A 44,697-nucleotide genomic window follows, 5' to 3' on the forward strand; every position below is an offset into this window, starting at 1 on the left:
CCGGAGCCAGAGCCAGAGCCAGAGCCAGAACCGGAGCCAGAACCGAGTCGTTCGGGCGCGTCCGGGCCGGCCGAAGACCAGGAGCCGGCGACGGAGGCGGCCCCCGGTGGTCCGGTGGGCCAAGAGGACGAGCCCTTCGAGGAGCCGGGGTTCGGGGCGGAGTACCTGAATAACCCGCCGCCGGACTATCCGCGAATCTCGTTGCGCCGAGGGGAGGAGGGTACCGTCCTGCTGCGAGTCCGGGTCTCCGCGCAGGGGCAGCCGCTGGACTGGTCGGTGGAGGAGAGCAGCGGCCACCGGCGCCTGGACGATGCCGCCGAAGCGGCGATCGAGCATTGGGAGTTCGAGCCTGCCCGCCGTGGGGGACGCGCGGTGGAGGGCGTGGTGCTCGTACCGATGGACTTTTCGATTCGATGACAAGGCCGGCGCATGAAGCGCTGCGCAGCCGGGGATGATTGCATGAACGAGTTCGATGTCTTCTACGTGTTTCGCCATGGTGACCCGGTGCTGGTCGCGGTCTTCGCGATCCTGCTGCTGATGTCCGTCGCGACCTGGGCGATTGCCGCGAGCAAGCTGCTGACGCTGATTGGCGTGCGTCGCGACAACCGCGCCGCGTTGGCGGCCTTCGATGCCAGCCAGACGGCGCCGGCCTTCCACGATGCGATCCACGACCAGCGCGGCCCGCTGGCGGTGATCGGTCAGGAGGCGTTTGCCGCGTTCGACGACTACCGCGGGGTGCGTGATGGGTCGGACAAGGCCGAGCAGCGCCTGGATGACCACGTGGTGCGCCGGATTCGCCAGGCGATGGACCGCCAGCTGCTGCGCATGCAGGCCGGCAATATCGTGTTCGCCTCGGTCGGGGCGCTGGCGCCCTTTGTCGGACTCCTCGGTACCGTCTGGGGTATCCATGGCGCCCTGATCGACATCTCACAGGAGTCGTCGGTGTCCATGGATCTGGTGGCGGGTCCGCTCGGCGAGGCCCTGGTGGCGACGGCCGCCGGCCTGGCCGCGGCGATCCCGGCGGTGGCCTTCTTCAACATCTTCAATCGCTCCCAGCGCCTGTTGCATCAGGACTTCGAGGCCTTTGCACACGATGTGCATGCGCTGCTGATGCACTCTGACCTGAAGCCCGGCAATGCTCGCGAGGCGCGTGACCGCCGCACCGATCCGCATGCACTGCCGGACGACGGCCTGCACCAGGAGGGCTAAGCCATGGCCTTCGGACGCATGGGCGACACCAGCGAACCAATGTCGGACATGAACGTGATCCCGCTGGTGGATGTGATGCTGGTGCTGCTGGTGATCTTCATCATCACTGCACCGGTGATTACCCACTCGGTGGATCTGGATCTGCCCCAGGCCACCAGCGAGCCGGTGGACGAGCGGCCGGACAGCGTGACGCTGTCCCTGGACGGAAGCGGCGACCTGTACTGGAACAACGAGTCGGTCTCGCTGGAGCGTCTCCCGGCGCGCCTGCGCGAGGCGCTGGAGACACAACCGGACATCGCGATCTATCTGCGCGCGGATCGTGACACGCGTTACGAGCGCCTGGCCCGGGTGATGGCCGAGGTGCGCCAGTCCGGGGTGAGCCGCATGGCCTTCGTCTCCGAACCGGAGGGGGAACAATGAATTCCGGAACGCATCCACCCGGCAAGCCGGCTGTCCACCAGGATCCGGGCCCGCGCGAGATCGCCAGTGAGCAGCTGCTGGGCCCCGCGCGGCAGATCCGCATCTTCCACCGCGGCGAGTGGTACACCCTGCGCCGCACCGCGAACGACAAGCTGATCCTGACCAAGTAGTACCAACGAAGTATCCGCCACGGTCTCACCGTGGCACCTGCCAGCCAGGGGAGTCCCTCCCTCAGCCAGCCTCCAATCCGTCACCGATCCGCGGCGCCCCGGCGTCCGTGGCGGTGTTGATGCTGGCCAACTCAAGGGAGACAACCATGGCTCGAAACCATCTGGCAAGCCGCCGAATCGCACGCCCCGCCGACCACTCGCGCAACTCCGGGGCATGGAGGCGACGTGCCGTCGTACTCGCAATTGCCGGGGCCGTGGGGATTCCCGCGCTGCATGCCGACGAGGCTGCCCCGACCGCCGAATCCGGAGCCGAGGCCCGGCTGGCGCCGGTGCAAATCCTCGGAGACGTGACCGCGACGCAGCGGCTGCCCGGCTCGGCGGCCGTGGTGGGTCGCGAACAGCTGGAAACCGAAGGGACCACGGACATCCACCAGGCGCTCAAGACCGTGCCCGGCGTGTATGTGCAGGAGGAAGACGGGGCGGGTCTGCGCCCCAATATCGGGATCCGTGCAGCGCCTCCGGGCCGCAGCAGCAAGGTGACCCTGATGGAGGACAACGTGCTGAGTGCCCCGGCACCGTATTCCAATCCGGCGGCCTACTATTTCCCGACCACGATGCGGATCAACGAGATCGAAGTGCTCAAGGGGGCCCCGCTGTTGCGCCACGGGCCGCAGACCACCGGGGGTGTGATCAATCTGGTATCCACGCCCATCCCCCGGGAACGCGAAGGTTCCATCGAGACGGTGGTGAACGATCGGGGCGGCATCGACGTGCACGCGATGTTCGGGGATCGCTCCGGTGACTGGAGCTACATGGTCGAGACCGTCCAGCGCAACGGGGCCGGCTTCAAGGATATCGATCGCAGCCACCGCGATACCGGCTACGACATCCAGGACTATGTCGGCAAGCTGCGCTGGGATGGCGAGCGCCAGAGCATCGAGGCCAAGGTCCAGTACTCGGAGGAAACGTCCAACGAGACCTATCTTGGCCTGACCGACGCGGATTTCGCGCGTGATCCCAATCGGCGCTATGGCCTGTCCGGGATCGATCAGATGGAGAACGACCACCTCGGTTTGAGCGTCACGCACGACATCGACTGGTCCGAGCGCGTGCGCATGGCCACCACGTTGTACCGCAACGAATTCGCCCGAAACTGGTTCAAGCTGGGCGGGGGTGGCGCGTTCATTGACGACGCCAATCGGGGCGATGCGACCGCGCACCGAATCCTCCGGGGCGAAGACGATGTGGCGGGGCTGACCTACCGCAACAACAACCGCGAATATGTCTCCGAGGGTATCCAGACCGAACTGGGCATGGACTTCGGGGACCACTGGCTGCGTGCGGGTGTCCGTTATCACCAGGACGAGATGGACCGCTTCCAGCCGGACGACATCTACGATCAGGTGAACGGTTCCCTCGTCTACCAGGAGACCATCCAGCCGACGGGCAGCAACAACCGGTTCGAGGATGCGCAGGCCTGGAGCTTCTGGCTCGCCGACGAGTGGTACGTCAGTGACCGGCTGACCGCGAACCTGCTGCTGCGCTACGAGGATGTCGAGACCTCGCGGACCCAGTATGCCGATACGCAGCGAAACGTCGTGGATTCGCGGCGCTCCAATTCGAGCAGCGTCTGGCTGCCGGGGGCCTCGCTGACCTACGATTTCACGGATCGCTGGCAACTGCTGGCGGGGGTTCACCGTGGGTTTGCTCCCCTGGGGGGCGGTGCGACCGAAGACCAGGCCCCGGAAACCAGCACGAACTGGGAACTGGGCGCCCGGTATCAGGGCGACAATGCGTTTGTCGAGGCGATTGGTTTCTACAGCGATTTCTCCGACTTCGTGCAGAACTGCTCGGTGGCGACGCCCTGCTCGGACGGTTCCACCTCCGGGACCTTCACGACCGGGGAGGCGGTCATCTCCGGACTGGAGTTGCGGGCCTCCACGTGGGTGGACCTGGGATCCTTCCACGCGCCCCTGGAGGCCAGCTACACCTACACCAGCGCCAAGGCCAGCGCGGACAACCCGGCCTCGGGGCAGCAAGAGGGCGATCGCTTGCAGGGGATCCCGCGCCACCAGTTCAGCCTTCGAGGGGGCCTCGAGCACGCGAGTGGCTGGAACCACTACGCGGTCGTGAAGTACATCGACGCGACCTGCAATAGCGATGGCTGTAACCGGAGCGCGGGCGCATTCGACCGCACCGAGTCGCTGACGACGATCGACCTGGTGAGCCAGTATCCCCTGGGCAGGAACACCGACCTCTATGCCCGGGTGAGCAATGTGCTGGATGAGCAACAAATCATCGCCCGCTCCCCGGACGGTGCCCGGCCCAACGAACCGCGTACGTTCTCGGTCGGGTTGACGCACCGGTTCTGAGTCGGTGTCTCTTGCACCGCAGACCGCACCTTCCTCGGGTGCGGTCTTCTTGTATGGGAAACCGGAATCGTCAGCCCGTCACATTCTGGACGGCGGGTTTCCGGCAAGACGGATCGTATGTTGGGCTTCCGGGTCCAACGCCTCGAGTGTCCCCGGTTCGACGGGTAACTGTCGGATACTGGGGGCGAAGCGAGAAAGGACCCTTACGGTAAAGGAGAACACCATGTGGAAATCGCGACTGACGATCCTGATGCTTGCCCTGATGATGGCGCTGGGCAGTGCCACCCTCGCGGGGTGTGACAATCAGGGCCCGGCGGAAGAGGCCGGCGAGAACATCGATGACGCCATGGACGATGCGGGCGATTCGATGGAGGATGCCGGCGACGAGATGGAAGACACCTTCAGCAACTGATTTTCTGCCCTGCAGTACGTGAAAGCCCCGGCACGCGCAGCGTGTCGGGGCTTTTTTGTGGCGGACCAGCGCCAGCTGGTCGCCTGGGTGATGGATCCGGGGCAGGATCAGAGGCGGTCGTCACCCTCGGGTTCCAGGGAGCCGCCCTGCTCGTCCATGCCGTCATCCGTCGGGGGCTGCTGCATCTCGCCTTCCGGCGGCTGCTGTTGCTGCATGCCGTCTTGGGGTGGCGGGGCGCTCTGCATGCCGCCTTCACCGGTCTCGGGCTGTTCCTGCATCTGTTGCTCTTCGAACTCGTCCATGCCCATGTCGCCGTCGGAGCAGCCCATCAGGAAGACGAGGGGCGCGATGGCCATGGCGGCCAGGATCTTGGTGGAATGTTTCATGGAAACTCCTGTGTATCCGGGGTGAATGTGAACGGAAAAATGACGTTCAATCCAGTTGACCGGAATACCCCCTCATATGTTGCGAGAAGTTCATCACACTCCACCGTTTCGGTGAGGCGATCGTGGCGCTCATCACGTATCCCCGTGCGGTTTGTCGACGCATCACGAACCCACCGCTACAGTGATGCCCAAGCAATTCACGGACCGTAGTGATGGCGCAATTCTCCCAACCCGACCCCCTCCTCGATCAGGCTCGCTCGGCCTGGGCCCGGGGCGAACATGACGCTGCGATGACCCTTTGGCGCCAGGGTGCCGAGGCGGGTGATCCGCAGTGCGCGTTTAATCTTGGCGTGCTGCTGGACGAGGGGCAGTACCTGCCCCGGGATCCGCTCGAGGCCGCGCAGTGGTACCAGCGCTCAGCCGAAGCCGGCTTTCCGGATGCGGCCTTCAACCTGGCGGTGCTGTTCGATCAGGGTGATGGGCCGGAGGCGAATCCCAACGAGGCCGCGCGCTGGTTCCATATTGCCGCCGAACGCGGGAACGCCCAGGCCATGTTCAATCTGGGGCTCAAGTTCGACGAGGGTCGGGGCCTGCCGCAGGACCCGGAACAGGCGGCACAGTGGTACCTGCTGGCGGCCGAGGCCGGTGAGGGGCGTGGTGCGGCCAATCTCGCGCGTCTGTTCGCGATGGGCGAGGGCGTGGAGCGTTCCGACGTGTCGGCGTTCAAGTGGTATGCGATCGCGGCGGAGATGGGGGTTGCGAGCGCCGCGCGGCACCGCGAGCGGGTCGCTCGCGAGCTGAGCCCGGAGCAGCGCCTGCATGCCGGTGAGCGTGCGCAGGAGTGGTTGCAGGGCCATTCCTCGCCCCGTCTGCAATAGCGGGTCGGTCGGGCGCTCGCGCTGGGGTGTCCCTGAGACTGAGAAAGGGGCAAGGCGTTGCGGTTGGCGTTGGGCTAGATCACTACGTTCAGTTCGCGGCGCGGCTCTTCGGCCGGGCCGGCCAGGCTGACCGCGAGTTCCACGCGACGGCGCAGGGCCTCGACACCACCACCGCTCAGCGGGCCGCCGTCCGCCGGCATGGCCTCGGCGGAATCATTGCCGCTGCGGAACGCCTCGATCTGGGCCGCCACGCGGGCGCGGGAGGCCATCTCCTGGTCCGATCGCGGGAAGGCCAGTCCCTGATCCTGTTCGGTATCACCGCGCCGGTTGTCGTCCTGTTCCGGACGGTCTTCGAGCGGCCGGCGGGCCGCGCCGGCCTCCGGATCGTTCAGCGGGCGTTCGAAATCCGCCGGGGTGGAGAGTTGGCCCAGGCCCAGCCGGTCGCTTCCGGTCGGGCGTGTGCCGATCGGTATTGCAGCTGAGGGGTTGGAGACTGGGACTTCCATCGTGTGACTCGTCGAGCCCCCCTGATCGTTACGTGGTCTTGTCGCCTGGATTCAGGCGCGCACATCCAGCAGTGAGCCGATCATTCGATCTTCGGCCTGCAGGGTCTTCACCGAGGCCTCGATCTGATTCTGGCTGGCGATCATGCCGACCTGGGCGCCCATGCCCTCGCGACTGCCCGCATTCTCGGTGGCCACCGTATGTGCCTGCTGGCGCATGCTGGTCATGCCCTTCTGAATGCCCGCGAGGGAGGTGCTTCCGTCGATCATCGTTTCGAACTCGTTATGGTTTTCGGTTGCAACCCTACGACCGAATTATAGATCAATTAGTTGCACTTCACCGGAAGCCCATCCAGGAAGGCGTCAGGAGGTGCCGAGCAAGCTTTGCAGGCGGGCTTGAACAGCCTCGCGGGCGCCGGCCTGTCGCGCCTGCCATGCAGCCAGACGCTCGCGGCGAGCCTGCCGATCAATCCCTTCCGCCAGGCGGGCAAGCACCTCTTCGGCCACCTGTTCGGGGTCCTCGCCGCGGGCGACCAGGCCGGTGTGTTCGGCCGCGATGCGCAGCCGGGTGGCGGCGTCCGGATGGCGCTCGTGCTGCGCGGGGCCGCAGATCACCGCGCTGCCACAGGCCAGTGGCAGACCCAGGTCCGGAGGGGTCTCGCTGGCGGCCAGGGTGCCACCCGGCAGGGTCACGTCGGCGCAGGTGTAGGCGGCGTGCAGGGTCTCCGGGTCCTCGATGTAGTAGACCCGGTTCTTGCGCGGCACGAAGGACGTCATGAAGCGGTTGTGGCGGATGATCGGCAGGGAGTACTTGATCGCGTCGCGATAGACCGGCTCGTGGCGTGCCGGGTCGGCCGGGGCCAGCAGCAGGATGGCGGCGCTCTTGCGCAGGATCGCGAACAACACGGCGAAGGCGAAGGCCTCCTCGCCCGGGCCAGTATTGGGTGCCAGCAGGATCGGGTGACCCTTCTCGTGGTACTCGCGAAAACGCTCGCAGAACCCGTCATCTCCGGATGGCGCGGGCGGCAGTTCCACCGCCCCGGCGATCGGATCGCCGATCACCTCGACCGGGCCGGAGGGGGTAGCGGCCTCGCGTGCAGCGAAGACCGCATTCCATTCGACGCCTGCCGCGCCGTCACCCTCGGCATTGATCCAGATGCGTGGCACGTGGACCGCGCCGAGGGCGGGTCCCAGGTCCAGATCGCCAGCGTGCAGGGGGCCGATGACCAGGATGGCGCGCGGTTGCAGGCGCGCCAGACGTGTGGCGGCCAGTTCGGGGCGCATCGCCAGGGCCGGGAGGCCGTCGATCAGGTCCTCGGCCTCGCGGTCCTGGCCACAGTCGGTGACGCCGAGGGCGATGGGCCCGACGGACCCGGCCAGCTCCTGCAGCCAGTCGGCGGCGGTCTCCAGAGTGGCCCGCGGGGCCAGGACCAGGATGCGCCCGCTGCTTTCGCCGGGGACGGAGCGGGCGGTGATCCAGGCAGACAAACGTGCGAACATGGTGGGCTGTTATCCGGTCGTCGGGCGAGCGCCGCATTATACGAGGCGCCGCACAGCGCCCGCCACGGGCGGGCTACACGTTGTCTCGAGGGGAATCGCGGAATGGGCATACGCTGGATCATCGGGCTGGTGGTGATGGGGGTCATCCTGGCCCTGGCCATGTGGGTCTATTCCAACCCCGGCGGGATGCGCAGCCAGCAGTTCTCCGATCTGCCCTGGCAGATCGAGGTGGGGGACCGCCAGCGCACCCGGGTGCTGGGGGTCGTGCTGGGCGAGACCACCATGGCGGATCTGATGCACCGCCTGCCGGTGCCGGATATCCGCCTGTTCGTGGACGCGGACGGCTCGCGTTCGCTGGAGGCCTATTACGTGAACGCGCGCATCCCGCCGTTCGAGGCCAACCTGATCCTGCGCCCGGATCTGGACGAGGCCGCGCTGGACCGGATTCAGTCCGAAGTCACCTCCGAGCGCCCGATGCCCAGTGGCGCCCGGCGCTACGGGCTGAGCGACAATGCCCTGACCTCGCTGGGCAATGTGCCGATCGTCGAGATGAGCTATATCCCCCGCGCGCAATGGACCGAGGACCTGATCACCAAGCGCTTCGGCGAGCCCCGCGAGCGGATGCGCATCGCCTCCGATCACAGCTACTGGCTCTACCCCGAGGAGGGGGTGGTTATCCTGGTCCCGCGGCGCGGCCGCGTGCTGATGCATTACGTCACCCAGGACCGCTGGGGGCAGACGGTGGAGCGCCTGCGCGACGAGGGGCGGCGCCGTCTGGGCGAGGATCACGGGGATCATGAGTGAGTCGAACCCGACGGATGACCGCCCGTTCTGGGAGCGCCCGCTCGAGAGCCTGACCCATGCCGAGTGGGAGGCCCTGTGCGATGGCTGCGGGCGCTGCTGCCTGCACAAGCTGGAAGACGAGGACTCGGGCGAGCTCGCCTTCACCTGGCTGGCCTGCGATCTGCTCGACTGCGAGACCGGCTACTGCTCGGACTACGCGAATCGCCGCGACTTCGTGCCGGACTGCATCCAGCTGACCCGGAAGGACCTGCCGCACTATCACTGGCTGCCACCGACCTGCGCCTACCGGCTGCGCTTCGAGGGCCACCCTCTGCCAGCCTGGCATCCCCTGCTGAGCGGCGATCCGGAGACGGTCCGCCGCGCCCGCGTTTCAGTGGCCGGGCGCGTGATCCGCGAGCAGGACGCCCCGGACCTGCCACTGATCGACTACGTCGTGGACTGGCCCGGCGAGGTGCCCGAGTCCGCGCGCCTGTGGCGCCCGGTGGTCCGTCTGCCGCGGGAGTAGCCATGCCGGCGGTGGTGGACCTGTTCGTCTACGGGACGCTCAAGTGCGGTTTTGCCAACCACCGTGCATTCTGCGAGCGGGCCCTCCGGATCCGCCCCGCGTCGATCGAAGGCACGATCTTTGACCTGCCGGTGGGCTACCCGGCCGTACAGATCCCCGGTGACAGCATCCTGCTGGAGGCGGGCCCCGATCCCGTGCGCGATGCAGGCCGCCAGCGGCTCGTCCGGAACCCGGTGCCACCCGGGCGGGCCGGGGATGCCTGCGGCCGCGTCCTGGGCGAATGGATCCGCCTGCCCGACCCGGCCTGCACCCTGCCGCCAGTGGACGCCCTCGAAGGCCTCCGCCGCGACGGCCGTGGGGAATATCGCCGCGCGCTGGTTCCCGCCTGGACGGAGGAGGGACCCCGGGCCCTCTGGGTGTACTGGATGCCGCAATTGCCGCCCGATGCGCGCTACCTGCCGGATGGGGCCTGGCCGGCGCGGTCCTGATCCGGGCGGCGCGTTCATTGTGGTCCCGGGACGCCGGCGGCCCGGTCCGTGAGCGGTAGGATGCCGATGAGCGCAGCGAATCGCATCGGGTGGAGCATGGGGTGAGTGCCACGTCTTGAATGATGCGATTTGCTGCGCTCATCGCATCCTACGGTTTCCCTGGTATTCGTGGTTCCGGGGAGGCGCTAGCCGGCGGAGGCGAGGAGTTCGCGGGCGTGGGTGCGGGTGGTCTCGGTGAGCTGGGTGCCGCCGATCAGGCGGGCCAGGGCCTCCACGCGGCGTTCGTCGTCCAGCGGCTGGATCGCGGTGCGGGTGCCGTCCTTGGCGTGGCTCTTTTGTACCTCCAGCTGCTGGTGCGCCTGGGCGGCGACCTGGGCCAGGTGGGTCACGCACAGGACCTGATGGCGCTCGCCCAGGCTGCGCAGCTTGCGCCCGACCACCTCGGCGACCGCGCCACTGATGCCGCTGTCGACCTCGTCGAAGATCAGCGTGGGCACTGTCTGCTGCTCGCTGGCCAGTACCTGTAGCGCCAGCCCGATGCGCGAGAGCTCGCCGCCGGAAGCGACCTTGGCCATCGGCTGCGGCGCAGCACCAGGGTTCGCGGCCACGCGGAATTCAATGTGGTCCACGCCGTGGGCCTGCGGCTTGTCGGCGGGCTCGACCCCGATCTCGAAGTGGCCGCCAGCCATGCCCAGTTCCTGCATGGTCTCGGTGACCGACTGTCCGATGCGGCTGGCGGCCTTCCGGCGGGCCTGAGTGAGTTTCGTGGCAGCGGTATCGAAGGCCGCGCGGGTCTGCTGTTCGCGCGCCTCCAGGGCCTCAACGGTCTGATCGCCGTTTTCCAGGGCATCCAGTTCCGTTTGCAGTTCATCGAACAGGCCCGGCAGGGCCTCGGGGTCGATCCGGTGCTTGCGCGCCAGGCGCAGGTATTCGCTGACGCGAGTATCCAGCTCGGCGAGGCGTTCCGGGTCCAGCTCGATGCCGTCGGCCAGGCGGCGCAGGTGGTCGCCGGCCTCATCGATCTGGATGCGGGCGGATTCCAGCAGCTCGACCGCCGGACTGACCCGTTCGTCGTGTTGCGCGGCGTCCTGCAGGGCGTGCAGGACCTGGCCCAGCTGCGTGTCCAGCCCGCTGTCCTCCTCGATCTGCTGGCTGGCGGTCTGGAGGGCGGTGAGTACCTCGGTGCCGTGGGCGAGCTGGTTTTGTTCGGTCAGCAGTCGGGGGTATTCGTCCTGTACCGGGGCCAGCTCGGCCAGTTCTCCGCTCTGGAAGCGCAGCAGGTCGAGGCGGTCGGAGGTGTCGGCCTGGGCCTCGCGTGCCTGGTCCAGAGCGCTCGCCGCAGCGCGCCAGGCGCGGTAGGCCTCGCGGACATCGCGCGTCGGGTTGCCGTCGAGGAAGCCGTCCAGCCAGTGGCGCTGGGTATCGCGCTGCAAGAGCTGCTGATGCGCGTGCTGGCCGTGGATGTCCACCAGCCATTCGCCCAGGGTGCGCAGCTGACCCACCGCGACCGGGCGCCCGTTGATCCAGGCGCGGCTCTTCCCCTGGCGGGTCAGCACGCGGCGCAGCAGGACGTTTTCGTCATCCGCCGCGGCCAGGTCCTGTTCGACCAGCCAGGCGCTGGCCGGGCCCTTGGCGGGCAGGGCGAACTCGGCCGACAGATCGGCCTGTTCGGCACCCTCGCGCACCATGCCGGCGTCCGCGCGGTCGCCCAGTAGCTGGCCGATCACGTCGATCAGGATGGACTTGCCGGCCCCGGTCTCGCCGGTCAGGGCGCTCAGGCCGGTGTCCAGCTCCAGTTCCAGCCGGTCGATGATCGCGAAGTCGCGGATGCTGATCAGATGCAACATGGGATCAGGGCTGCTCGCCCCAGCGCAGCTTGGTGCGGAGCACGCGCAGGAAGTGGTGTTCGCGGGGGTGGATCAGGGTCAGGGCCTGTTCGCGGCGATGGATGCGCAGCAGGTCGCCGGGGGCGAAGTCCACGTTCTCCTGGCCATCCAGTGCGACCTGGGCCGGCGAGCGGCTGCCGCTGGACAGGCGGATCTCGATGGTGGAGCGGCCGCTGACGACCAGCGGGCGGTGATTCAGGCTGTGCGGGCAGACCGGCACCAGCACCATCGCGTCCAGCTGCGGGGTCAGGATCGGCCCGCCGGCGGACAGCGCGTAGGCGGTGGAACCGGTGGGGGTCGCGATCACCAGGCCGTCGGCCCGCAGGCGTCCGACATCCATGCCGTCGATCGCGGTGTCGAATTCGATAATGCGCACCACGCTCAGCACGTGGAGGACGACGTCATTCAGGGCGATCCCGCGGTGGATGGTGACGCCGTCGCGGATCAGCTCGGCCTCGAGCATGGCCCGGGGTTCGCGCTCGAAGGCGCCATCCAGGACCTCGCCCAGTTCCTCCGGGGCGGTGTCGGGGGAGACATCCACCAGGAAGCCGAGCCGGCCGAGGTTGATCCCCAGCAGCGGGGTGTCGGCATCCGCGGTGACGCGGGCCGTGGCCAGCAGTGTCCCGTCGCCGCCGATCACGATGAGAAGGTCTACCGCGTGGGCCAGCTCGTCCAGCGGCAGGAGCCCGACGCTGTCCGGCCGCTCGAAGCCGTCGATCTCCTGTTCCATGAAGACCTGGCGGCCGCGCTCCTGCAGCAGACCCACCAGGGTCGCGACCAGGGGCGCGGTACGCGAGTCGCTGGACTTGCCGACCAGTCCGACCTTGTTGAAGTCTGGCATCATGCCGGCATTATCCGGAAAAGGGACCGCGACTGCACCCGGGGTTTCTTGACCTGATTCCTGCACGATCCAAGACTGAACCCTTTAAGCACTCGACCGAGTGGAGCGCTGACGATCCATGGAAAATGCAACGATCAATCTGGACGCCAGGGCCCGCACCCTGTTGCGGACCCTGATCGAGAGCTATATCCGGGATGGCCAGCCCGTCGGTTCGCGCACCCTGGCCCGGACCTCTGGCCTCAGTGTGAGCGCGGCCACCGTGCGCAACGTGATGGCGGATCTCGAGGATATGGGGCTGATCCATTCGCCGCATACCTCGGCCGGGCGCATACCGACCCCGGCCGGCTACCGGCTGTTCGTCGACAGCCTGCTGGAGGTGCGCAATCCCTCGCCGGAGGATATCCGTGCGATCCAGTCGGGATTCGATCCGAGTGCCAGCACCCAGGACCTGATGGACGCCACCAGCAACCTGCTGTCGCGGGTCACGCGCATGGCCGGGATGGTGCGCCTGCCGCGGCATCGCAACGTGGCGCTCAGTCAGATCGAGTTCCTGCGCCTGGGTGAGGGCCGCATCCTTGCGATCCTGGTGATCGATGGCAAGGAGGTGCAGAACCGGGTGCTGGAACTGGATCGTGACTTCAGCCAGGACGAACTGCAGCGCATGGCGAACTACCTGAATGCCCATCTGGCCGGCAAGAGCCTGCATGCGGTGCGCGCCGAGCTGTTACGCGAGATGCGTGACGTGCGCGACGACCTGGACGCAATGATGCTGGCGGCCATCGACCTGGGCGAGAAGGCGGTGGGCGACGAGGACCCGGACGATGTGGTCGTGGCCGGCCAGACCCACCTGCTCGGCTACGAGGAGCTGGCGGACATGGCCCGACTGCGCCAGTTGCTGGAGGCCTTCAACGAGAAGCAGGAAATCCTCGGCATCCTCGACCAGTGCATCCGCGGCGACCGGGTGCAGATCTTCATCGGCCGCGAATCGGGGCTCGACTGGTTCGAGAACTGTTCGGTGGTGACTGCGCCCTACAGTGTCGACGGCGAGGTGGTGGGCGTGCTCGGGGTGATCGGTCCCACGCGGATGTCCTACGACCGGGTGATCCCCATCGTGGACGTGACGGCCCGCCTGCTGGGCTCGGCGCTGGGCGATCACCCGGTGGATGATTCGAAGTAGCGGCCCCTTGAAACCGGGGGGAATGCCCCCAGCATCCAGATAGACAACCCAATCCACCCTGTCCGCCGGTGATCGGCGCGGCGGGCGATTTTGTTTTTCATTGATTTGCGAGGCCAGCATGTCCGAACAGCGGGAATCCCAGGAACAGCCGGAAGAACTCGAGACCCGGAACGACGAGGCCCCCGAGGCCGAGGGTGGCACGGATGATCGGCTGCAGGAGCTCGAGGCTCTGGCCGAAGAGCGCCGCGACCAGGCCCTGCGGGCCCAGGCCGAGCTGGAGAACCAGCGCCGCCGCTTCGAGCGCGAGCTGGAGAACGCGCACAAGTACGCAATGGAAAAGTTCGCTGCCGAAATGCTGGAGGTGGGCGACTCGCTGGAACTGGGGCTGCAGGCGGCGCGCGAGTCCAAGGATGTCGAGCGCATCATCGAGGGCGCCGAGCTGACCCTGAAGAACCTGACCCGGGTGTTCGAGAAGTTCGGCATCCAGTCCGAGGACCCGACCGGCCAGCGCTTCGATCCGGAGCGTCACCAGGCGATGTCCATGCAGGAAGACCCGGAGAACCCGCCGAACACCGTGGTGGCCACCATGCAGAAGGGGTACCGGTTGCAGGACCGCGTGCTGCGCCCGGCGATGGTGGTGGTCTCCAAGGCGCCGACCTCGCCGAACATCGACGAAAGCGCCTGACACCGTCTTTTCGGGCCGGTTTTCGGGGTATCGGACACGCTGCCCCTTGAAAACCCGGCCCGGGGCCCCAGATTCCCGTACAAGTTGGCAGAGAAACACGCTCTGCAGCGCAAAATTTTTCGCATCAGGAGATTTCAGTCATGGGCAAGATCATTGGTATTGACCTCGGGACCACCAACTCCTGCGTCGCCGTAATGGAAGGCGACCAGGCCAAGGTCATCGAGAACGCGGAAGGCACCCGCACCACCCCGTCCATCGTCGCGTTCAGTGACGACGGCGAGGTGCTGGTTGGCCAGTCCGCGAAGCGCCAGGCGGTCACCAACCCCCAGAACACCGTGTTCGCTTCCAAGCGCCTGATCGGTCGCAAGTTCCAGGAAGACGAGGTCCAGAAGGACATCAAGCTCGTCTCCTACAACATCGTGAAGGCCGACAACGGTGACGCCTGGATCGAGGTGCAGGGCAAGAAGATGGCCCCGCCGGAGATCTCCGCGCGCGTGCTGCAGAAGATGAAGAAGACCGCCGAGGACTATCTCGGCGAAGAGGTTACCGAGGCAGTCATCACCGTCCCGGCGTACTTCAACGACTCCCAGCGTCAGGCGACCAAGGACGCCGGCAAGATCGCCGGGCTCGAGGTCAAGCGAATCATCAACGAGCCGACCGCGGCCGCGCTCGCCTATGGCATGGACAAGCAGCGCGGGGATCGCAAGATCGCCGTGTACGACCTGGGTGGCGGTACCTTCGACGTCTCGATCATCGAGATCGCCGAGGTGGATGGCGAGCACCAGTTCGAGGTGCTGGCGACCAACGGGGACACCTTCCTCGGTGGCGAGGACTTTGACAATCGCCTGATCGACTACCTGGTCGACGAGTTCAAGAAGGACCAGGGCATCGACATCAAGGGCGATCCGCTGGCGATGCAGCGCGTGAAGGAGGCCGCCGAGAAGGCCAAGATCGAGCTGTCCTCCAGCCAGCAGACCGAGGTGAACCTGCCGTACATCACCGCCGACAACACCGGGCCCAAGCACCTGGCGCTGAAGATCACCCGCGCCAAGCTGGAAAGCCTGGTCGATGACCTGGTCAAGCGCTCCATCGAGCCGTGCAAGGTCGCGCTGAAGGATGCCGGTCTGTCCGCCTCCGAGGTGGACGACGTGATCCTGGTCGGTGGCCAGACCCGCATGCCCAAGGTGCAGGAAGCGGTGCAGGCGTTCTTCGGCAAGGAGCCGCGCAAGGACGTGAACCCGGACGAGGCCGTTGCGGTCGGTGCCGCGGTGCAGGCCGGCGTGCTGGGTGGCGACGTCAAGGACGTGCTGCTGCTGGACGTGACCCCGCTGTCGCTCGGGATCGAGACGATGGGCGGCGTGATGACCAAGCTGATCGAGAAGAACACCACCATCCCGACCCGGGCCAATCAGGTGTTCTCCACCGCCGAGGACAATCAGACCGCGGTGACCGTGCACGTGCTGCAGGGCGAGCGCGACATGGCTAGCGCCAACAAGTCGCTGGGTCGCTTCGACCTGCAGGACATCCCGGCCGCGCCGCGTGGTGTGCCGCAGATCGAGGTCACCTTCGACATCGACTCCAACGGCATCCTGAACGTCTCGGCCAAGGACAAGGCGACCGGCAAGGAGAACAAGATCGTCATCAAGGCCTCCTCCGGCCTGTCCGACGAGGAAGTCGAACAGATGGTCAAGGACGCCGAGGCCCACGCCGAGGACGACAAGAAGTTCCAGCAGCTGGTCCAGGCGCGCAACCAGGCTGATGGCCTGGTGCATTCGGCCGAGAAGTCCCTGAAGGATCTGGCAGATCAGGTCTCCGACGACGAGCGCACCGCGATCGAGTCGGCGGTGGCCGAGACCAAGACCGCGATGGAAGGCGACGACCCCGAGGTGATCGAGCAGGCCGCGCAGAAGCTGGCCGAGGTCTCCGGCAAGCTGGCCGAGAAGGCCTATGCCCAGGGCGCGGACGCCGCGGGCGAGGCCGGGGCCGAGCAGGCCGAGGGTGGCCCGCAGGGCGACGATGTCGTGGACGCCGAGTTCGAGGAAGTCGACGACGACCAGAAAAAGCAGGGCTGATGCCGCAGCCGGCGGGACGCTATGGCGTCCCGCCGGAACTGTTTGAACGCCGCGCCCGGGGTACTCGTGACTCCGGGCGTTTGCGTGAAGGCATTCCGCGTTCGCGCGCACGAATCAGCAGGGAATGACCATGTCACAACGCGACTATTACGAGGTGCTGGGCGTCTCCAAGGACGCCTCGGCCGCCGATATCAAGAAGGCCTTTCGCCGCCTGGCGATGAAGCACCACCCCGACCGCAACCCCGGGGATGCGGAGGCCGAGGCCAAGTTCAAGGAGGCGCGCGCCGCCTATGACGTCCTCAGCGACGACCAGAAGCGCGCCGCCTACGACCGTTACGGCCATGCCGGCGTGGACGGCTCGGCCGGGGGTTTTGGCGGGGGCGCCGGGGCCTCCAACTTCAGTGACATCTTCGAGGACATCTTTGGCGATATCTTCGGAGGTGGCGGGGGCGGCCGCGGGCAGCGGGCCTATCGTGGCTCCGACCTGCAGTACAACCTGGACCTGACCCTGGAAGAGGCCGTGTTCGGCACCGAGGTGAAGGTCCGTATCCCGACCACCGTCAGCTGCGAGGCCTGTGATGGCTCGGGCGCCGAGCCGGGGACCTCGCCGGAGACCTGCCCGACCTGTAATGGGGTCGGCCAGGTGCGCATCCAGCAGGGTTTCTTCTCGGTGCAGCAGACCTGCCCGCGTTGCGAGGGCGCGGGCAAGGTCGTCTCCAGCCCCTGCAAGTCCTGCCACGGCAAGGGTCGAGTGCAGGAGCAGAACACCCTGGACGTGAAGATCCCGGCCGGGGTGGACAGCGGTGACCGCATCCGCCTGGGAGGCCAGGGCGAGGCCGGCATGAACGGCGGCCCGCCGGGTGATCTGTACGTGCAGGTGCGGGTCAAGCCGCACAAGTTGTTCCGGCGCGAGGGCTCGGATCTGCACTGCGAGGTGCCGGTGTCGTTCGCCACGGCCGCTCTGGGCGGCGATTTGGAAGTGCCGTCGCTGGATGGCCGGGTCAAGCTGAAGGTCCCCGCGGAGACCCAGACCGGCAAGCAGTTCCGGGTTGGTGGCAAGGGCGTGAAGTCCGTGCATGGCGGCGGGGTCGGTGACCTGATCTGCCGCGTGGTGGTAGAGACGCCGATCAACCTGACCAAGGAGCAGAAGCAGCTCCTGCGCCAGTTCGAGGAGTCCACCCAGGCTGGCGGTACCAAGCACAGCCCGCAGGCTCACTCCTGGCTGGACGGCGTTAAGGGGTTTTTCGAGGACCTTAACTTCTGGTCCAGGTAGTCCCGCAGGGCAAGACCATGGTTCGCACAGGCCCCGGTATTCACCGGGGCCTGTTGCGTTGGGGGCGTGCTCAGCCCTCCATAAAGTCCCTCGCTCTGCGGACTCGACTTTCGTGCCAGCCAACTCGGAGTTCACGGAGGAAAACGCTGTGCAGGAAGACGGGATGGGCGGCCGCATACTCGCCGCCGCAGCCGGGCTTCCCTGCGCGGTCGCGAGCCCGGTTCCTCACACCCCAGGGTCTAGCTGTGAATCGCCCTTGACCTGCCCGGCGCCGTGTTCTCTGCGCGTTCTGTGGGAGAAGCCGGAGTCCGCGAGGTCCGCGAGGTGGGGGGCTCAGGTCGAGGCGAAATCGAAGGTGGGGGCGGGCATCGGTGCCTGCAGGAAGTAGCCCTGAACGAGGTTCACGTTCAGGCTGTAGAGCACGGCGAGCACGCTGGCGTCCTCGACATAGGGCACGATGACCTGCTTGCCCTTGGCATGCGCGGCATCGGTATGTTCGCGGATCAACTGCTGGTTCTCCTCGCTCTCGGCCAGGTTCTTCACGTAGGACGGGTCCAGCTTGATGTGATCCGCCTCCAGGTGCTGCAGGAGCTGGAACGGATTCAGCCCGCTGCCGAAGTCGTCGATGCACAGATGGCCGTGCATTTCCTGCAGCCCGCGGGCGACGTGGATCGCCGGCTTCAGGTGGGTAACCACGGTGGGTTCCTTCAGCTCGACGACCACGTTGTCGGCGGGGATGCGCATGCCGTGCAGGTCGTTGTGCAGCCAGCTGACCACGGAGGGGTCGCCTAGGGAGCCGTTGGTCAGTTTGAGGAAGAACTGGGTGGTCGGGTCTTTCTTTAGCTGTTCCGTCAGCATCTGCAGCGCAGTCTTCAGGACCCAGCGGTCGATGGGTGCCGCCATCTCGGTGCGCTCGGCACTGGGCAGGAAGGCATCCGGCTCGTGGATATGCCCCTCGGCGTCACGCAGGCGCACGAAGACCGAGTAGCGCGGGCGATCGGCACCGTGCAGGTTCACGATCGGCTGATACAGCAGTTCCAGGCGATCGTGTTCCAGGGCGTCCTGAATGCGCAGCTTCCACTGCTGGTCGTTCTGCGCCTGGGTCATCTCGCCCTCTGCCGGGCGGAAGAAGCGGTGGTTTCCGCCCCCAGCCTCCACGGCCTCTTGCAGGGCGCGGTCGGCGTGGGTCAGCAGTTCTTCGGTATCCACCGCCGTCTCGTCGGCGATCACGATGCCGGCCGACAGGCTACAGTTGGTCGAGGCGTTGCCGAGCTCGAAGACACGTCCGGTGACCGCTTCCATCAGACCGTGGATGCGGGCCTCCACCTCGTTGCGCCGGGTGTCGGGGACCACGATCCCGAAGTGCTCGGCCTCCAGGCGTGCGGCGATGGCCGGGTCGGGAAAGTGATCCTCGATCAGCTTGCCGATATCGGCAAGCAGCAGATCGCTGGCGGACATGCCGACGTTGGCCCGGATCTCGGGGAAACGGTCGACCGCAAGGGTGACCAGGGCGAAGGGCTTTTCCGATTGCGCGGCCTGGCTCTGCGCGGTCTCGATCATCCCGGAGAAGTGCTGGCGGTTGTAGAGCCCGGTGACCAGGTCACGCTGCGAGAGGTAGTCGATCTTCTCGGCCAGCTCCGGATCCTCCTGGGCCGAGTCCAGCAGCACCTGGGTGCAGGCCTCCCCCTCGACGCTGGCGGTGGACAGACGCAGGTTGGCCTCGAACGGCGTGCCGTCAAACGCCTGCAGCTGGAAGGCCTGATGGGTCTGGTCACCTTCCTCGCCACTCTGGAAGCGGCGCAGCAGGCCCTTCAGTTCGTCGCGGCTCTCCGGGGCGATCAGGTCCATCAGCGGCAGGCCTTCCACTTCCTCCGGATCGGCAATCCCGAAGCGTTCACGCCAGGACGCGTTGGCATAGATGTGCATGCCCTCGTGGACGTAGGCGATGGCGTCGCGCGAGTTGTCCAGCAACAGTTGGCAGCGGCGTTCGGACTCCTGCAGCGATGCGTCCATGCGCCCCATCCGCTGGCGCAGCTGGAACTGCTCGGCAGCGCGCACCGCAAGGATGCCGGCCAGTTCGTGCAGTTCGTGATCGACGACGGCATAGGCGCCGGCCTCGTAGTCGTCTATGCGTGCGGGTTCGGGGCGCTCGGTCATGATGACCAGCGGGGTACGTCGACCGGATGCGTGCAGCGCCGCGTCGACGTGTTCCCGGGTCAGGGCCAGGCCGGGTTCGATCAGGACGATCACGTCGAAGCGCCGGCCCTCCAGCGCCTCGGCCAGGGCGTCGCTGCCGGATACCTGCTCCGGCCGGATCGCGCTGCCGCGGGTCCGGATACTGCTGATGACCTCTTCAGCCCGGTTCGGGTTGCTGGTCACGAAGAGCGTGCGAATCGTTTCGTTCATGGGGCTAGTCGTCGCGGTTGCGGGTAGTGAATGGCGGTCCGTCGTCATCCGCGATGGCCGGTCCGTCGGCGATGTCGGGCGTCTCGCCGGCCGGTTGGTGGACCTCCAGGCCGGTCATGCGGCACCCGACCTCGGTAAACAGAGTAGTGCCCGTGCGCTCGCTGTCCAGTTCCAGAACACGGGCGCGCCTGTTCAGCCAGCAGACGACGCGTTGTTCATGATCGAATACCTGCGCCGGCAGGAACAGTACTGCCCCGTCGGCATCGGTGCGCTGCGGGGCGAACAGTCCTGATTGCGGGACGCCCGCCGCCATGCCATTGCGGAAATCCTGAATCTGCATGGGCAGGCAGCGATCGGCGAGAAATTCCACGCCGATGCTGATCAGACTGCCGGCCTGGTCGTCGAAGCGAATCCAGCGCAGAACCCCGATGGTCCAGCGATGGCCATCCACGGCACGCAAGCCGACGAGGTCCCCGATCAGCAAGGGCTGTTGGGGGTTGTCCAGGCGCAGACGCACGCCGCCGGCGCCGATGTCGTCCACCTGCCAGTGTTCCGGAGGGTGACGCTTGGTGATCGGTCCCGTGGATTCATCGCGGGCGGCGATCTCGAGTCCGCGCCCGACATCTTCCCAGGCGGTCGCGGCGGTATTCGGCGTGTCGTCCGCCAGTGGTTGCAGGTCGCGCTCGCGGTCGGAACGGTGCGGGCTGTCTACCAGGGCGAGATCCGAGCCGCGCAGCGCGGCCTTCGACATTTCGAACACGCTGACGCCGCGGTCGTGTTCTTGCAGGGATTTCAGGCTGGTCTCCGGCGCTTCCGCTGCCCCGGTGGTCTCGGTCTCGGTCTCGGGCGCGCGCCGGCTGTCCATTTCCATCAGCAGGAAATCATGGATACGTTCCAGGCCCATCACGCAGATCCGCTGCAGGTCGCTGGCGCTCTCGCGACTGTGACGGCGGGTCGGCAGGTTCGACCACAGGCGCAACAAGTGTTCGGCCAGCGGCTGTCCCTCGCCGCGGCGGCGCGGTTCCAGGTCGTCGGGGCGTTCACGAAGGGCGTCCAGCGCCGGCGTCAGCTCAATGAAGCAGGCGGGTTCGGTGGCCGGTGTCCCGCGCAGGACCAGGCCCGGGGCGTGGTCGCGGTCGAGATTGCAGCGCAGTACGGGAAGATCGGGGTGTTGTTCCGGGTCGGGGGCGGCGGTGCAGGCGAGGGGCAACGTGTTGGCCCAGCGAGCCAGCAAGTCCATTTCGCCCATCTTCAGCGCATTGGGATCGGTGCTGCCCAGTATCATCAGCCGTGCGCTCATGGCTTCGATGCGGTCCACCTCCAGCGGGCCGAAGCGCTTGTCGGTGGCGGGCCGCTCGTCGGCGATTCCCTGCTCACGCGCCAGGCGCAGCACATCGAACAGCCGCTGCCAGTGGCCAGGCGGCACGGACTGGTACAGCCGCCAGTGGTGCACGCTCAAGGCCCCCAGCAGGGCGACTGCGGCCTGCAGGGGTGCTGTCAGGCGTTTCGCGTGGCGGTTGTCGTGCGCGTCCGCGCGTTCGCGGACCACCAGCAGCTCCGCGGTGAGGAGGGCGCGCACGGCGGCGCTGTAAACATCGGCGCGCTTGCGGCTGCGGTTGCCCAGCGGCAGGGGCCGCTGGCGCAGCAGTCGCTCCATGGCCGGGAGTAGCGGCAGGAGATGATCTTCCAGTATTGCGACCAGCGTGGCTCGGGTTCCGGGGCGAAGTACGATCGCGTTCAGCCCGTCGAGGGCCTCGCGGATGCGCTGGATGCCGAGCTCCGGCTCGCTGCCGGGCAGCTCCGCACACCAGGCGTCCAGTGTTTGCGGGGTCTGGTGGGGGAAGCTGTCGGGACCGGCCGGTTGGGTGGGCAGCTCGGGCAGGGCTTGCAGCATGGGCGTGTCCAGTGGTTGCTGGGCCGGTTGCAGGATTCTGGCGCTACTTTAGCAGCAAACCGCGCAATCGGTGTGGGTGCCGGTGGGGCTCATTCATGCGCGGGAAACGGTGTCTGCAGGGTCTTGCCGGGTTCTCCGGCGATCTCGCGCGCCAGTCGCGGGACCAGGTAGCCCGGCAGGCGGGCGTGCAGGGCGCGGTAGAGTTCGCGCGCGCGGGCGTCCGGTACCTCGAAGTGGGCTGTGCCGCGGGTGCGGTCGAGCTGGTGCAGGTAGTAGGGCAGCACGCCCAGGCGGAAGCCGGCCTCCTGGAGTTCAATCAGGGTCTCGGTGTCGTCGTTGATGCCGGCCAGCAGTACCGCCTGGTTGAGGAGCGTGACCCCGGCGGCGCGCAGGCGATCGATCGCTGCATCGGCCGGTGCGGCGAACTCGCGCGGGTGATTCGCGTGCAGCACCAGGATGTGCTGCAGACGGCCCTTGCCGAGCCAGGCCAGCAGGCGGTCGTCGACCCGTTCCGGCAGCACCACCGGCAGGCGTGTATGGATGCGCAGGCGCTCGAGGTGCGGGATGTTTCCGAGCCGGTCCGTCAGCCGTTCCAGGCGGGTATCCGACAGGCTCAGCGGGTCGCCGCCGCTGAGGACGACCTCGCGGATGTCCGGATGCGCCGCAATGTAGTTCAGCGCGGGTTCCCAGTCGTCCCGGGCCGGATTGTGGTCGGCATAGTCGAATTCGCGGCGAAAGCAGTAACGGCAGTGGATGGCGCAGGCCCCGGTGGTCAGCAGCAGGGCACGGCCGTGGTACTTGTGCACCACGCCGGGGGCGGCCAGCGCGTCGTGGTCGCCGACCGGGTCACTGACGAACCCCGGGGACTCGATGGCCTCGCGCGCGTCCGGCAGGGCCTGCAACAGCAGGGGATCCCGTGGGTCGCCGGGGCGGATGCGGGCCAGGTAGCTCTCCGGGATGCGGGTGCGAAACAGCCGGTGCCCGGCCTGCATGCCCGGCAGGGACTCGGGCGGCAGTCCCAGGCGTGCGGCCAGGGTCTCGGGATCGGCGATCGCGCGCGCCAGCGCCTGCTGCCAGGCCGGTGTGGATGCCGGTTCGGCTGGCTGGGTTCCGCGCGCCTCGCGCGTTATCATGACGGGCTTTGTGGGCATGAATCGTTTCCGGACGGGGCGGCATGTCCGCGCCACGCATCATCGAGGGACAGCGCGTAATGGCAACCTACAGTACCAACGAATTCAAGGCCGGTCTCAAGCTCCTGCTGGATGGTGACCCGCAGGCCATCGTGGAGAACGAGTTCGTCAAGCCGGGCAAGGGCCAGGCCTTCAGCCGGGTCAAGCTGCGCAATCTGCGTACCGGCCGGGTGCTGGAGAAGACCTTCAAGTCCGGCGAGTCGGTGGAGGCCGCCGACGTGATGGATACCGAGATGCAGTATCTCTACAACGATGGCGAGTTCTGGCACTTCATGGTGCCGGACACCTTCGAGCAGTATGCCGTCGGCGAGGCCGCACTGGGTGATTCCGGGCAGTGGCTGAAGGAACAGGATATTTGCACCGTGACCTTGTGGAACGGCGAGCCGCTGTCGGTGGTGCCGCCGTCCTTCACCGAGCTGAAGATCACCCAGTGCGATCCGGGCCTGCGCGGTGACACTGCGCAGGGCGGCACCAAGCCGGCCACGCTGGAGAGCGGCGCGGTGGTCAAGGTCCCGTTGTTCGTCGAAGAGGGCGAGACGGTGAAGGTGGATACCCGCAACGGCGAGTACGTCTCGCGCGTGTGAGCCGGACCCCGGCAGGCCCTGCGACATGACCGACTGGCGTCCGGGTGCGGCGCCGGCCCGCGCGGCGCGCGCCCGCCTCCTGGCCGGGTTGCGGGCGTTCTTCGCGGCCCGCGGGGTGCTCGAGGTCGAGACCCCGATCCTGAGCCGGGGCGCGCCGCAAGATCCAATGCTGGAGAGCTGGGAGGCGCAGGCGCCCGGCGGCGAGCGCGGCTACCTGCAGACCTCGCCGGAATACCCGATGAAGCGCCTGCTGGCGGACGGCGCCCCGGATATCTACCAGATCGCACGGGTGTTCCGCGGCGGTGAATCCGGCCCGCGGCACAACCCCGAATTCACTCTGCTGGAGTGGTATCGCCTGGGCCTGGACCACCACGCACTGGCGCGCGAGGTGGTGGCCCTGATCGCGGATCAGGCCGCGCAGTCTCCCGACTGGCACGCGCCCCGGGGGTGCGAGGCGATCGCCTATGCCGATCTGTTTCGCTCGACTTTGGGAGTGGACCCGGCGGAGACGAATGCCGCGGAGCTGGAACGGGTCGCGGGGGACCACGGGCTGGTCATCCGCGGCGGGCTGGATCGGGATGGCTGGCTGGATGCCCTGATCAGCCTGGTGATCGCGCCGGGCTTCCCGCCGGACCGGCTGACAATCCTGTTCGACTACCCCGAGAGCCAGGCCGTCCTCGCGCGCCCCTGCGCGGACCGGCCGGGCTATGCCGCCCGTTTCGAGCTCTACTGGGGCGACCTGGAGCTGGCCAACGGCTATCACGAGCTGACCGATCCGGTGGTGTTCCGCAGCCGTCGCAAAAGGGATATCGCGATCCGCCGTGCGCGTGGTCAGCCACTCCCGCCCGCGGATCGGCACCTGGAGGCGGCACTGGAGGCCGGGCTGCCGGACTGCGCGGGCGTGGCCCTGGGCGTGGACCGGCTGCTGATGCGTCTGTTGGGGGTGTCGCGTATCGATCAGGTGATCGATTTCCCCTGGGCGTGACGAAGCCCACCCGGAGGGCTTGTCGCGGCCGGGATGGCGGCACACTATAGGGGCCGTTGCCGAAGGCTCTCATGCAGGATGGCTGGTCTCAATGTCCCCTTGTCGTTTTTCGCGTCGCCCCGGGCCCCGGTCCGGACCTTCCTGGTGTTTCGTATCCGTCGCTTTGATCCTCTTGTTGTGGCTGGCACCGCTGGCCGCACAGGCCCAGTTCGAGCATCTCCCGGGACCGCTGCAGCGGGCGATCGACAGCCAGCGTCTGCCGCCGGCAAATGTGGGCCTGTGGGTACAGCGGATGTCCGATGGCGCGGTCCTCGCGCGCCTGAATGCCGATCAGCCGTACAACCCTGCCTCCACCATCAAGCTGGCTACCTCGCTGGCGGCCTTGCACGAGTTGGGGCCGGAATACACCTGGACCACCGAGGTGTGGGCTACGCGACCGGTGCGCGACGGTGTATTGCGCGGCGATCTGGTGATCCGTGGGACCGGCGACCCCGGCATGGTCAGCGAGGAGCACTGGCGCATGCTGGGGCAGTTGCGTCAGACCGGGCTGCGGCGCATCGAGGGCAACGTCATCCTCGACGCCTCGCATTTCGAACTGCCTCCGGGCCATCCGGCCGCATTCAATGACCAGCCGCTGCGGGCCTACAACCAGCTGCCCTATGCCCTGCACGTAAACGCCAACGCCCAGCGCTTCCGTGTGCGGCCGGAGCGGCATGGGAACGGGATTGACGTGACCGTGGATCCGCCGCTGCCGGGGCTGACGATCGAGAATCGCCTGCAGCCGTCGCGTGGCAGCTGCGGGGCCTGGCAGCGGGGAATTCGCTTTGACGCCGACCCCGAGGCACAACGCGTGACCCTGTCCGGCGAGTACCCGGTTAACTGCGGGGACTACGAACTGCTGCGTACGGTCCTGACGCCGGAGGCCAATCACGCCGAGATGTTCCGTCTGCACTGGTCGCAGTGGGGTGGTGAGCTGACCGGCGACATTCGCCCCGGCGTGCTGCCGGTGCTGTACGACGAACCGATCCTGCGTCATACCTCGCGGCCGCTGGCGGATCTGATCCGGGTCTCCAACAAGTGGAGCTCCAACGTGATGACCCGCCACCTGCTGCTGACCCTGGGGGCGCGTCACTTCACCCCGCCGGCCACGCTGGAGAAGGGGCAGCAGGCCCTGCTGGAGTCGCTGCGCGGGTTGGGGGTCGAGGTGGGTGGCATGGTGGTCGACAACGGGTCGGGGCTCAGCCGCGACACCCGCATGACCGCGCGCCAGCTGGGCCAGATCCTCGAGGGCGGATGGCAGCACTCTCACCGTCCGGAATTCCAGTCCTCCCTGGCCCTGGCCGGGCTGGACGGGACCCTGCGCAATCGCTTCCGCAACGGCAGCCAGCGCGACCTGCGCGGGCAGATGCACCTGAAGACGGGGCACCTCAACGAGGTCTCTGCGGTCGCCGGCTACGTGCGCACGCAAGGTGGGGACGACCTGGCCGTGGTGGTGCTGGTCAACGACCCCCGCGCGCATCAGGGCCTCGGCCGGAACCTGCAGGATGCCGTCCTGGAGTGGGCCCACCGCCTTTGACGCCCGGCGTTTATCCACCACGAAGCGCGCACGAAGGGTTAGGTTCGCGCGCTTCGTGGTCAGAGGGCCTTGATTGACCTCAGGGTGAGTCGAGCTTCCAGTTGGACATGATCGGGAGGCGCGAGACATCGACCTCCAGGGCCGTCAGCCAGTGCGCGACCATGCGGTTGGAGTTGTTGCGCAGGGTGTAGGCCTCGGGGTGTTCGACAAAGGCCATGTCCCATTCTGTCGATACCTCGCGGTCATCGTGGCCCGCCTGCCAGATTCCCTCCAGCGCCTCGCGCAGTGCCGTGACCCTGGCCCCGGGGACCGTCAGCAGATGCAGTTCTTCCAGCGGCACGCGCAACTGGGTCGCCGTCGCGTCTTCCAGGTTGGAGCCGGTCAGGGATTGCCGGCCGAGGCCCGCCCGTGTGGGCAGGAACAGCCCGGCCAGCCCCTGCAGGGGGTTGATTCGCCGCTCGACGTAAAACGACCAGTCGCCGTAGGAATAGCGCAGCCAGGCGTCCGGGGTCGCGGTCGGCAGGACCAGACTGGAGTGATGGCCGTGGTCCAGGAGTGCCACAGTGACCGGGTCTTCCGGTTCGGCCGGCGGCTGCAGGGTGACTGCGGCGCAGCCTTGCAGGAGCCACAGGGCAATTACGGCCAGCATCAGATGCTCGAGGCGGAGCGTGCCTCGGCGGCGTGGCCTGCAAATGCTGGAATGGCGCACGGGTTGGTCAGTGGTGCTCGAGCTTGCCCAGCTCCGAGAGGATCGAGAGCACCAGCGACTCGCCCTGGGCGTCCATGCCGCGGCACAGCACATCCGGGTCACGCTCGCCGTCCACCAGGCGCTTGGTGATGCCACCGAGGCGCGCCATGTCGCCCCCGGCCCGGCTCATCTGTTCGGCCATCTGCGACAGCCAGTGCAGCGACTGGGCGTCTCCGTGGGCCGCGCCGTGGATCATCTGGGCCAGCCCCGGTGCGGCCTGCGCCGGATCGCCGCTTTGCTCGGGGTCCGGCAGGGTGGAGGGATCCTGCAGGCCGGCCAGGATCGCCGTCAGGATCACCGTGTCCTCGTCGTCCAGCCCCTGCAGCAGGGACGTGTCGCGTTCGCCTTCGAGCACGCGGCGGATGCGCAGGATCAGCTCGCCCCAGCCGGCCTCGTGGGCCTGGTTCAGCACTGGCTCCAGTTCGCGGCGGGTCTCCGGGTTCTGGGTGGCCTGCACCACCAGGTTGATCAGGCCGGCCTGGGCCTGGCGGATCTGCTGGGCATGTTGCGGTTCGATCATGGTGGGTCTGACTCTTGGTTGTACGGCGGATTGAAACGGCTTCCGGGGGCCTTCCTGCGTGGTTCCGGTGTCCCTGTTGTGGCGAGGTTAGCATGCCCGGCAGTGCGTTCGGCGAGGGCCTGCGGCACAATGGCGGCTCCATTTGCAGAGGATGTCGTGGTGGAAGAACAGACAGCAGTGGGGCTGTGGGTGGCCCTCGGGATCCTGGCCATCGTGGTTGCCGCCCTCGTGGGTTTCTGGGTGGGCCGCGTCACCAGTGACGAGCGCAAGCTGATCCGCGAGCTGGAAGAGGAACTCGACCGGCGCATGCAGGAACTGACCCGCTACCGCAGCCAGGTCAACGACCATTTCGATCGCACGGCCACGCTGTTCGCGACCATGGCGGGTTCCTACCGCGACCTCTACCACCACCTGGCGCAGAGCGCGGAGGAACTGGCGGACAAGCCGACCCGTGATCGCCTCGAGGACCGGGCCGGGCAGCTTCTGTCGCACATGACGCGCCGTGACTACGGCGCCGGTCCCGGCGAGGCGGCCGGCGGCGCCAACGAATCGGACGCCCAGGACGACGAGCCGACCCCCAAGAGTTCCGAGGGCGAGGCACGCAAGCCGGACGAACGCCCGCGCCCCGACTGACCCGTGACCGCGGAGTCGGTTTGGGATCACCACGAAGCACAGGAAGGCACGAAGAAAACCTGAAAAGCATCCACCAGGTAGGTGCGAAGACTGAATGATGGGCAAGACCGCAACGGAGGAGCAAGACTCTTCCGTCACCGCATTCCTTCCGATCTCCCCGCCTTCCTGAAAATGCTCTTTTACGGGTTTTCTTCGTGCCTTCGTGCGCTTAGTGGTGAAAGGCCCTTTGCCCTGGACGCACGGCGCCGGGGCGTGCCCGACACGGTGCGGGGTGGGCTCAGAGGGCGGAGATCTGCGCCCGGATCTGGTTGTCCAGGTTCTGGATCCAGTTGTTGTAGTTCGGGTGGATATTGCCGTCCGCGTAGTTCAGGTTGGTGCTGTCCTTGTAGCGAATGCTGTATTCACCCGCCGCATAGGGGATCTCCACTTCGGCGACGTGGTCGCGCAGCGCAAGTCGCCCTTCGAGTAGCCCCGGTTCCACTTCTTCCATGCGCCAGCCTAGCGCCGTTCCGGCGGTGCGGATGGCGCGTTCCATCTGTTCGGCGCTGGGGCGTTCACCCGCAACATCGGTGACCGTGGTATCGCTGACGTTGTGCACGGGGACCGTGCCGCGGCAGCCGGCCAGCGCGATCAGGCTGGCAAACAAGATGACCAGCAACGTCCTGGTATTCATGGCGTTTTCCTTCTGGGATGGGTGCGTCGAGAGTGTAGACATGCGTGCCGGTGGTTTCCAAGGGCGCGGCCCGGAGCGCACGCCGGGGCCTTCAGCGCAACAGGCCCCGCGAGCGCAACAGCCCCAGCGGGCGCATTCCGCGGCGCAGCAGGTGGCCGGCGACCATGGCGATGATGCGCAGGGTGTCCGCGGTCGCGCGGTAATGGCTGGGGCGGTGGTTCTCCGGGTAGATACAGCGTACCGGGACCACCCGCACCGGGAATCCCAGCCGCTCGGCGACGATTAGGGCCTCGCTTTCGAACACGAAGCCGCGCGCCCGGTGATGACGCAGCTCGAGGCGTCGCAATAGCGCCGCGGGATACAGGCGGAACCCCGACTGCGAATCCTGCAGCGGTTGCCCCGAGGCCCAGGCAATCCAGAAGTCCGCCATGCGGTTGCCGAACAGGCGTAGCGGCGGGGTATGTTCGCGGCCCTTGAGTCGGGCCCCCAGGATCAGCCGCTCGGGGGTCTCGCGCCAGGCGGCGATGAGGGCCGGGATCTCCGTGGTGTCGTGCTGGCCGTCGGCGTCCAGGGTCACCACGGCATCGGCCCCGGTGGCCAGGGCATGCTGCATCCCGGCCCACAACGCGGCCGCCTTGCCACCATTCTCGGGCTGCCGAAGGACCTCCGCCTGGCCCTCGATCAGGCTTGCGGTCGCATCCTCGGAGCCGTCGTCCACCACGATCACCCGGTCCACGTGGGCGCGGGCGCCAGTGACGACCTCTTCGATGGTGGCCGCCTCGTTGTGGGCCGGGATCAGGGCAACGACGTGGCTCATGACGGGATCAGGCGAGGGCACCATTGACGCCGATGACCTGACCGGACACGTAGCTGGCGCCCTCGCTGGCGAGGAAGCCGACCACACTCGCGACCTCCGCGGGCTGGCCGGCACGGCGCATGGGTACGACGCTGCGGATGCGGTCGGCATCGAAGCTCGAATCGCTCATCGGGCTTTCGATGATCCCGGGGGCGACCGCGTTGGCGGTAATCCCGCGCGAGGCGACCTCCTGGGCCAGCGAGCGAATGGCACCATGGAGCCCGGCCTTGGCCGCTGCGTAGTTGGCCTGGCCGCGATTGCCGATCTGCCCGGCGACGGAGGAGATCGCCACGACCCGGCCCCAGCGGGTGGTGATCATCGGCAGCAGTAGTGGCTGGGTGACGTTGTAGAACCCGTTCAGTCCGACGTCGATCGGTCGGTCCCACTGCTCGCGGCGCATTCCGGCCAGCGGCGCATCGTCGTGGATGCCTGCGTTATGCACCAGGATCTGCACCGGTTGTTCGGCCGCCAGGGGCTCCAGGGCCTCGCGGCAGGCCCCCTCGTCGGTGATGTCGAACACCAGCACGCGGGCCTGGCCGCCGTCGGCGCGGATGGCCGCGGCTGTTGCTTCGGCCGCGTCGGCATTGCGATGGGCGTGCAGGACCACCTCATGGCCAGCCGCGGCCAGGGCTTGGGCAATGGCGGCGCCGATGGCACCGCTGGCTCCGGTAATCAGGGCGCGTGCAGTCACGGGGTCTTTTCCTCGTCGGCGGGTTGCAGTATCACCGTCGCGCGGGCGCTCAGCACCGGCCGGTCACCGGCGGTGACCCGCAGGTCGTAGATCGAGCTGTGGGTATCCGACAGGATGCGTTCGGCGTGGATCTCGAGCGGGTCGTCGAGGCCGTCGAGACGTTGGACCCGCAGTTGTAGGTTGCGCACGGCCGCCAGGTAGCCGGCCCGGGGCGGGCCGCCATCCGCCAGCAGCGCCCCGTGCACGGCCATGCCCTGGGCGCCGTATTCCAGTGCCGCCAGGGCATGCAGGCCGCCTTCCCCGCGCAGCGGGTTGGCCGGATCCCGGTGGCTGTCGGCACGACAGTGGATGGCGTCGTCGGACCAGGCCTCTACCGAATCCAGCAGGCACATCGCCCCGGCGTGCGGCAGCAGCCGGCAGATGGCGTCGTGATCCAGGGTTTCGGGTCGGGATGGCATGCGCGGGATCTTCCTGATCCAAGCGATTGTTCAGGGCTCGATGCGGATGCTCAGCGACCGGCCCAACGGGGCGTCAAGCGTAACATGGCCGGCCGTGCCCCGGGCCAGTTGCTCCAGCAGGGGCAGGGCGCGTGCCGCCGGGTTGCTCTCGCGCAGGGCCTCCAGCTCGTCAGCCACGCAGCGATCGGCGGTGGCGGGTCCCTTGAGGTCCATCTGCAGCCGCCAGGTGGCGCCCTCCACCGGCCCCAGGCGCAGGGCGACCGCGAACGCATGGTGGATCGGGCGCACGCGGATGAATGTCTCCATCGACGGTACGTCGTAGCAGGTGAGCAGCACCTCGCCACCCTCGCACTGTTGCAGCGTCGCGGCCTCCAGCAAGCCGGCGGCCACCGTGGCGTTGTAGCCGGATACGGCGGTCGCCGGGGCGGGGTTGCGGGTGGCGATCGACCAGTTACCGGCCGGGGCGTTGTGCACCGAATTGTGGAACTGGACCGGCGAGACCACCGGCTCCGGCTGGGTGAGCGCGTCGCAGATGCGATCGATGATGTCCATGTCGCCGGAGGACGAGGCGAACACGCTGCGCAGTTGGCTGCGATCGCTGTCGGTTGTGGCCTCTTCCGCCACCTTCAGGGCCAGGCGAATCGTGGTCGTGGTGCGTCGACGCTCGTTGGCGGGGAGCAGCCGCACGGGTGGGATATTGATCGCGTCACCCGCCAGAGGCGCCGTGCCGGCGAGGATGGCGCGGGCGGTCTCGAAGTCGTCCAGTCCCGGGCCCAGCAGTCCGACCGCATGCAGACCGATGGTGTTCATTGCGGTGCCTCCAGCAGCAGGCTGCAGTTGTTTCCGCCGAACCCGAAGGCGTTGACCAGGACCCGCCGAACCGGGCGTTCCTCGGTCTCTGCCCGTGCATCCAGGCCCAGTTCCGGGTCCGGGTGCCCCAGCCCGGCGGTCGCCGGCACGAAGCCGCCGGCCAGGCTGGCCAGTGCCTGCGCGACCCCCACCGCGCCGGCAGCCCCGAGGGTATGCCCGGTCAGGCCCTTGCTGCCCACCGCGCGCGGGGTCGGGCCCAGGCGGTGGATCAGGGCGTGGGCCTCGGAACGGTCGTTGGCCGGGGTCGCGGTGGCATGCATCAGCACATAGTCGATCTCGTCGCCTTGCCGCCCTGCACGGTCCAGGGCTTGCTGTAGTGCCGTCGCGGCCCCCAGGCCTTCCGGGTGCGGGGCGGACATGTGGTGGGCATCGCTGGATTCGCCGTAACCGGTCAGCCGCGCGCCGTGGGCATTCGCGGAGGGGCGCTCCAGCAGGAAGAAGCCGGCGGCCTCGCCGATGGAGATCCCGGCCCGGTCGCGATCCAGCGGGGTGCAGGGCTGCGCGGCGACCAGCTGCAGGGCGTCGAAGCCGTACAGCGTCATGCCGCACAGGCTGTCGACGCCGCCGACCACGGCGGCGTCGCACAGTCCCGCCGCGATGTAGCGCCGGGCATCGGCAAAGACCTTGGCGCTGGACGAGCAGGCCGTGGAGACCACCATGGCGGGGCCGGACAGGCCGAGGCGGGTGGCAACAAAGTCGGCCAGCGAGAACATGTTCTGGGTGTGCTGGTAGTCGTAGTCCGGTGGCAGGGCCCCGGTCTGCGGGTCACGCCGGTGGTACGCGGCCTCGGTGGCGGCGATCCCGGAAGTGCTGGTGCCCAGCAGTACGGCCACCCGGTCGGCCCCGTGGCGCTCCACTGCAGCCGCCACCGCCTCGGCGAAGCCGTCCTGGCGCAACCCCAGCTCGGCCAGCTGGTTGTTGCGACACAGGAACGGGGCCAGGGCGCCCTCGAGGGCGATGGCTTCCACACCCGGTACGCGGCCGACGTAGGTGTCCAGGTTGACGCGCTCCAGGTCGCAGGCACGCAGTCCGCTGGTGCCGCTGCGCAGGGCCTCGGCGTTGGCGGCGATCCCGGTGCCGGCGGCACTCGTCAGGGTGTGGGCAGTGATGACCAGGGGGTCCATGGACGGGCGTATCTGCGGGTTGTGGCCGGAGGGGGTTCCGGGTGGATTGGGCCAGTTCGGCGTTGCTTCAGGCAGTTTGCCGGCGGCTGGCCTCGGGGGCCAGCAGGGCCGCTGCGAGGAAGGAAAATACCACGCCCAGCACTACCGTGAGGCCCATGGCCTGCAAGACCGGAAGACTGGAAAGGGCCAACAGACCGAACACCACCAGCGTGGACAGTGCGCACACGCTGACCGAGCGCAGGTTGCGCAGGCGCGCCGCGGCATCCCGCAGCGGGCGGCTGAAGAACACGGCGTAATCCAGGCACAGCCCGGTGATCAGCAGCATCGCGATCAGGTGGAACAGCGACAGCTGGATGCCCAGCAGGATCAGTGTGGCCAGGGTCAGCAGCAACCCGGTGCCCACCGCGGTGAGGATGCGCAGGCTGCGTCCCGGCGCCCGGGTGACGGCCAGCAGCAGGAGGGCCACCGCGACCATTCCCAGCGCGAGCCGGTGCAGGGCCTCGACGCGAAAGCCGATCACCAGTTCTTCGGAGGCGCGGAAGAAGTCGATGTGGCGGATACCCACCCCGTCCAGTTCCGGCACGCTGGCCAGAGGTGCGTCTTCGGCCCAGCGGGTCAGGGCATCGGGGTCATGGACGCCCTGCAAGCGCACCCAGGCGATCCAGCCAGTGCCGTCATCGCGGGGCTGGAGCAGGGGTTCCAGGGCATTGCGCAGCGGCCCGTCGGGAAGGCCCTCGGGTTCCAGCAGGTCTTGCTGACGGGCCGTCTGGATGTCGTTCACGAAGGGCTCGAAGGCCCCGTCGCGGAACCCCAACCCTGCGCCCGCCACCTCCAGGCGTTCGCGCAGGGTATCGGGTTCCGGCAACGCGGCTTGACGCTCGCGCTGCAGTGCCCGGCTGGGCAGGACGTTCGCGGCATGGCCGAAGCCGTCCAGGGCCCCGGTCTCGCGCAGGGCCTCCAGGCCCGGTGTCAGGGCCTCGCTGGCGCGCAGGGCCTGTTCCGGCGTGTCGGCGCTGACCAGCAGGGCATGGCGGACGTCCGGCAGCCCCAGGGCGCTGCGCAGGTCCTGGTCGAGCGCAATCTGGTCCTCCGGTACCGGGTGCAGGGCGGACAGGCGATCCTCCCAGGGGAAGGGGTCGGCAGTCGCGACCACGGCGATCGCGGCCAGGGCCAGCAGGGCGAGGCCCCAGCGCGCGATGGCGGGGGGCTGGGCGAGACCCGTGGGCAGGGGCAGGCGCAGCGGCGGCAGGCCCTCGCGCTGCAAGCGGGTGGGGACCAGCGTTGGCAGGATCCAGCGGGTGACCACGGCGGCCACGGCCACGCCAGTCAATACGAACAGCCCGAGCTGGGCCATGCCGGAGAACCCGGTCATTGCCATCAGGGCATACACCAGTACCGTGCTGCCGGCTCCCAGGGCAATGGCGGGCCACAGCTCGCGCGCGACCTGCGGGAGGCGCCCGCCGTCGGCCCGTCCGTCGCCGGACGGTTCACCATCGCCTCGTTGCGCATGGGCGAACAGGTGCAGCGGGTAGTCGAGGGCGATGCCCAGCACGGTGATGCCGAAGGCCAGCGCGATCCCGTGCAGATGTCCGAAGACCAGCGTAACCACGGCCGCGGCGATCAGGATGCCGCTGGCCAGTGGCACGGCCGCCAGCCAGACCGGGTGCGGATGGCGGAACACCGCCAGCAGCAGGAGCGCCAGCGCGACGCTGGCCCCCGCGGTGATCCAGGTGACCTCGCCGCGGATGGTGGCGCGGGAGTCCACCGCGATCACCGCCGGGCCGGCAATCTGCAGCTGAAGATCCGGTTCGGCGAGGTCGCTGAAGGCCGCGTGCGTGCGTTCGATCAGGGCGGCCTGGGCATCCAGGTCCATGCCGTCGGCCGTGCTCCGCAGCACCAGCAGGGCCCGTCCCCGGTCGGGGGTGACCCAGACGCCTTCGGCGCCGGTCGTCGCCTGGCCACCGGTGGCGGCGAGCTGCTCCAGGACGACCCGGACCTCCGCGGTGGGGTCACGCGGGATCAGTTCCCGTGGCAGTTCCGGGACGGCGCTGGCGAGGTCGTCGCGGCGGGCCTCCAGGTGTTCGCTCAGGCGGTCCTGGCTGAAGTGTTCGGCATCGACCCGGGGGCTTAGCAGGTAGCGATGCTCGATCAGGAAATCCAGCGCCGGGTCGTCGGGGTCGAGGCGGCCGTTGTGGATGCCGGCAACATCGGGGGCATCGTCCAGGGCCGCGACCAGTGCATCACTGGCTGCCGCCCGCTCGCGGGCCTCGCCACCGGCGATGGCCAGCAGCAGCATGCGTCCGGCGGGGCCGGCCCCGGGGTCCAGGGCGATCCCGTCCGTGCTGACCGGGTCCGGGGCAAAGCCCTGCAGGTCGGTGACCAGTTCGCCGCGCAGGGTCAGCGTCAGCGTGGCCAGGAGCAGGGCGGCCAGCCAGAGCGTCAGGGCAACGCGGGAGGGGTGGCGGCGCAGCAAGGACTAGTCCGCGTACTGTGGCGGTTCGAAGCGCATGCGACTGTGGTGGCCGCCAGCCTCGATGATGACCAGTTCGTGCAGTTCGCCGCCGGCGCCTCTCAGGGTCAGTTCGGGGACCATGCGGCGCAGGGCACGATCCCGCGGGACGAGCGCGAGGGTCCAGGCGTCGATGTCCCCCGTGACGTCGATCTCGAAGTCGCTCTCCAGGGTCTCGCGGTCGCCGGTCAGCAGGGCGCGGAACAACCCGGCCAGGGTGGCCAGGGCGGGCTGTTCGTTGAGGTCGATCTCGCGGCTGGAGCCGCGACGTTCCAGGGTGAGGGTGTCACCCTCGATGTGCACGGTCTCGCCACGCGGGCCGTCGACCTGGCGGGTAAGGGTATCGGGGGGCTCGAAGGCCAGGGAGCCCGAGCGGGTCTCCGGGAATTCCAGCATCGGGTCGTCGCGGCGCTCTTCGAACGCGAGGGTCGCCGCGCGCTCGGTGGTCAGGGCTTCGAGCAAGGCGCCGAGGGTGTCGTTGGCCAGGGCCGAAACAGGGACGAGAAGACCCAAGGCCAGGATCAGCGTGATGCCGGACTGGCGGATACGCGGGCCAAAGCCGTGGCCTCGCCTATTTGGATGCATCGTCCCAGAAGTCATAGAAATTGAACCAGTTGTAAGGGGCCTCGCGCACCCGCGCCTCGAGGCGATCGGCGTAGCGCTGTACCCAGTGTGCCAGGGCTGCATCGCGCTGCCCGCGTGGGGCCTCGATGGTCTCGGCGAAGGGTTCAAAGACGATATCGTAGCGGTTGCCCCCGCGATAGAGCCCGAAGCACAGGATCACCGGGACCTTGAGCACCGCGGCCAGCAGCAGCGGCCCTTGCGGGAACAGCGCGGTGTCGCCGAGGAAGTTGCAGGCGACCATCTTGTCACTCTCGGCGACGCGGTCGCCCAGCGTTGCGATCAGCTCGCCGCGATCCAGGCACTCGCGGGCCTGGATCAGGGTCTCGGTACGCCCCAGCGGGATCACCGACGCGGCGACCTCGGGGTTCAGGGCCTCCAGGACCTGGGTGATGCTCTGGTTGTGGTCGTTGTACATCAGGACCTTGACCGGAAAGTCGTACTTGCCTACCGCCAGCGCCCGCAAGGCCTCGAAGCTGCCCAGGTGCGCGCCCAGCAGGATCGCGCCGCGGCCACTGTCCACGTGTTCCAGGAAGGTCTCGCGGTTGTGTACCTGGATGTCCAGACAGGCGTCCTTGCCGGCGAGCAGGAAGACGCGGTCGAGGATGACCGCCGCAAAGCAGTGCAGGTGCCGGGCCAAATCGCCCAGGCGCGGTTCGCGCCCCAGGACCCGGCGCAGGTAGTTGCGACTGTGGCGGCGCGACTGCGGTGCGAACAGCAGGAAGTAGGCCGTGATCGGGTAGAGCAGGGTGCGGCTGGCGCGGCGCCCGAGATTCAGGGCCACCCAGAGGATGATGCGCAGGGCCAGGGGCGAGCCCCGTTCCGCCTGCTGAAACCAGCCGCGGCTCATGCGTCCGCGGTGTCGTGAGTCGTGATCAGTTGGCCGGCACAGAAGGTGACGGGGGCCTCGCCATCCGCCGCGAGTACGCGGAAGGCCTGACGGCCGCCGTGTCCGGGCGGATCGATCTCGACCCGGAATGCCGTCTCGGGTCCCAGGGGTGCAAGGAACTTGACCTGGGGGAGGGCCTCGACCGGCCCGAGACCGTGGGCGTGGGCCACCGCCGCGACCTGGTCGAGGATGACCACGCCGGGCACCACCGGGTGACCGGGGAAGTGCCCGGGCAGGGATGGGTGACCGGCCCCGATGCGGCGAATGGTGGACTGGATGAGGGTCTGCATCAGGGCGGGCGGCTCAGGCGCACTGGCCGTGATGGGCGAGCAGGTCCAGCAGGATCTGGCGTGGCAGCTTGCCGGTGGCCGAACGCGGCAGATGATCGACGCGGACCAGCGGGCGCGGCAGGAACAGCGGGTCCATGCACTCGGCCAGTGCAGCCTGGATTTCGGCCGCGCTGCGATCCGGTGCCACCACCAGGGCGGCCAGCCGGGTCACGCCGTGCGTGTCCTGATCGGTGCCCGGCGGAATGAACACCCCGTCGAGCACCCCGGGGATTGCGTTGAGTCGGCGGTTGAGATCGGCCAGGGAGGCGCGTTTGCCGGCGATGTTCAGTTGATCGGCCAGGCGCCCCTCCATGCGGAAGTGGCTGACGTCCCGGACCTCGATGTGGTCCGGAAGCGGGACCGCTTCGGGGTGCTGGGGTCCCTGGACGCGCGCGAGGCCGTCGTCATTGCGATGCAGTTGCACCCCGGGGTAGGCCGTCCAGTCGGATTCGCGGGTGGTGCGGCGGGTTGCAATGGCGCCGGCCTCGGTGCAACCGTAGATCTCGTCCAGGCGGCAGCCGAACACCCGTTCGGCCTGGCCGGCCGTTTCCGGGTCCAGGGGCGCGGTCGCGCAGAGGATGCGTTCCGGGGTCGGCCACTCCAGCCCCGCACGCAGGCAGGCGCTCAGATGAAAAGGTGTGGTTACCAGAACGGCCGGGGTGCAGTCCGCCAGTGCGGCACGGATGTCCTCGGGGTAGAACGGGCGTCCGGCGAGCAGGGTGGCGTGCCCCAGCAGGGCGTACAGGAGCGTGGACTCCAGGCCGTACATGTGCTGCGGCGGGACCGTGCCGATCAGGGTCGGTCCGGAGCCATCCACCAGATCGAAGCATTCCAGCGCCTGCCAGGTGACAGCATGCAGGGCCTCCCAGGTCCGCGCATGGGCCGTGGGGGTGCCGGTGCTGCCGGAGGAGAAGGCCAGAACGGCGGTCTGGTCGGCGGGGATCTCGGGGATCGCCCCGGTGGCCTCGCCGGCTGCGCCGCAGGCGGACACCCGCAGGATCGGGATTGCGATCTCGGCATCCGGGCCGTCGACCAGGGCAGGCGCGTCCGGGTATTGGCTGGCGATCTCGGCCAGGGTGGTGCTCCCGCGGTTCGGGGGCAGCAGATTGACCTGGCCGCGCAGCAGAATGGCGGCAAAGGCGACCGCGAAGTGGTAGCGGTCCTGGCACAGGTTGAAGGCCGCCCGCGCCTGCGGCAGGCGTGCGGCCAGCGCCTGCGCGTCGGCGAGGAAGGCGGCGCGCGAGATCGCCCGATCGCCGATGCGCGCCAGCGGGGCGGGCGTGTCGGCGATCAGTGGTCGAGTGACCTGCGGGGTATCTGTCACGGGTGCCTCAGCATCCGGTGGTGATCGACCCGCGCCAGCTCCATCAGATAGGCCAGGAAGCCGTTGTGCGGCTCGTCGCGCAGGAGCCAGCGGCGCAGCGGATACTCCAGCAGGAACAGGCCGGCCAGAAAAAGGTAGTTGATCCCGTTGGCAAACAGGGCCCAGGTGGTGGCGGTGGCGAACAGCGCCAGCCAGGCGGACACGATTGCCAGTCCGGCACACAGCAGGGCCCAGGTAATGGTGAGGTTGCGGGTGTAGCGGTGCACCGCGGCGGTGTCGGAGGCCCCCATGGCCAGGGCGTAGCGCGTGATCAGCGGGGTAGAGTCGCTGCGCAACGAACGCGCGAACAGAAGCGACAAGAGCCCCATGATGAGCACCGGCAAAGCATACAGCAGCCAGGTGGCCATCCCGCCGAGGAGCAACAGGCTTATGCCCACGGCCAGGCTCGCGGCCAGCACGCCACGTCCGGTGGTGGCCAGCGAGGCCCATGCAGCCACCAGGATCAGGGTGGCCAGGATCGCCAGCGGCACTAGCGGGATCTCGAAGGTCACGCCGAGGACGACCGCGACCGGATAACTCAGGGCCACGCAGGCGGCGAGTGGGGTGTTCACGACGTGGCTCGGTTGGCCTCGATATGGGCGCTCAGCGCCCGCAAGGACGCGAAGATCTCGCGGTTGTTTTCGTCGTCCGACCGGATCTGGACGCCGTAGGCGCGGGAGATGGCCAGGGCCAGCTCCAGGGCATCGATGGAATCCAGCCCCAGTCCTTCACGGAACAGCGCATCTTCCGGCTCGATCTCCTCCGGCGCGACCTCCTCCAGATTAAGGCTGTCCACGATCAGTTGAGCGACTTCCTGTTCGAACGCTGTTTGTGATGGCACGTGTTCCCCCGGTGCAGTGATGTGCGCATTTTGTGATCGCCTCCGAACTTGCCGTTCGCGCGAGGGTCACCCTGCTGTGGGCGCCGATGATACCCACACCCGAGGGGCCGTGGTACCCTCGCGACCAGACCGGGTCGCCTTTCTGGGGTTGCGGGCGGGCAAGCGGAGACGTGATTTGATACAACCGGGACAGGAAGCCGTAACCGACGGGCGCTGCCAGGTGGTGGTGATCGGAGGAGGCCCCGCCGGCTCCACGGTGGCCTCCCGACTGGCGCAGAAGGGGCGCGACGTGGTGCTGCTGGAAAAGGCCCGGCATCCACGCTTCCACATCGGCGAATCCCTGCTGCCGATGAATATGCCGTTGTTCGAGGAACTGGGCGTGGCCGAGGCCATCGCGGCAATCGGCATCCCCAAGCACGGGGCCGAGTTCACCATCCCCGAGGCGCCCGACGCGCCGCGAACCTATTACTTCGAGCGCGCCCTGAACGACGACACACCCGCGTCGGCATGCGAGGTGCGGCGTTCGGAGTTCGACCACCTGCTGCTGGAAAACAGCGCCCGCCTGGGTGTGCGGGTGCTGGAAGAGGTCACCGTCTTCGATGTCGCCCTGGCCGATCCCGCCAAGGGCGGGACCCAGCAGGTCACCGCGCGCGATGCTTCCGGCAACACGCTGGAGTTCGAGGCCGATTTCGTGGTCGACGCCTCCGGTCGCGATACCTTCCTGGCGCGCCGTCTGGACCTGAAGGCGCGCAACCCGGAACACAACAGCGCCGCGATCTTCGGGCACTTCAACAACGTGCCGCGGCGTGCCGGGCGCGATGCCGGCAACATCAGTATCTACTGGTTCCAGCACGGCTGGATCTGGATGATCCCGTTGCGCGACGGGGCGATGAGCGTGGGCGCGGTCTGTTTTCCCGAATACCTGAAGACGCGCAAGACCAAGCCCGAGACGTTCCTGTGGGACACGCTGAAGCTCTGCCCGCCGGCCTTCGAGCGCATGCAGGGCGCGGAGCTGGCTGGCCCGGTCAACGCCACCGGCAATTTCTCCTACCGCTCCAGTCAGGCCCACGGCCCGGGTTATCTGCTGGTCGGCGATGCGTTCACCTTTGTCGACCCGGTGTTCTCCAGCGGGGTCTATATCGCGATGTCGGGGGGCTTCCGCGCCGCCGATGCGGTGGATCGCTGCCTGGAGCATCCGGCGCGCTCCGCACGCTATCTGCGTGCCTTTGAGCGCGACGTGCGCCGTGGCGTCCGCCGTTTCTCCTGGTTGATCTACCGCTTCAACAGCCCGGTGATGCGCAAGCTGTTCATGGGTCCGCGCAATACCTTCGGGATGGAGCAGGCGGTGATCTCGCTGCTGGCCGGGGATGTCTACCGCAATACCCGTGTGCAGTGGTCCCTGCGCGCCTTCAAGACGGTGTACTACGTGCAGATGGCGCTGAACCTGCCGCGGGCCCTGGCCTTCTGGGCGCGGCGCCGGCGCAACGCGCGGCTGCACTTCACCGGCGGCACCACGCCCGAAGACGAGGCCTGAGAAGGCTCCCGTGGGCGAGGTGCGCGTCGGACTGGGTCGCATCGGGCCGGACGGCCTGGCGACCTTTGCGCTGTCGAATCTGATCATCCTGGCCACCGGCGGCTTGTCCTGGCTGGCGCTGTGGCTCTACACCGTGCACTGGTCGCGGCGGCGGCGCTGCCCCGGGCGCGGGGACTGCATCCTGGTGCTGGGGCAGCAGCTGGAGTCGGGGGCGCCCGGTCCGGGCTACCGCCTGCGCCTGCTGCGCGCCGTGCGTCTGGCGCGCCGGAATCCCGATGCCCGGATCCTGGTGCTGGGTGGGCAGACCTCCCCCGGTGCTCCCAGCGAGGCCGCCGCGGGCGCGGCCCTTCTGCAACACCACGGGATCGCGGCGACGCGCATCCGTACCGAAGACGCCTCGCGGCATACGCTGGAGAATCTGCGCAATGCGCGCGATCTGCTGACGGAGACGGCGGAGGCCGGTGATGCGCCCCTAGTGCTGGTGACCAGTCGCTTCCATCTCGCCCGGGCGGTCGCCATCGCGCGCGGCATGGGATTGCGCGTCTGCCCCTGTCCGGCGGAGCCGGGCTCCACCGTATCGGCGGCGCGACTGGCGCGCGAATGCTGGATGCTGCACTGGTACCACACCGGCCGCACCCTGGCGCGCTTGATCCGCCACCGGGGCATGCTCGAACGGATCAGCTGATGTTCTTCAAGCGCGAAGCGCACGAAGACACGAAGGCGGGCAAGAGCGATCAACAGGGATTCAAGGGGTATGGGCCCGAGGTTATTACCGCCTTGGGTGCAGCTGGTCCTCTGTGCGGCCCGTCAGCCTGGATCCTTCCCGTCTCCCGTAAATGCTTTTCCGGTCTTCTGCGTGTGCCTCGTGGTGAACAGCGCCCTCACATCGCGCGGATGCGTTCGCGCTGGGCGGCCAGCTGGTCGCGGGTGGCGTGCATCTCGGCGACGCGGTCGCGTTCCTTCTGCACCACGTCGGCCGGGGCGCGGTCGACGAAGCTCGCGTTGGAAAGCCGCTGCTCGCTCTGTTCGAGGTTCTTGTCGAGCTTGCCGATTTCCTTGTCCAGGCGCGCGAGCTCGGCGTCCTTGTCGATCAGCCCGGCCAGCGGAATCAGCAGCTGCATGTCGTCGACCAGGGCCATCGCGGATTCCGGCGCCTCGTCGGCCGTGTCCAGCCAGGTGACGCTCTCGGGCTTGGCGAGGAACTCCAGCAGGCCGCGGTGGCGGGTGTAGCGCTCCTGGTCGGCGTCGGTCCAGTTCTTTACCAGCACCGGCAGCGGTTTGGCGGGAGCGATGTCCATCTCCGCGCGGATGCGGCGCAGCCCGGTGATGAAGTCCTTCACCCAGTCGAGCTCGGCCGTGGCGGTCGCGTCACGCGGGAAGCCGTCGCGGCCAGGCCAGGGGCGCTGCACCAGGAATTCGATGTCATCCGTGATGCCGGCATGCGGTTTCACGTTGGTCCAGATGGCCTCGGTGATGAACGGGGTCACCGGGTGCAGCAGGCGCAGCAGGGCCTCGAGCACGGTGACCAGGGTATTGCGCGTGGCGCGCTTGACCGCCTCCGGCGTGGCGTCGTCGTTCAGCACTGGCTTGGTCAGCTCCAGGTACCAGTCGCAGTAGTCGTGCCAGGTGAACTCGTAGAGCGTCTGCGCGGCGAGGTCGAAGCGGTAGGCATCGAGCTGCTGCGTGGCGGTCGCGGCGGTGGCGGCCAGGCGGTCGAGGATCCAGCGATCGGCCAGCGTGCGGTGCTCCGCGGTATCGGCCGCGGCGGAGCAGTCGTGGCCCTCGACGTTCATCAGCACGAAGCGCGAGGCGTTCCACAGCTTGTTGCAGAAGTTGCGATAGCCCTCGATGCGGCCGAGGTCGAACTTGATATCGCGCCCGGTGGTGGCGAGTGCCGCCAGGGTGAAGCGCAGGGCATCGGTGCCAAAGGCGGGGAAGCCGTCGGGGAAGGCCTTGCGCGTGGCCTTCTCGATCTTCTGCGCCATCTGCGGCTGCATCAGGCCGCGGGTGCGTTTGGCCACCAGGCCGTCGGCGCTGATGCCGTCAATGAGATCGATCGGGTCGATCACGTTGCCCTTGGACTTGGACATCTTCTGGCCTTCCGAGTCGCGGATCAGGCCGGTGACGTACACCTCGCGGAAGGGCACATCCCCCATGAAGTGCTCGCCCATCATGATCATGCGGGCGACCCAGAAGAAGATGATGTCGAAGCCGGTGACCAGCACGCTGGTCGGGTAGAAATCCTTCAGTTCCTGCGTCTGCTCCGGCCAGCCGAGGGTGGAGAACGGCCACAGCGCCGAGCTGAACCAGGTGTCCAGCACGTCTTCGTCCTGTTCGAGCACCACGTCCGCGCTCAGGCCGTGCTTTGCGCGCACCTCGTCCTCGGAGCGCCCGACGTACACGTTGCCGTCGGTGTCGTACCAGGCCGGGATGCGGTGGCCCCACCAGATCTGGCGCGAGATGCACCAGTCCTCGATGTTGCGCATCCACTCGAAGTAGGTCTTCGACCAGTTTTCCGGCACGAAGCGGATGCGGCCGTCCTCCACTGCCTTGATCGCCGGTTCGGCCAGCGGGCCGGCCTTCACGTACCACTGGTCGGTCAGATAAGGCTCGACCACGGTGCCGGAGCGGTCGCCGCGCGGGACCATCAGCTTGTGGTCGTCGATCTTTTCGAGCAGTCCTTCTGTATCCAGGTCGTCGACAACCTTCTGCCGGGCCTGGTAGCGGTCCAGCCCGCGATAGGCGGCCGGCACGTTGTCGTTCATGCAGGCGTCGATGGTCAGGATGTTGATCACCGGCAGGTCGTGGCGCTGCCCCATGGCGTAGTCGTTGAAGTCGTGCGCCGGGGTGATCTTCACGCAGCCAGAGCCGAACTCGGCCTCGACATAGTCGTCGGCAATGATCGGGATCTCGCGCCCGACCAGCGGCAGCCGGATCGTCTTGCCGATCAGGTGCTGGTAGCGCTCGTCCTCCGGATGCACCGCGACGGCGGTGTCGCCCAGCATGGTCTCCGGGCGGGTGGTCGCGACGGTCAGATGGCCAGAGCCGTCGGCCAGCGGATAGCGGAAGTGCCACAGGTGGCCGACCTCTTCCTCGGACAGGACCTCGAGATCGGAGAGCGCGGTGTGCAGCACCGGGTCCCAGTTGACCAGGCGCTTGCCGCGATAGATCAGGCCCTCCTCGTGCAGGCGCACGAAGACCTCGCGCACCGCGTCGGACAGCCCCTCGTCCATGGTGAAGCGCTCGCGCGACCAGTCCATGGAATCGCCCAGGCGGCGCATCTGGCGGGTGATGGTGCCGCCGGATTCGGCCTTCCAGTCCCAGACTGCCTCGAGGAATTTCTCGCGCCCGAGGTCGTGGCGGCCCTTGCCGTCGGCGGCCAGCTGGCGTTCGACGACCATCTGGGTGGCGATCCCGGCGTGGTCGGTGCCGCCCTGCCACAGGGTGCGGTCGCCGTGCATCCGCCGGTAGCGGATGAGGGTGTCCATCAGGGTGTGCTGGAAGGCATGCCCCATGTGCAGGGTGCCGGTCACGTTCGGTGGCGGCAGCAGGATGCAGTAGTTGGCCTCGCCCGTCGCCGGCGGCGCGAAGACGTTCGCGCCCTCCCAGCGGTCGTACTGGGTCTGTTCGATGCTTTTCGGGTCGAAGCTCTTGTCCATGATCGCGGGCGCGCTCGGGTCGGAGTGTAGGGAAAGCCGCGCATTATAACGGCGCGGCGCGCTGGCCGCCCGGGGGATATGCCGTTGGCCGGCTGTCTGCCGTGCAGGCTGGTCCTGGTTCGTCGTCCGGTGTTTACGGTGCTTTCGTCTGGCCGCCTGCCAG

At 68.0% G+C, this 44,697-nt stretch carries 45 protein-coding genes; 20 read left to right on the forward strand and 25 right to left on the reverse strand.

The genetic code is table 11. The annotated features are described in order from the left end of the window. The 6 genes from B0684_RS03675 to B0684_RS03700 all read left to right on the forward strand — a co-directional run. The coding region (locus tag B0684_RS03675) for an energy transducer TonB (RefSeq protein ID WP_233123378.1) at nucleotides 1–417 on the forward strand (417 nt) is incomplete at its 5' end. Nucleotides 418–459: 42 nt separating this feature from the next. Further along, complete coding sequence (locus tag B0684_RS03680; RefSeq protein ID WP_018169164.1) at nucleotides 460–1,209, forward strand: MotA/TolQ/ExbB proton channel family protein; 750 nt, start codon at nucleotides 460–462, stop codon at nucleotides 1,207–1,209. Between the two features lie 3 nt (nucleotides 1,210–1,212). Next, nucleotides 1,213–1,629, forward strand: a complete 417-nt coding sequence (locus B0684_RS03685) for an ExbD/TolR family protein (RefSeq protein WP_018649677.1) — start codon at nucleotides 1,213–1,215, stop codon at nucleotides 1,627–1,629. Then, complete coding sequence (gene hemP, locus B0684_RS03690) at nucleotides 1,626–1,799, forward strand: hemin uptake protein HemP (RefSeq protein WP_018649678.1); 174 nt, start codon at nucleotides 1,626–1,628, stop codon at nucleotides 1,797–1,799. The genes B0684_RS03685 and hemP overlap by 4 nt, the downstream gene beginning before the upstream one ends. 146 nt (nucleotides 1,800–1,945) lie before the next feature. Beyond that, nucleotides 1,946–4,171, forward strand: a complete 2,226-nt coding sequence (locus tag B0684_RS03695) for a TonB-dependent receptor family protein (protein WP_463606920.1) — start codon at nucleotides 1,946–1,948, stop codon at nucleotides 4,169–4,171. A 223-nt stretch (nucleotides 4,172–4,394) separates the two neighbouring features. Further along, the gene (locus B0684_RS03700; protein ID WP_018145331.1) at nucleotides 4,395–4,583 is read left to right on the forward strand and encodes a hypothetical protein; all 189 of its coding nucleotides are present in this window, start codon (nucleotides 4,395–4,397) and stop codon (nucleotides 4,581–4,583) included. A gap of 107 nt (nucleotides 4,584–4,690) precedes the next feature. Here B0684_RS03700 and B0684_RS03705 read toward each other — a convergent pair whose 3' ends face one another. Then, complete coding sequence (locus tag B0684_RS03705) at nucleotides 4,691–4,969, reverse strand: hypothetical protein (RefSeq protein WP_018169160.1); 279 nt, start codon at nucleotides 4,967–4,969, stop codon at nucleotides 4,691–4,693. A 212-nt stretch (nucleotides 4,970–5,181) separates the two neighbouring features. Here B0684_RS03705 and B0684_RS03710 point away from each other — a divergent pair, with 212 nt between their 5' ends. Further along, complete coding sequence (locus tag B0684_RS03710) at nucleotides 5,182–5,847, forward strand: tetratricopeptide repeat protein (protein WP_018649680.1); 666 nt, start codon at nucleotides 5,182–5,184, stop codon at nucleotides 5,845–5,847. 74 nt (nucleotides 5,848–5,921) lie between these two features. Here the strand turns inward: B0684_RS03710 and B0684_RS03715 are convergent, their stop codons facing one another. The 3 genes from B0684_RS03715 to B0684_RS03725 form a co-directional block, all read right to left on the reverse strand. Then, on the reverse strand, nucleotides 5,922–6,353 hold the full coding sequence (locus B0684_RS03715) for a hypothetical protein (RefSeq protein ID WP_018169159.1): 432 nt from the start codon (nucleotides 6,351–6,353) through the stop codon (nucleotides 5,922–5,924). Between the two features lie 51 nt (nucleotides 6,354–6,404). Continuing rightward, nucleotides 6,405–6,620: a hypothetical protein gene (locus tag B0684_RS03720; RefSeq protein WP_018145335.1), complete on the reverse strand. Its 216-nt coding sequence runs from the start codon at nucleotides 6,618–6,620 to the stop codon at nucleotides 6,405–6,407. Nucleotides 6,621–6,713: 93 nt separating this feature from the next. After that, nucleotides 6,714–7,850, reverse strand: coding sequence for a hypothetical protein (locus tag B0684_RS03725; protein ID WP_018649681.1), 1,137 nt, complete (start codon nucleotides 7,848–7,850; stop codon nucleotides 6,714–6,716). Nucleotides 7,851–7,952: 102 nt separating this feature from the next. Between B0684_RS03725 and B0684_RS03730 the strand changes: the two genes are divergently transcribed. From B0684_RS03730 to B0684_RS03740, 3 genes are read left to right on the forward strand one after another with little or no spacing between them, the layout of a single operon-like run. Then, nucleotides 7,953–8,654, forward strand: coding sequence for a hypothetical protein (locus B0684_RS03730; protein ID WP_018649682.1), 702 nt, complete (start codon nucleotides 7,953–7,955; stop codon nucleotides 8,652–8,654). Beyond that, on the forward strand, nucleotides 8,647–9,159 hold the full coding sequence (locus B0684_RS03735) for a YcgN family cysteine cluster protein (RefSeq protein ID WP_018145338.1): 513 nt from the start codon (nucleotides 8,647–8,649) through the stop codon (nucleotides 9,157–9,159). Before B0684_RS03730 ends, B0684_RS03735 begins: the two co-directional genes overlap by 8 nt. 2 nt (nucleotides 9,160–9,161) lie before the next feature. Next, nucleotides 9,162–9,647: a gamma-glutamylcyclotransferase family protein gene (locus tag B0684_RS03740; RefSeq protein ID WP_018649683.1), complete on the forward strand. Its 486-nt coding sequence runs from the start codon at nucleotides 9,162–9,164 to the stop codon at nucleotides 9,645–9,647. Between the two features lie 185 nt (nucleotides 9,648–9,832). Here the strand turns inward: B0684_RS03740 and recN are convergent, their stop codons facing one another. Next, nucleotides 9,833–11,494: a DNA repair protein RecN gene (gene recN / locus B0684_RS03745; protein WP_018649684.1), complete on the reverse strand. Its 1,662-nt coding sequence runs from the start codon at nucleotides 11,492–11,494 to the stop codon at nucleotides 9,833–9,835. A gap of 4 nt (nucleotides 11,495–11,498) precedes the next feature. Continuing rightward, the gene (locus B0684_RS03750; RefSeq protein ID WP_018169154.1) at nucleotides 11,499–12,377 is read right to left on the reverse strand and encodes an NAD(+) kinase; all 879 of its coding nucleotides are present in this window, start codon (nucleotides 12,375–12,377) and stop codon (nucleotides 11,499–11,501) included. Nucleotides 12,378–12,492: 115 nt separating this feature from the next. Here B0684_RS03750 and hrcA point away from each other — a divergent pair, with 115 nt between their 5' ends. The 4 genes from hrcA (at nucleotide 12,493) to dnaJ (ending at nucleotide 17,581) form a co-directional block, all read left to right on the forward strand. Next, nucleotides 12,493–13,551 (forward strand): heat-inducible transcriptional repressor HrcA, encoded by a 1,059-nt coding sequence (hrcA, locus tag B0684_RS03755; protein ID WP_018145342.1) that lies wholly within the window; start codon nucleotides 12,493–12,495, stop codon nucleotides 13,549–13,551. 118 nt (nucleotides 13,552–13,669) lie between these two features. Next, nucleotides 13,670–14,236: a nucleotide exchange factor GrpE gene (grpE, locus tag B0684_RS03760; protein ID WP_018145343.1), complete on the forward strand. Its 567-nt coding sequence runs from the start codon at nucleotides 13,670–13,672 to the stop codon at nucleotides 14,234–14,236. Nucleotides 14,237–14,376: 140 nt separating this feature from the next. Then, nucleotides 14,377–16,308 carry a molecular chaperone DnaK gene (dnaK, locus tag B0684_RS03765; RefSeq protein WP_018145344.1) on the forward strand — a complete coding sequence of 644 codons (1,932 nt, stop codon included), beginning with the start codon at nucleotides 14,377–14,379 and terminating at the stop codon, nucleotides 16,306–16,308. 124 nt (nucleotides 16,309–16,432) lie between these two features. After that, on the forward strand, nucleotides 16,433–17,581 hold the full coding sequence (dnaJ, locus tag B0684_RS03770) for a molecular chaperone DnaJ (protein WP_018169152.1): 1,149 nt from the start codon (nucleotides 16,433–16,435) through the stop codon (nucleotides 17,579–17,581). Nucleotides 17,582–17,914: 333 nt separating this feature from the next. Here dnaJ and B0684_RS03775 read toward each other — a convergent pair whose 3' ends face one another. The 3 genes from B0684_RS03775 to epmB all read right to left on the reverse strand — a co-directional run bounded on the left by B0684_RS03775 (nucleotide 17,915) and on the right by epmB (nucleotide 23,014). Further along, the gene (locus B0684_RS03775) at nucleotides 17,915–19,987 is read right to left on the reverse strand and encodes an EAL domain-containing protein (protein ID WP_018169151.1); all 2,073 of its coding nucleotides are present in this window, start codon (nucleotides 19,985–19,987) and stop codon (nucleotides 17,915–17,917) included. 4 nt (nucleotides 19,988–19,991) lie between these two features. Beyond that, nucleotides 19,992–21,881, reverse strand: a complete 1,890-nt coding sequence (locus B0684_RS03780; protein WP_018649685.1) for a hypothetical protein — start codon at nucleotides 21,879–21,881, stop codon at nucleotides 19,992–19,994. Nucleotides 21,882–21,970: 89 nt separating this feature from the next. Continuing rightward, nucleotides 21,971–23,014: an EF-P beta-lysylation protein EpmB gene (gene epmB, locus B0684_RS03785; RefSeq protein WP_018169149.1), complete on the reverse strand. Its 1,044-nt coding sequence runs from the start codon at nucleotides 23,012–23,014 to the stop codon at nucleotides 21,971–21,973. A gap of 77 nt (nucleotides 23,015–23,091) precedes the next feature. On the opposite strand from epmB, the gene efp reads away from it, so the two are divergent. The 3 genes from efp (at nucleotide 23,092) to dacB (ending at nucleotide 26,216) form a co-directional block, all read left to right on the forward strand. After that, nucleotides 23,092–23,655, forward strand: coding sequence for an elongation factor P (gene efp, locus B0684_RS03790; protein WP_026182087.1), 564 nt, complete (start codon nucleotides 23,092–23,094; stop codon nucleotides 23,653–23,655). A gap of 25 nt (nucleotides 23,656–23,680) precedes the next feature. Next, a complete protein-coding gene (gene epmA, locus B0684_RS03795) occupies nucleotides 23,681–24,640 on the forward strand; it encodes an EF-P lysine aminoacylase EpmA (RefSeq protein WP_018169147.1) in 960 nt (319 codons plus the stop codon). 166 nt (nucleotides 24,641–24,806) lie between these two features. After that, nucleotides 24,807–26,216 (forward strand): D-alanyl-D-alanine carboxypeptidase/D-alanyl-D-alanine endopeptidase, encoded by a 1,410-nt coding sequence (dacB, locus tag B0684_RS03800; protein WP_416200030.1) that lies wholly within the window; start codon nucleotides 24,807–24,809, stop codon nucleotides 26,214–26,216. Between the two features lie 79 nt (nucleotides 26,217–26,295). On the opposite strand, the gene B0684_RS03805 is transcribed toward dacB, so the two are convergent. Beyond that, the gene (locus B0684_RS03805) at nucleotides 26,296–26,865 is read right to left on the reverse strand and encodes a hypothetical protein (RefSeq protein ID WP_018169145.1); all 570 of its coding nucleotides are present in this window, start codon (nucleotides 26,863–26,865) and stop codon (nucleotides 26,296–26,298) included. Between the two features lie 67 nt (nucleotides 26,866–26,932). Next, nucleotides 26,933–27,484 carry a hypothetical protein gene (locus B0684_RS03810; RefSeq protein ID WP_018145353.1) on the reverse strand — a complete coding sequence of 184 codons (552 nt, stop codon included), beginning with the start codon at nucleotides 27,482–27,484 and terminating at the stop codon, nucleotides 26,933–26,935. A 159-nt stretch (nucleotides 27,485–27,643) separates the two neighbouring features. Here B0684_RS03810 and B0684_RS03815 point away from each other — a divergent pair, with 159 nt between their 5' ends. Next, nucleotides 27,644–28,117 (forward strand): Z-ring associated ZapG family protein, encoded by a 474-nt coding sequence (locus B0684_RS03815; protein ID WP_018145354.1) that lies wholly within the window; start codon nucleotides 27,644–27,646, stop codon nucleotides 28,115–28,117. Between the two features lie 277 nt (nucleotides 28,118–28,394). Here the strand turns inward: B0684_RS03815 and B0684_RS03820 are convergent, their stop codons facing one another. The 13 genes from B0684_RS03820 to B0684_RS03880 form a co-directional block, all read right to left on the reverse strand. Beyond that, nucleotides 28,395–28,790 (reverse strand): hypothetical protein, encoded by a 396-nt coding sequence (locus B0684_RS03820; RefSeq protein WP_018145355.1) that lies wholly within the window; start codon nucleotides 28,788–28,790, stop codon nucleotides 28,395–28,397. A gap of 91 nt (nucleotides 28,791–28,881) precedes the next feature. Then, nucleotides 28,882–29,607: a glycosyltransferase family 2 protein gene (locus tag B0684_RS03825; protein ID WP_018169144.1), complete on the reverse strand. Its 726-nt coding sequence runs from the start codon at nucleotides 29,605–29,607 to the stop codon at nucleotides 28,882–28,884. Between the two features lie 7 nt (nucleotides 29,608–29,614). Beyond that, nucleotides 29,615–30,337 (reverse strand): 3-oxoacyl-ACP reductase FabG, encoded by a 723-nt coding sequence (gene fabG / locus B0684_RS03830; protein ID WP_018649688.1) that lies wholly within the window; start codon nucleotides 30,335–30,337, stop codon nucleotides 29,615–29,617. After that, nucleotides 30,334–30,795: a hotdog family protein gene (locus B0684_RS03835; protein WP_018169142.1), complete on the reverse strand. Its 462-nt coding sequence runs from the start codon at nucleotides 30,793–30,795 to the stop codon at nucleotides 30,334–30,336. Before B0684_RS03835 ends, fabG begins: the two co-directional genes overlap by 4 nt. A 30-nt stretch (nucleotides 30,796–30,825) precedes the next feature. Then, nucleotides 30,826–31,605, reverse strand: a complete 780-nt coding sequence (locus tag B0684_RS03840) for a beta-ketoacyl synthase chain length factor (protein ID WP_018169141.1) — start codon at nucleotides 31,603–31,605, stop codon at nucleotides 30,826–30,828. Then, entirely contained in the window at nucleotides 31,602–32,789 is a 1,188-nt protein-coding gene (locus B0684_RS03845; protein WP_018169140.1) for a beta-ketoacyl-ACP synthase, read from the reverse strand. Before B0684_RS03845 ends, B0684_RS03840 begins: the two co-directional genes overlap by 4 nt. Nucleotides 32,790–32,856: 67 nt before the next feature. Next, nucleotides 32,857–35,262, reverse strand: a complete 2,406-nt coding sequence (locus B0684_RS03850; RefSeq protein WP_018169139.1) for an MMPL family transporter — start codon at nucleotides 35,260–35,262, stop codon at nucleotides 32,857–32,859. Between the two features lie 3 nt (nucleotides 35,263–35,265). After that, nucleotides 35,266–35,811, reverse strand: coding sequence for a LolA-related protein (locus B0684_RS03855; RefSeq protein WP_077276965.1), 546 nt, complete (start codon nucleotides 35,809–35,811; stop codon nucleotides 35,266–35,268). Between the two features lie 58 nt (nucleotides 35,812–35,869). Then, a complete protein-coding gene (locus B0684_RS03860) occupies nucleotides 35,870–36,769 on the reverse strand; it encodes an LpxL/LpxP family acyltransferase (RefSeq protein WP_018169137.1) in 900 nt (299 codons plus the stop codon). After that, complete coding sequence (locus B0684_RS03865; RefSeq protein WP_018145364.1) at nucleotides 36,766–37,098, reverse strand: hypothetical protein; 333 nt, start codon at nucleotides 37,096–37,098, stop codon at nucleotides 36,766–36,768. The genes B0684_RS03860 and B0684_RS03865 overlap by 4 nt, the downstream gene beginning before the upstream one ends. 13 nt (nucleotides 37,099–37,111) lie before the next feature. After that, entirely contained in the window at nucleotides 37,112–38,461 is a 1,350-nt protein-coding gene (locus B0684_RS03870) for an AMP-binding protein (RefSeq protein ID WP_018169136.1), read from the reverse strand. Next, nucleotides 38,458–39,072: a COG4648 family protein gene (locus B0684_RS03875; RefSeq protein WP_018649690.1), complete on the reverse strand. Its 615-nt coding sequence runs from the start codon at nucleotides 39,070–39,072 to the stop codon at nucleotides 38,458–38,460. Before B0684_RS03875 ends, B0684_RS03870 begins: the two co-directional genes overlap by 4 nt. After that, nucleotides 39,069–39,341 carry a phosphopantetheine-binding protein gene (locus tag B0684_RS03880; RefSeq protein WP_026182088.1) on the reverse strand — a complete coding sequence of 91 codons (273 nt, stop codon included), beginning with the start codon at nucleotides 39,339–39,341 and terminating at the stop codon, nucleotides 39,069–39,071. The genes B0684_RS03875 and B0684_RS03880 overlap by 4 nt, the downstream gene beginning before the upstream one ends. A gap of 220 nt (nucleotides 39,342–39,561) precedes the next feature. Between B0684_RS03880 and B0684_RS03885 the strand changes: the two genes are divergently transcribed. Continuing rightward, nucleotides 39,562–40,875 (forward strand): NAD(P)/FAD-dependent oxidoreductase, encoded by a 1,314-nt coding sequence (locus tag B0684_RS03885; RefSeq protein ID WP_018145368.1) that lies wholly within the window; start codon nucleotides 39,562–39,564, stop codon nucleotides 40,873–40,875. Between the two features lie 10 nt (nucleotides 40,876–40,885). After that, nucleotides 40,886–41,560 carry a YdcF family protein gene (locus B0684_RS03890; protein WP_018649691.1) on the forward strand — a complete coding sequence of 225 codons (675 nt, stop codon included), beginning with the start codon at nucleotides 40,886–40,888 and terminating at the stop codon, nucleotides 41,558–41,560. Between the two features lie 196 nt (nucleotides 41,561–41,756). On the opposite strand, the gene B0684_RS03895 is transcribed toward B0684_RS03890, so the two are convergent. Continuing rightward, the gene (locus B0684_RS03895) at nucleotides 41,757–44,534 is read right to left on the reverse strand and encodes a valine--tRNA ligase (protein WP_018649692.1); all 2,778 of its coding nucleotides are present in this window, start codon (nucleotides 44,532–44,534) and stop codon (nucleotides 41,757–41,759) included. Nucleotides 44,535–44,697: the final 163 nt, after the last annotated feature.

It is taken from the genome of Thioalkalivibrio versutus (genome assembly GCF_001999325.1).
Classification (GTDB): Bacteria; Pseudomonadota; Gammaproteobacteria; order Ectothiorhodospirales; family Ectothiorhodospiraceae; genus Thioalkalivibrio; species Thioalkalivibrio versutus.

Excerpts from the sequence above, each read along its gene's own strand:
- dnaJ (WP_018169152.1), top strand. The coding sequence starts at position 16,433 with ATGACCATGTCACAACGCGACTATTACGAGGTGCTGGGCGTCTCCAAG.
- B0684_RS03840 (WP_018169141.1), bottom strand. The coding sequence starts at position 31,605 with ATGAACACCATCGGTCTGCATGCGGTCGGACTGCTGGGCCCGGGACTG.
- B0684_RS03735 (WP_018145338.1), top strand. The coding sequence starts at position 8,647 with ATGAGTGAGTCGAACCCGACGGATGACCGCCCGTTCTGGGAGCGCCCG.
- hrcA (WP_018145342.1), top strand. The coding sequence starts at position 12,493 with ATGGAAAATGCAACGATCAATCTGGACGCCAGGGCCCGCACCCTGTTG.
- B0684_RS03750 (WP_018169154.1), bottom strand. The coding sequence starts at position 12,377 with ATGATGCCAGACTTCAACAAGGTCGGACTGGTCGGCAAGTCCAGCGAC.
- B0684_RS03895 (WP_018649692.1), bottom strand. The coding sequence starts at position 44,534 with ATGGACAAGAGCTTCGACCCGAAAAGCATCGAACAGACCCAGTACGAC.
- B0684_RS03835 (WP_018169142.1), bottom strand. The coding sequence starts at position 30,795 with ATGCCATCCCGACCCGAAACCCTGGATCACGACGCCATCTGCCGGCTG.
- B0684_RS03860 (WP_018169137.1), bottom strand. The coding sequence starts at position 36,769 with ATGAGCCGCGGCTGGTTTCAGCAGGCGGAACGGGGCTCGCCCCTGGCC.
- B0684_RS03740 (WP_018649683.1), top strand. The coding sequence starts at position 9,162 with ATGCCGGCGGTGGTGGACCTGTTCGTCTACGGGACGCTCAAGTGCGGT.
- hemP (WP_018649678.1), top strand. The coding sequence starts at position 1,626 with ATGAATTCCGGAACGCATCCACCCGGCAAGCCGGCTGTCCACCAGGAT.
- grpE (WP_018145343.1), top strand. The coding sequence starts at position 13,670 with ATGTCCGAACAGCGGGAATCCCAGGAACAGCCGGAAGAACTCGAGACC.
- efp (WP_026182087.1), top strand. The coding sequence starts at position 23,092 with ATGGCAACCTACAGTACCAACGAATTCAAGGCCGGTCTCAAGCTCCTG.
- B0684_RS03730 (WP_018649682.1), top strand. The coding sequence starts at position 7,953 with ATGGGCATACGCTGGATCATCGGGCTGGTGGTGATGGGGGTCATCCTG.
- B0684_RS03825 (WP_018169144.1), bottom strand. The coding sequence starts at position 29,607 with ATGAGCCACGTCGTTGCCCTGATCCCGGCCCACAACGAGGCGGCCACC.
- B0684_RS03725 (WP_018649681.1), bottom strand. The coding sequence starts at position 7,850 with ATGTTCGCACGTTTGTCTGCCTGGATCACCGCCCGCTCCGTCCCCGGC.
- B0684_RS03810 (WP_018145353.1), bottom strand. The coding sequence starts at position 27,484 with ATGATCGAACCGCAACATGCCCAGCAGATCCGCCAGGCCCAGGCCGGC.
- epmB (WP_018169149.1), bottom strand. The coding sequence starts at position 23,014 with ATGATAACGCGCGAGGCGCGCGGAACCCAGCCAGCCGAACCGGCATCC.
- B0684_RS03685 (WP_018649677.1), top strand. The coding sequence starts at position 1,213 with ATGGCCTTCGGACGCATGGGCGACACCAGCGAACCAATGTCGGACATG.
- B0684_RS03715 (WP_018169159.1), bottom strand. The coding sequence starts at position 6,353 with ATGGAAGTCCCAGTCTCCAACCCCTCAGCTGCAATACCGATCGGCACA.
- B0684_RS03820 (WP_018145355.1), bottom strand. The coding sequence starts at position 28,790 with ATGAATACCAGGACGTTGCTGGTCATCTTGTTTGCCAGCCTGATCGCG.
- B0684_RS03700 (WP_018145331.1), top strand. The coding sequence starts at position 4,395 with ATGTGGAAATCGCGACTGACGATCCTGATGCTTGCCCTGATGATGGCG.
- B0684_RS03710 (WP_018649680.1), top strand. The coding sequence starts at position 5,182 with ATGGCGCAATTCTCCCAACCCGACCCCCTCCTCGATCAGGCTCGCTCG.
- dnaK (WP_018145344.1), top strand. The coding sequence starts at position 14,377 with ATGGGCAAGATCATTGGTATTGACCTCGGGACCACCAACTCCTGCGTC.
- B0684_RS03845 (WP_018169140.1), bottom strand. The coding sequence starts at position 32,789 with ATGGACCCCCTGGTCATCACTGCCCACACCCTGACGAGTGCCGCCGGC.
- recN (WP_018649684.1), bottom strand. The coding sequence starts at position 11,494 with ATGTTGCATCTGATCAGCATCCGCGACTTCGCGATCATCGACCGGCTG.
- B0684_RS03865 (WP_018145364.1), bottom strand. The coding sequence starts at position 37,098 with ATGCAGACCCTCATCCAGTCCACCATTCGCCGCATCGGGGCCGGTCAC.
- B0684_RS03775 (WP_018169151.1), bottom strand. The coding sequence starts at position 19,987 with ATGAACGAAACGATTCGCACGCTCTTCGTGACCAGCAACCCGAACCGG.
- epmA (WP_018169147.1), top strand. The coding sequence starts at position 23,681 with ATGACCGACTGGCGTCCGGGTGCGGCGCCGGCCCGCGCGGCGCGCGCC.
- B0684_RS03680 (WP_018169164.1), top strand. The coding sequence starts at position 460 with ATGAACGAGTTCGATGTCTTCTACGTGTTTCGCCATGGTGACCCGGTG.
- B0684_RS03720 (WP_018145335.1), bottom strand. The coding sequence starts at position 6,620 with ATGATCGACGGAAGCACCTCCCTCGCGGGCATTCAGAAGGGCATGACC.
- B0684_RS03780 (WP_018649685.1), bottom strand. The coding sequence starts at position 21,881 with ATGCTGCAAGCCCTGCCCGAGCTGCCCACCCAACCGGCCGGTCCCGAC.
- B0684_RS03805 (WP_018169145.1), bottom strand. The coding sequence starts at position 26,865 with ATGCTGGCCGTAATTGCCCTGTGGCTCCTGCAAGGCTGCGCCGCAGTC.
- B0684_RS03695 (WP_463606920.1), top strand. The coding sequence starts at position 1,946 with ATGGCTCGAAACCATCTGGCAAGCCGCCGAATCGCACGCCCCGCCGAC.
- B0684_RS03705 (WP_018169160.1), bottom strand. The coding sequence starts at position 4,969 with ATGAAACATTCCACCAAGATCCTGGCCGCCATGGCCATCGCGCCCCTC.